Here is a 57,671-nt window from a genome sequence, read left to right as displayed (position 1 = left end):
CCAGTTCGGGTATCTCGGGAAACCAGGTGAACGCGGCGTAGTCGCTGTCGCGCACCGCGACGATCCCACCCGGCCTGCAGACCCGCCGCATCTCGCGCAGCGCCAGTACGGGGTCGCCGACGTGCTGAAGTACCTGGTGGGCGTGGACGACGTCGAAGGTGTCGTCGGGAAAGGGCAGCGCGTGCGCGTCCGCCACGGAGAACCCGATGTCGGAGCGCCCGCGCCGCCTCGCCTCCGCGCGGGCCACTCCGAGCGCCTCCTCGCCCGCCGACCCCCGGCCGCGTCGCCGTATGCCGCAGCCGGCCCTGCTGTACTCCCTCATCGCGGTCGCGTTCCTGCTCTTCACGGGCTTCGCGCTCTTCGCACACGTGCTGCCCCACCACTGAACCCGCCGCCACAGGGCACCGGTGACCGTCTGGACCCCCGCCACCGTGGCGGGGGTCCAGACGGTTCCCGGGCGTCAGAGGCGGAAGTCCAGGTCGGGGACGATTTCGGCGACGTCCATCTGGGCCTTCTGGAGCCTGCCCGAGTAGTCCCAGTTCATCGCCTGCCAGCGGGTGAACTGGTCGAGGACCCACATCCCCGACTGGCGGCTGCCGTTGCCGGACCTGCCGTTGCCGCCGAAAGGCAGGTGGGCCTCCGCACCGGAGGTGGAGTTGTTGACGCTGACCATGCCCGCGCCGATGCCGGCGCGGAAGTGGAACGCCGACCTCGGGTCGGTGGTGTAGATGGAGGAGGAGAGCCCGTAGCCGGGAAGGTTGGCCAGGTCGACGGCCTCCTCCAGGGTGGCGAAGGGGGTCACGCCGACGACGGGGCCGAAGGTCTCCTCCAGGAAGAGCCGGTCGTCGGGGCGGACGCCGTCCACGATGACCGGATGGTAGTAGAGGCCGCCCTCACCGGTGAAGTCGGCGCGCGGGTTGTCCGGGGTGATGCGGCCGGTGAGACCGGAGACGACGGTGTGGTGCGGCTGGATCCAGCCCAGGTACTCCTCGTAGCGCGAGGCGAACCTCTCATCGAGCAGCGGGCCGCAGAGCACATCCCCGGCGGGGTCGCCGATCGCCGCCTCTGCCACGGCGCGCGTGTACCGGCGGAGGAACTCCTCATGGACGCTCTCGTGCACGATCACCGTGCCGAGTGACGTGCAGCGCTGCCCGGCGGTGCCGAAGCCCGCGAACAGCGCGCCCTCCACGGCCAAGTCCAGGTCGGCGTCCGGCATGACCACCATCGGGTTCTTGCCGCCCAGTTCCAGGCAGGGAGACTGCAGGTGGCGCCCGCACAGCTCGCCGACGGCGCGGCCCACCTCGGTGGATCCGGTGAACCCGACCTTGTGCACCGTGCCCTCGGCCAGCGCCGCCTCCAGGCCCTCGAACGTCGCGGCGCCGTCGGCGAGGACCAGGTTCAGCACGCCGTCGGGCAGCCCGGCCGCCGCGAACAGCCGGTAGAGCGCGTGCGCGGAGGCAGCCGCGTACTCGGCGGGCTTCCACACCACCGCGTTGCCGCACAGCAGCGCCGGGACCAGGTACCACGACGGCACCGCGACCGGGAAGTTTCCCGCCGTGATCACCGCGGCCACCCCCACAGGGACCCGGAAGGTGAACAGGTTCTTGTCCGGCATCTCCGAGGGGACCGTCTGCCCGTACAGCCGCCTGCCCTCGCCGAGGAAGAAGTCACAGGTGTCGACGATCTCGCGTACCTCGCCCAGCGCCTCGGCGTACGGTTTGCCGATCTCGCGGGTGACCAGGCGGGCCAGTTCCTCGGCATTGGCCTCCACCAGCCGGCCGATCGAGGCGATCACCCGCCCCCGGACGGGCGCGGGAACCCGCGACCACTCCCGCTGGGCCGCGGTGGCCGTGCGGCACGCGGAGGAGAACGTGCTCGCGTCCGCCAGCCGGACCCGCGCGACCACCTCGTCCAGGCGAGCCGGGTTGACCGACTCGTAGGCCGTGCCGTTGGACGCTTCTTTTCCGCCGATGACGGAGACGATCTCGCTGGTCACCTTCGACCTCCCGGTGTGGACTTGTGACCGTATTCTTCCCGTGCGAAGCGAAGCCGTCACATCGGGCGGAAGGTCGTCACAGCATCGTCAGCCACACCGTCGTCACGCCGCTCGTCGCGTTGTCCGTCGCGTTGTCCGTCATGCCGCTCGTCGCGTTGTCCGTCAAAGCATGCGGAAGTCGGCGAAGTCGAAACCGGGGGACACGACGCAGCTCACCAGTACGCCCTCGTCGCCGGCGGGACGGGCGGCCTGCCAGGTGCCGCCGGGTATTACCGCCTGCGGGACCTGCCCCTCCTCCACCAGCGGACCCAGGGTCACGGAGTGGGAGGGCTGGCCCTCGTGGCCGCCGAGGATCAGTGTCAACGGGCCGCCCCGGTGCCAGAACCACACCTCGTCGGAGGCGACCACATGCGGGCGTGACTCCTGGCCGGGCTCCAGCAGGAAGTAGATGCCTGTCGCGGTGGCCCGCGCTCCGGCGTACCCGGGCGGGGTGAGGTCGACGGAGGTCCTCCAGGTCTCGCGGAACCAGCCGCCCTCGGGGTGCGGCAGCAGATCCAGGGTCTCGGCGAGCGGAGGACGGGAAGGGATGGTCATGGCGAAGATTCTAGGGACTCCGGTTCCGCCGGACGGGCCGTGCGACCGGTGTGCGGGGAGGATTACGCGGCGGCTTGGAGTCGCCTTCCGGGTACTCCGGTGCGATGCGGGGGAATCGGTGCGGGAGTCATCGGAGGGGATGGTGATGGGCTGCGCTAGATCGGTCCGGATTTGTCGGGGGGGTTGGCTAGGTTCGGTCCGTGATCGAACGGTGGAATCGGGATCAGGTGCTGGCGCTCGCGCCCGACGCCTCGTCCCAGAAAGCGGCGGGGACGATTTCCTCCCCCGGAAAGTGGTCGGGGGCCGGAGTCACCGCCGACGCGGTGTGGGGCGAGTGCGCGGGCAGCGGCTCCAAGCCCTACCGGGCCTGCGTCGACCTGTCCGAGCCCGCTTACCGGTGCAGCTGCCCCAGCAGGAAGTTCCCGTGCAAACACGCTCTCGGCCTGCTGCTCCTGTGGTCGGCCAACGGTGTCCCCGCCGCGGAGGAGGTCGCCGACTGGGTGGGTGAGTGGCTCGACGGGCGGCGCGACCGCGCGGCCAGGGCGGCGGAGGCGGGGGCGACCCGCGCCGCCAGGTCCGGCGAGGCGGGTCCCGCCGACAGCCGCAGGGCCGCGCTGCGCGAGCAACGCGTGGCCGCCGGTCTGTCGGATCTGGAGCGCTGGCTCGCCGACCAGATCAGGCAGGGCCTCGCCGGGTCACGGCGCCACGACCAGTGGGACGACCTGGTCAAGCGCCTGATCGACGCCCAGGCGCCCGCCGTCGCGGGGTCGCTGTCGCGTCTCAACACCGTGCTGGACGGCGATGACTGGCCCGCCCGCCTGCTCAGCGAGTACGCGCTGCTGCACCTGCTCTGCGTGGCCCACCGCAGTCTCTCGGCTCCGGCCGACGGTGGGGTCGACGGTGGGGTCGGCGACGGCTCAGGGAATGTGCCGGAAGTCGCGCCCGCGGGGCTTCTGGAAAGGGTGCGCGACCGGGTCGGTTTCTCGGTGACGAAGGAGGAGGTGCTCGCGGGGGAGCCCGTCCGCGACCTGTGGGACGTGCTGGGACGGCGCGACGAGGAGCACGACCGGCTGATCGCGCGCCGGGTCTGGCTGCGCGGGCGCCGGACGGGCAGGGCGGCGCTGGTGCTCTCGTTCGCGCCGGTCGGACAGGCCCTCGACGCCTCGCTCGTCACCGGCACGACCGTGGACGCCGACCTGGCGTTCTATCCAGGCTCGACTCCGCTGCGCGCGGTGGTCGCCGCCCGCTACGACACCGCCCATGATGCCGCCCCAAGCGGTCCGCCGCCCGGCCTGACCATCGAGCGGGCACTGGACGAGGTGGCCGAGGCTCTGGCGGGTGACCCCTGGCTCGACTCCTGGCCGCTCGTGCTGGAGGGGGTGACCCCCGCGGGGAGTGGTTCGCGGCTCCTAGCCGGCCCTTCCGGCGGGCTGCCGCTCCAGGAGTCCGTGGGAACCCCGTGGCGGCTGGTCGCCACCTCGGGCGGTCACCCGCTGACCGTCGCCGCCGAATGGACCCCGAGGGGCCTGCGTCCCCTCACGACCTGGGATGAGGAAGGCCGGGTGATCACCCTGTGAACGCCTCCGCCGACTGGGAGGAACTGGTGTCCACCGCGCTCGTCGGGACCGACCGGCGCCCGCTGCCGGGGGAGGGAGCGAGCGAGGTCGAGCTGCTCGGGCACGCGGCCGTGCACACCCTGCGGATGCGCGCGGGACGGCGGCCGATCGCCCCGGGCGAGCCGCCGGCCCTCGCGGCGCCCGAGGAGCGGCCCGAGGTCTCGCGCGCCGCGGGCGACAGGCTCGCCCGCGTTCTCGGTGGTGAGCAGCCGAGACTGCTCACCGAGTGGCTGGAGACCGCGGCCGGGCGTGGATACCGCCTCTCGCCCCACCTGCTGCCCGAGCTCCTCGACCACGCGGCCAGGGACAGGTCGATCCGCCCGTACCTCGGTGTCCTGGCGGGAAACCGGGGGCGCTGGCTGGCGGGGCTGAACCCGGCGTGGGGCTTCCTGCTGGAGGAGGTCACGGGAGTGGCCGCGACCGGCTCCGAGCCGACCTCGCAGGTCTGGGAATTCGGCACCTCGGGTGACCGTCGCGTCCACCTGGGCGAGCTGCGGACGGCCGATCCGACGAGGGCCAGGGAACTGCTCGCCGCCACCTGGGAGAAGGAGGGCCCCGACGACAGGGCGGCGTTCCTGGAGGCTCTCAGCGCCGGGCTGTCGCCGGAGGACGAGCCGTTCCTGGAGTCCGCGCTCGACGACCGCCGCCGAGAGGTCCGCCACCAGGCGGCCGACCTGCTCACCCGGCTCCCCGGATCGCGCCTGGCCCTGCGCATGGCAGAGCGCGTCGCCCGGTACGTCACCGTCGCCGGCGGTGAGATCCACGTCGACCCGCCGGTGGCCTGCGACAGCACCATGGAACGCGACGGCATCCGGGCGAAGGCACCCCGGGGGACCGGCGAGCGGGGCTGGTGGCTGCAGCAGGCCGTGGCCCGCACACCGCTCGAAGTCTGGCCCCGGCTGCTCGGCCGGCCGCCCCGGGAGCTGGTCCGCATGAAGATCGTTGACTGGAGCCGCGAGGTCATGGCCGGTTGGGTCAGGGCCGCCGTTCTCCAGGGTGACCCGGAGTGGGCGCTGGAGCTGTTCGCCTGGGATCCGATCGCCGACCTGCTGGCCGCGCTGCCCCGTGACAGACAGGAGAGCGTCGCGGCCGACTTCGTACGGCGGCACGGCCTGGACGGCCAACTGATCATGGTTCTCGGCGGGGCCGCGGCCCCCTGGGGGCCGGCCCTGGCCACGGCGGTCCTCCAGAAGATCATCGAGGTGTCCGGCACCCAGCCGTGGAACCTCGGCGAGCTGACCAAGCTCGCCGGTGAACGCATCGATCCGGCACTGCACGACATGGCCGGGCGGCTCTCGCTGGAGCCGTCCATCCAGGAGGTCGCCGCCCTCCTGCGTTTCCGCGACGACATGTTGAAGGAGCTCACACAGTGACAACGGTTCTGCGGGCCCACGCCGAAGACCAGTACGCCGAGGAACTGGCGGTCCTGGCCAAGGGCGACGACCGGATCCGTCCGCCGGGCTGGAAACTGTCGCCCTGGGCGGTGACCACCTACGTCCTCGGTGACGGCGACCAGATCACCCCCAAGTACATCGGGCCGCGGCGCATCGTCGAGGTGGCCGTGGCGACGCTCGCCACCGACCGCGCGCTGCTGCTGCTCGGCGTGCCGGGCACCGCCAAGACCTGGCTGTCGGAGCATCTGGCCGCCGCGATCAGCGGTGACTCCACACTCCTCGTGCAGGGAACGGCGGGCACCGCGGAGGAGGCCATCCGCTACGGCTGGAACTACGCCAGGCTGCTGGCCGAGGGCCCGTCCATGGAGGCGCTCACGCCGAGCCCGGTGATGCGGGCGATGGCCGAGGGGCGGCTGGCCCGCGTGGAGGAGCTGACCCGGATGCCCTCCGACGTCCAGGACGCGCTGATCACCGTGCTGTCGGAGAAGACGCTGCCGATTCCCGAGCTCAACCGGGAGGTGCAGGCCGAGCGAGGTTTCAATATCATCGCCACCGCCAACGACCGTGACCGCGGCGTCAACGACCTGTCGAGCGCACTGCGCCGCCGGTTCAACACGGTCGTGTTGCCGGTGCCGGCCACCGCAGAGGAGGAGGTGGACATCGTCTCCCGCAGGGTCGGCCAGCTCGGCCGCTCCCTGGAGCTGCCCGAGACCCTCACCGGGCTGGAGGAGATCCGCCGCGTCGTCACGGTCTTCCGGGAACTGCGCACCGGTGTCACCGAGGACGGCCGCACCAAGGTCAAATCCCCCAGCGGCACGCTCAGCACCGCCGAGGCCATCTCCGTCCTCACCAACGGCATCGCGCTGGCCGCGCACTTCGGCGACGGGGTGCTCCGCCCCTCCGACGTGGCCGCGGGCATCGCCGGTGCGGTGATCCAGGACCCGGTCTCCGACCGCGTCGTCTGGCGCGAGTATCTGGAGACCGTGGTGCGCGAGCGTCAGGACTGGCGCGACTTCTACCGGGCCTGCCGTGACGCGGGCTGAGGCGGTGACCTCGGAGAGGGGGCCGCTTCCGACGGCCGGTGAGGCGGCTTCCTCACCGGGCGGGGGGCAACGGTGAGCGTCTCCGTGCTGGGGGTTCGGCACCACGGTCCCGGGTCGGCGCGGTCCCTGTGCGACGAGCTCGACCGCCTCAAGCCGGACATCGTGCTCATCGAGGGCCCGCCCGAGGCGGACGAACTGGTCGAGCTGGCCCGTGACCCCGGCCTTCAGCCGCCGGTGGCGCTCCTCGCCCACGTGCCGGGCGAGCCGTCCACTGCCGCGTTCTGGCCGTTCGCGGTGTTCTCCCCCGAGTGGCAGGCACTCCGCCACGCCGTCGGGGCGGGCATCCCGGTCCGCTTCTGCGACCTGCCGGCCGCGCACAGCCTCGCCTCCCGCCCTGACACGACCGGTGACGCCGAACCACAGCGGGGGAAGGATCCGGACGAAGCCGGGGCGCGCGCACCGGATACGGAGGCTCCAGACCTCCGTGCTGAAACGGCGCATGACGGCGAAAAGGGTGATGTCACTCCGGAGGTCGTACGGATCGATCCGATCGGGGCCCTCGCCCGCGCCGCCGGATACGACGACCCGGAGCGGTGGTGGGAGGACGCCGTCGAGCACCGCGGCGACACCCCGTTCCACATGATCGCCGAGGCCGTGGAGGCGGTCCGCGAGGGACATGTCGCCGACGAGTACGAGGCGCGGCGCGAAGCCTTCATGCGGCGCACGATCCGCAGAGCGGTCAGGGACGGGTTCGAGCGGATCGCCGTGGTCTGCGGGGCCTGGCACGTCCCCGCGCTGGCGGGCACGGCGCGTGAGGGAGCGCCCTGGGGAGCCGGGCTGCCCACCGCGAAGGCCGACGACGCGCTGCTCAGAGGGCTGCCCAAGGTCAGGGCCGAGATCACCTGGGTGCCGTGGACGTACGGGCGGCTGGCCTCCTGGAGCGGGTACGGCGCGGGTGTGACCTCCCCCGGCTGGTACCACCACCTGTTCGCCTCCCCCGACCGTCCCGTCGAGCGGTGGCTGACCGGGGCGGCCGGGGTGCTCAGGGAGGAGGACCTGCCGGTCTCCTCCGCCCACGTCATCGAGGCGGTCCGGCTCGCCGAAAGCCTGGCCGTGCTCAGGGGGCGGCCCCTGGCCGGGCTGGCGGAGGTCACCGAGGCGGTCAGGGCGGTGCTGTGCGAGGGCGACGACCTGCCGGTGGAGCTGATCCAGCGACGCATGGTCGTGGGGGAGCGGCTCGGCCAGGTGCCGGACACCACCCCGATGGTCCCCCTCCAGCGCCACCTGCGCGAGGAGCAGCGGCGGGTGAGGCTCAAGCCCGAGGCGCTCGACCGTGAGTACGACCTCGACCTGCGCAAACCCCTCGACCTGGAGCGCAGCAGGCTGCTGCACAGGCTCCGCCTGCTCGGCGTCGGCTGGGGCGCCCCCCAGGAGAGCCGGGGCAAGGGCACCTTCCGCGAGTCGTGGTCGCTCACCTGGCGGCCCGAGTTCGACATCGACCTGATCGAGGCGAGCGCCTGGGGCACGACCGTCCCTGCGGCGGCCGCCGCCCGCGTCCGCGACCTCGCCGACGGGGGAAGGGCGCTCGGCACGGCCACCCGGATCACGACACCCGGCGCGACGCCCGGGTCGGGGATACCCGGACCGGGAGGCGGCGGGCCGGGCGGGTCCGGCGCGATGTCCGGTGGCGGGGCGTCCGGCGGGGTCACGCTGGCCGGGCTCACCGGCCTGGTGGAGCGCTGCCTGCTCGCCGACCTGCCGGAGGCGCTGCCGCACGTGCTGGATGCCCTATCGGCGCGGGCCGCGCTCGACGGCGACGTCACGCACCTGATGGCCGCGCTCCCGGCGATGGTCCGCGCCCAGCGCTACGGCGACGTGCGCGGCACCCCCGCCACCGGCCTGGCCACCATCGCCCTGGCCATGCTCACCAGGATCTGCGTCGGTCTCGGTGGCGCCGTCACCGGTCTCGACGACGACGCCGCCCGCGACCTGATCCGCCACATAGACGCCGTCCACGCCGCCGTCGCCCTGCTCGACGACGAGCCCGCCCGTCCGGTAGGAGGCTCTGCCGACTCAGGGGAGGAACCATCGCAGGGGCGGTGGCTGGTGGCGTTGCGCGGAGCCTCCGGCCGGAGCGACCTGCACGGGCTCATCGAGGGTCGGCTCACCAGGATCCTGCTGGACGCGGCCGACCTCGACACGGCCGAGGTGGGCCGGCGGATGTCACTGGCGATGTCGGCGGGGCACCCGCCGGCCAGGGCGGCGGCCTGGATCGAGGGGTTCCTTTCGGGGGGCGGGCTGCTGCTCGTACACGACTCCCGGCTGCTCGGGCTGGTCGACGAGTGGCTCATCGGACTCGCCCCGGAGACCTTCGTCGACGTGCTGCCCCTGCTCCGCAGGACGTTCGGCGCCTTCGCCGCCCCTGAGCGGCGCTCGATCGGCTCGCGCGTCCGCTCTCTCGGCGCAGGCACGGGCACCGGCGGCGGCGCAGGCCGGGCACCAGACGCGGAGGACTTCGACGAGGAACGCGCGGCGGCGGCCGTGCGGACCGTGCTGACGATTCTGGGAAGGACGGGGAGCATCGATGGATGAGCGGCTGCGCCGCTGGCGGATGGTCCTGGGCGGTGACGCCGACGGCACCGGGTGCTCGCTCGCCGGAACCGACGCCCAGATGGACGGGGCACTGGCAGCGCTGTACAACGGGGGCGAGGGCTCGGCCGAGCGGAGCGGTGGCCTGGGCGCCTCCGCACCCAGGGTGGCGCGCTGGCTGGGCGACATCCGATCCTATTTCCCCTCGACCGTCGTCCAGGTCATGCAGAAGGACGCCGTCGAGCGGTTGAACCTGACCCGGCTGCTGATGGAGCCGGAGATGCTGGAGGCCGTCGAGCCGGACGTCCACATGGTCGGCACCCTCCTGTCGCTCAACCGGGTGATGCCCGAGAAGGCGCGAGAGTCGGCCAGGGCGCTGGTCAGCAAGGTCGTCTCCGAGTTGGAGCGGCGGCTGGTGCAGAAGACGAAGGCCGCCGTGACCGGCGCTCTGGACCGCTCGGCCAGGACCCACCGGCCCAGGCGGGTCGCCGACATCGACTGGGACCGCACGATCCGCGCCAACCTGAGGAACTACCTGCCCGACCGCAACACCGTGGTCCCGTCCAGGCTGATCGGATACGGCAGGAGGCAGCGGGCGGTCCAGCGAGAGGTGGTGCTCTGCATCGACCAGAGCGGGTCGATGGCCGCCTCCGTCGTCTACTCGAGCGTCTTCGGCGCGGTGCTCGCCTCGATGCGCTCGCTGAAGACCTCGCTGGTCGTCTTCGACACGGCGGTCGTCGACCTCACCGACCAGCTCCACGATCCGGTCGAGCTGCTGTTCGGCACCCAGCTCGGCGGCGGCACCGACATCAACCGGGCCATCGCCTACGCCCAGGGCCTCATCACCCGCCCCAGCGACTCGATCTTCATCCTGATCAGCGACCTCTACGAGGGTGGCGTACGGCAGGAGATGCTCCGCAGGGTCGCCCAGATGACCGCGGCCGGCGTCCAGGTGATCGTGCTGCTCGCGCTCTCCGACGAGGGCGCGCCCTTCTACGACCACGAGAACGCCGCGGCGCTCGCGGCCATGGGGGTGCCCGCCTTCGCCTGCACCCCCGACGTCTTCCCCGACCTGATGGCCGCGGCGATCGAGCGCCGCGACATCGGCCAGTGGGCCGAGCGTCGGCTGGAGCACACCGCCACCTGATCCCGTCCTGGTGAGGGAGGCAAGGCCACGGGGGCCCACCCTCTCCAGGACGTCAGGGGCCGAATCCGGCCCCAGCGCGGCTCCTCGATCCGATGGCACCTGACACCCGCCGTTGTGCGGGCCGGTCAGGTGGCCGTCTCGGACGGCTCCCCGCCCGGTGGCCTCTCACGGGCGCGTCGAGCCGCGTCTCTTCTCCGTGGTCAGGACGGTTCTGCGGCCTCTCAGGAACGCTCCTGATCTCCGCGGTCTCTCAGGAACGCTCCTGATAGACGTCGGGGATGCCGTCGTGGTCGTGATCGACGGTTTCGGCCTCGTGGATGCGCCGGTAGGTGCGGTTGCGCAGGCGAAGGATCAGTGTCGCCGCCAGTGCCGCGATCAGGGAGCCGGTCAGGACCGCCACCTTGACGTGGGCGTCACGCTCGCTGCTAACACCGAAGGCCAGCTCCCCGATGAGCAGGGAGACGGTGAACCCGATACCGGCCAGGACGGCCAGCCCGGCCACATCCACCCAGGCCAGGCCCTCGTCCAGGTGGGCGTGTGTGAAGCGGGCCACCAGCCAGGTCGCGAGCATGATCCCGAGGGGCTTGCCGACCACGAGCCCGGCGACGACCCCCACCGCGACCGGGTCGCTCAGGGCGGTGGCCAGACCGCTCAGGCCGCCGAGGCCCACCCCGGCTGAGAGGAACGCGAACACCGGCACGGCCACCCCGGCGGAGAGCGGCCGCAGGCGGTGTTCGAAGTGCTCGGCCAGACCGGGACCGGCCTCCGGGCCACCGGCGCGCTCGCTGCGCAGGACCGGCACGGTGAAGGCCAGCAGCACGCCGGCGACGGTGGCGTGCACGCCCGAGGCGTGCATCAGCGCCCAGGTGGCGGCGGCCAGCGGCAGCAGCAGCCACCAGGCGCGTACCCGGCGCTGCACCAGCATGGCGAAGACCGCCAGCGGCACCAGCGCGCCCAGCAGCGGCAGCACCGACAGCTGCTCGGTGTAGAAGACGGCGATGATGACGATGGCCACCAGGTCGTCGACCACGGCCAGGGTGAGCAGGAAGGTACGCAGCGCCGTGGGGAGATACCGGCCGATGACCGCGAGCACGGCCAGGGCGAACGCGATGTCGGTGGCCGTCGGGATCGCCCAGCCCCTGGCAGCGCCGGCACCGCTGTCGAGGGTGAGCAGCAGGTACAGCACGGCCGGGACGATCACCCCGCCGAGTGCGGCCGCGACCGGCACCGCGGCCCGCCGCACCTGGCGCAGGTCGCCGGCGACGAACTCACGTTTCAGCTCCAGACCGGCCACGAAGAAGAAGATCGCCAGCAGCCCGTCGGCGGCCCAGGTTGCCAGGCTCAGATCCAGGTGCAGCGCCGCGGGGCCGACCTTGACCGCACGCAGCGCGTCATAGGCACCTGACCACGGGGAGTTCGCCCAGAGCATCGCCACCACCGCGCCGACCAGCAGCAGCGCCCCGCCGACGGTCTCCTTGCGGAGGATGTCGGCGACGCGGCGGGCCTCGGGCCACGAGCCCAGGCCGAGCAGGCGAGGCGTGCCAGGCGGGGTTCCGGTCATCAGTGCTCCATTTTCGGGGTCGGGTCAGCCACTGCCGACCAGACTTCCCGGCGCACCACCGGTTACTGTACCCGCGGAGCGGAAGGCCCTCCCCGCCGGGGGCAGATGAGGGCCGGCGTTGGCCGCCCGCAGGTTCTTCTCCCGATCCCTTCCACCCGGTCACTTCTCCACGCCCCAGTGGGAGCGGCTTCTCGCCCTCGTCGCCCAGATCGACAACCTGGTGGGCGCCAACGGTACGGAGCGGTTCGAGTTCGGGCTCGACCTGCTCCTGAGAGGTCTGGTCTCCCACATCCAGGACGCCGGTCCTACGACCAAGGACTGACGCGGAGGCCCGATGTCAGGGGCCGGGCATCGGGCGTACCGTCGGCCCATGATTACCACGACGGGCGAAAAGCGTTCTGCCGGGATATTCGCCCCGCGCCACCGTGCCCTGACCGTCGGGATGGTGGCGCTCATCTCCCTGGTCGCCTTCGAATATCTCGCGGTGGCCACCGCCATGCCGGTCGTGGCCAACGAGCTGGACGGTCACGCGCTGTACGGGCTGGCGTTCAGCGGGGCCATGGCGGCCGGGGTGATCGCGACGGTGCTGGGTGGGCGGTGGGGCGACGTCAGGGGGCCGGTCGCGCCACTCTGGGCCGGTGTGGCGCTCTTCGCCGCCGGGCTGGTCGTGGCCGGGGCGGCGACGACGATGGACATGTTCGTCGTGGGCCGGTTCGTGCAGGGCTTCGGCGGGGGCGTTTTCCAGGTCGCGATGTACGTGCTGGTCTCGCGGGTCTACCCGGCGGAGATCCACCCTCGGGTGTTCTCGATCTTCGCGACGGCCTGGGTGGTGCCCTCCATGGTGGGGCCGGTGATCACCGGTCTTGTGGTGGAGCAAGCGGGCTGGCGCTGGGTCTTCATCGGCGTGACGGTGCTCCTTCTCCCGGCGGCGCTGCTGCTCTGGCGCGGGCTGGCCGCCGCGCCGATGTCGGACCGGCCGCCGACCGGCCCGCGCTCCTCGATCGCGCGGCGGCTGGGCTGGGCGGTGCTCGTCGCGGTCGGCGCGGCACTGATGCAGTACGGCGGCGCGGCGCGCGGCGCCGGGTTCGTCCTGCTCGTCGTCGGTCTGGCCGCGCTGGTCGCGGCGTTGCCCCGGCTGCTCCCCAAGGGAACCCTGCGCGCGGCCAGGGGTCTGCCCTCGGTGATCTCACTGCGGGGCATCGTCGCGGGTGCGGTCATCGGCGGAGAGGCGTTCCTGCCGCTGATGCTCAACCAGGAGCGTGGCCTGTCGCTCACCATGGCCGGGCTCACCCTGACCGGTGGCGCGCTGAGCTGGTCGTTCGGCTCGTGGGTGGTGGGCCGCCGGCGCTTCGACCGTGTCCTGGTACTGCGTTGCGGCTCGGTGCTGATCGCCGCGGGACTCGTGCTGATGGGCCTGACCGTCTTCGCCGTCGTTCCGGTCGCCGCCGCCTTCCTCGGGGAGATCGTCCTGGGGCTCGGCATGGGCATCGTGTACCCGACACTGTCGGTGCTCGTCCTGGAGTTGTCATCCCCGGGTGAGGAGGGGGAGAACAGTGCGTCACTGGGGGTCGCGGAGTCGGTGTACACGGTCGTCTCCGTCGCGGTCGCCGGCGCGCTCCTGGCGGCACTGGGCGCCTCGGCCGCCGCCTACGTGCTCTGTTTCTGGCTGGCGGCGCTGATGGCGAGCACCGGAGCCCTGATCAGCGGCCGGGTCAGGACCTGACGCCTTTCCCGGGCCGAAAAGGATCGTGAACCTGGTGGCCTCGTTCTCCGACTGTGACGGGTGACGGGTGAACGAGATGACCAAATCCCACCCCCGCGAGCAGGAGGCGTTCGCAAGCCGCCGTGGCACCATGGGAAGAACGCCGTTCCTGCCGGTGTTGAGAGGAGTCCCGCCTTCGGGCGGGATTCGTTTTTTCCGAGCTTGAATTCTCCGAGTCCGGAGAGATCAAGGGGGGGTCATGCCGCGTGTCCGTGAGCTTGAGGTGTTCCGGCTGATCCTGTCCTACGGCAGGCGGCCGGAGAGCATCCTTGTCCGGCTCACCGACTACGGGGGCATGACCGGGTGGGGCGAGGTCGTCGACGCCGCTCCCAAGACCTGGGTCGCGCTGGAGGAGGGGCTCGCGCAGGCGCTGATCGGCGTCGACTGGGAGCACCCCGACGAGCTCGGCGCCGTTCCCGGCGGATCCGCCGCCGACATGGCCTGCTGGGACCTGTGGGCGAGGATGCGCGGTGTGCCGCTGGCCCACGCGCTGGGCGGCACCCGCACCTCCCTCATGGCCACCGTCAGGATCGGCGCCGACCGCAACCTGGAGAGCCTGGTCGCCCGGGTGAACCGGCACGTCTGCGCCGGGTACGCCCACGTCACCCTGGACGTCCACCCCGGCTGGGACATCGAGCCGTTGCGCGCCGTCCGTCAGGCGTACCCCGTGCTGGGCATCGGCGTGGACGCCCGCGGCGCCTATCACGACGTCGACGCCCTTGCGGCACTGGACGCCTACGGGCTCTCCGCGATCGAACGCCCCTTCGCGGGTCTCGCGGGCCTGGCCGACCACGCCGACCTGCAGCAGCGCGTCGCCGCCCCGGTCCTGCTCGAGGTTGCCTCCGCCGCGGAGCTGGACGAGGCGGTCGCCGCGGGCGCGGGCCGGGCGCTGCTGCTCCGCCCGTCGGCCCTGGGCTCCCTGCGCCAGGTGCGGCGGGTGCACGATCGCGCGGTGCGCGCCGGATGGGAGATCGCCTGCGCCGGGGGCCTGGGCGCCGGGCTGGCGCGCGCGGCCACCGTCGCCGCGGCCAGCCTGCCCGGCTGCGGCCTGCCCTGCGACGTGGCCGAGCCGCCGCGCAGCGCGCAGATCGTCGACCCGCCGGTGGGCGCCTCGGGTGGTGTGGTGGCCGTGCCGCTCACCCAGCCGGGCCTGGGCCACCGCATCGACGAGGACCGTGTCCGCCGCCTGTCCAGGGAGTCGTACTCGGCCTAGTACGGTTCTGACACTGCCGTCACGTCCGCCTCGGCTGTGAGCGTTACCGCGGCCACACCTGCGGCCGAGGGGAACCCGGGACCGCTCCGGGCCCGGCTCGCTTCCGTTTCATCCGTCTTCATCCGTCGCCGCGGGGCGGCGGCGGTCAGGCGCAGCCTTCGGTGATGCCCTTGGGAGCGGTCGGATCCGGCTTCGCCGTGGTGCTCGCCTCGGGGCGGGGCGCGCGGGTGGTCGTGGTCGTGGTCGTGGGCGCGGGGGTGGGGGTGGCCGTGGGGGCTGCGGCGGTGAGGGGGCGCCGGGTGACGGCCGAGGAGTGCAGGGCCTTCGCGGTGACCGTGCGAATCCTGCTCCAGTCGGGGTAGCCGGTGTTGATCAGCGGCGGGACGAACTGGACGCTGGTCACCCTGGCGTTCTTGACCTTCAGCGCCAGCGGGACCAGGTGCTCCAGCATCGGGCGCGGGATGTCGGTCCGCAGCAGTTCCTTGGTGGCCAGCGCGACCTGGTTGAACCGCGACAGCACGGTCGCCGGGTCCGACTGGGAGAGCAGGGCGCCCAGCACGCACCGCTGGCGTCCCATCCGGGTGTAGTCGTCGCTGTTGGTGCGCGATCGGGCGAACCACATCGCGTCGGCGCCGCGCAGCCTGCGGGTCCCCGCCCTGACCAGGCCCTCGTTGTACTTGCCGAAGACCACGTCCTGGGGCACGGTCACCGTCACGCCGCCGATCGCGTCGATCAACCGGGCGAAGCCCCACATGTTGGCCAGGGCGTACCAGTCGATCTTCAGCCCCAGCGTGTAGCCGACCGTGTCGATGAGCGTCTTCGCTCCCTGCTTCTGGCGGCCCCCGAAGATCTCCGGGTGCGCGTCGGCGTACTCCCAGACGGCGAAGAGCAGGTCCTCGCGCGAGCCGTCCGGGTTGGCCGGGAGCCGGAACCCGTCGGGGAAGCGCCTCGCCATGGGGGAGCCGGGGACGAAGCGGACGTTCTCCAGGTTGCGCGGCAGGCTCAGCAGCACGGTGTTGCCGGTTTTGACGTCCACGCTGGCCACATTGATGCTGTCGGTCCGCACGCCCGCCCTGTGGGTGTCGGCGTCGCCGCCGAGCAGCAGGATGTTCACCCGGTCGCGGCCCGTCCACGGGTCATCCTCGCCACCTCCGCCGGTGGCGGGACGCGGAGTGGACGGGGCGTTGAAGACGTCGTCCAGTGCCGACTGCGAGACGGCCGCGTACTGCCCGAGGAGGCCGAACGGCAGCAGTACGGCCACCGAGAGAGTTCCCGCCAGGACCCCGGTGACCACCTGCCCGGCGCCGGGCAGCGTGCCGGGGTTCATCACCACGAACGAGTGCACGACCAGTACGAACCAGGCGGTGCCGAGCGCCAGGGAGGCCACCGTGACGCCGGTCAGCCAGGAGGAGGAGACCAGTTGCCCGGCCAGATCACCGAGGTCGGAGGTGAGCGCGACCCAGAGCAGAACCAGCAGCAGTGTCACGTACGCGCACAGGAGTGCCAGCCCGGTCCTTCGCCATCCGGCGCGCAGGTGCGCGGCGCCCGGGACGATGGCGGCCAGTGCCGTCCAGCCGATGACCGTGCCGACGCCGGGCGGCTTTGATCTGTCCCGCAATTGCTCCCCGTTTCCTCGCGCCTGACTCGCGCTTGACCGCCGCAGGGAGATGGTAGGGGGGCGAAACCAGGTCGCGGGCGACAAGTGGGTGAACAACTCGGGAAGCCGATAAGGCTTTATCCTCTGATTTCCACTGGAATAAGATTCGGTCATGGCTTTCGCTGAGATCGAGTACGGCGTGGCGGACGGTGTCGCCACCATCACCCTCGACCGCCCGCACCGCCTCAACGCCGCTCCCGATGGACATCAGGTTCGCCTCCGACACAGCCGGGTTCGGCTCCGACACAGCCGGGTTCGGCTCCGACGCAGCCGGGTTCGGCTCCGCGCCCGACGCCGCCGAGGGCGTCACGACCAGGGGAAGGCGAACAGGCCGTAGTAGGCGGCGGCCACCAGAAGCAGGCCGGTGCCGCCGAGCACCCCGGCGATCGCGGAACTCTGCGGACGGGAGGGCTCCCAGCCCTCCCGCAGCCCCGCGACGACGGCCGCCACGCCCGTGACCTCCTGCAGCAGCATCAGCAGCGCCAGGATCCTGATGACCAGCCACCCGGTGAGCACCGCCGGCCACGCCCCGGCCTGGTTGACCGAGAACAGCACGAGCAGCGTGATGAACGCCGCCACCGAGACGAGCAGCCCGGCCCCGGTCCACGCCATCCGGCGGAACCGCCGTCGGATCGGCGGCCAGATCCGGGCGTTGGCCTCCGCGGCGGGTGACCGGCCGCGGAGCCGCACCACTATCTCGGCCACCGGGCCGACCACGTAGCCGACCGCGGCCAGGCAGATCGTCAGCCCGATGACGGTTCCCCCGGCGTACCAGGGAGCCGCGGGAACGTCGCTGGCCTCCAGGCGCTGGATCGGCGTGGCACCGGCGATGGGCACCGCCGCTCTGGCCGTGCCGGGCAGGCCCAGGACCCAGTTGGCCAGCGTCTGCAGATAGCCGGGCGCGAACGGGCCGCCGTGCACGCGCATGCCGTGGTCGGCGCGGTCGAGATAGCGGATGGTGTAGTCGCCGTTGCCGCCCTCGGTGAGCGCGCCGGTCAACGCCATGCTGCTCTCCACGAACGGAATCGAGGGATCGCGCGTGCCGTACAGGGCCAGGACCGGTTGCCGCATCCCGCGCAACGCGGGCAGGCCGTCGTAGCGCAGGAAGTTCATGTCGACGGCGCCCATGACGCGGGTGAGCAACTCGCGTACCCCGCTGGGCGCGTACAGCCGTTCGAGCTGCTCGCCCAGTGCCCAGGTCACCTGCCGCATGGGGGAGACGTTGGGGGCCGACACCAGCACGGTGAACCCGACGGCGCTGCTCCTGGTCGCGGCGATGGGCACCACCCAACTGCCCTCGCTCACCCCCCACAGCCCCGCCCTGGCCGGGTCGACGTCGTCGCGCGAGATCAGCTCCCCCAGCACGAGCAGGGCGTCGCGGGCGAGAAGGCCGAAGTCACGGTTGCGGAAGTCGTAGCCCACGGTCCGCTTGTCGTAGACGAGGGTGACGATCCCGGCCCTGGCCAGCCACTCGGCCTGGGTGGTGAACTCGCCCCTGACACCGGGTCCGGCCCCCTGCACGAAGACCAGCGCCGGGTGCCGCCCGGGGGCGATCGGCGCGCGGATCGTCGCCTCGATCGGCGTACCGTCCTCGGCCGTGACGGTGACATCCTGCGTGGTGATCTGCCTGGTCGCGGCGACCGGTCTGATCTCGTCCAGCGGCTGGGGAGGGAGGGTCTGGAAGACCGGGTCGGCGCGGAGCGGGGTCGGGTCGAACGGGGGCGGCAGGGTGTAGCCCACCGTCGCGAGAACCACGAGGATCAGGCCGGAGACGACGCTCAGAGCGCCACGGCCGGCCTGGTTACCGATCCGATCCCCGATCGTCACTCGCCTCCGTGATCGTCGTTTCCCGGTATCGTTCCCTCGATCTTCAAGCGTACTCATGGACGGAAAGCCTTGAGCGTAACGGGCGATCCGAGTGATGTGAGTGGCCACATTTGTCACTGAGTCCTGTTAGCTTCGTGCGACATGCGGGTGCTGCACACATCGGACTGGCACCTGGGCCGCTCGTTTCACCGGGAGAGTCTCCTGGCCGCCCAGGGCGCCTTCGTCGACCACCTGATCGAGACCGTCAGATCGGAGCGGGTCGACGTGGTCGCGGTCTCCGGTGACGTCTACGACCGGGCACTGCCCTCGGTCGACGCGGTCGAGTTGTGCAACCAGGCACTGCGGCGGCTGATGGACGCCCGCGTGCGCACCATGCTGATCAGCGGCAACCACGACTCGGCGCGCCGCCTCGGCTTCGGCGCCGACCTCATCGACGCGGCAGGTGTTCACCTGCGCACCGACCCCGGCCGGGTCGGCGAGCCGGTCGTCGTCGACGACGTCGCCTTCTACGGCATCCCCTACCTGGAGCCCGAGCTGGTGCGCGCCCCCTGGGAACTGCCCGAGCGCACCCACACCGCCGCGATCGGGCACGCCATGTCCCTGGTCCACGCCGACCTCGCTCGGCGTGGACCCCGGTCGGTGGTCCTCGCCCACGCGTTCGTGACCGGAGGACGAGGCAGTGACAGTGAACGCGACATCAGCGTGGGAGGTGTCGCGCATATGCCGGTGTCGGCCTTCGACGGTGTCGACTACGTGGCGCTCGGCCACCTGCACGGTCGCCAGCGGATGAGCGAGACCGTCCGCTACTCCGGCTCCCCGATCGCCTACTCCTTCTCCGAGGTCGGCCAGGTCAAGGGATCCTGGCTGGTCGACATCGGCCCCGGCGGGTACGAGCGGGCGGAGTTCGCCGAGGCGCCGGTGCCCAGGCCGGTCAGTCGGCTCACCGGCCGCATCGACGAGCTGCTGGCCTCGCCCGAGCACGCCCGCTACGAGGACCACTGGCTCCAGGTGACGCTCGTCGACCGGATCCGGCCCAAGGGCGCGATGGAGCGGCTCAGGTCCCGCTTCCCGCACACGCTCGCCCTGTCCTTCGAACCCGAGGGCGGGGGCGATGAGACCGTCACCCGGCCCAGGGTGGCCGGCCGGCCCGAGATCGAGGTCGCACTCGACTTCGTCCGCGAAGTGCGCGGCGAGGCCGCGGACCCCGCCGAGACCGAACTGCTGCAGAAGGCCATCGAGGCCTCCCGTGCGAAGGAGGCGATGGCGTAGATGCGCCCGCACCGTCTGTGGATCACCGCGTTCGGCTCCTTCCCCGGTGAGGAGCAGGTCGACTTCGACGCCCTCGCCGAGGCGGGGCTCTTTCTGATCCACGGCCCCACCGGTGCGGGCAAGACCACGGTGCTCGACGCGCTCTGCTACGCCCTGTACGGCAGGGTGCCGGGCAGGCGCGACAGTGCCAAGAGCCTGCGCTGCGACCACGCACCCCCGGGACGCGGCCCCGGCGTGGCACTGGAGGTCACGGTCCGGGGGCGGCGGCTGAAGATCACCCGGTCGCCCGCCTGGCAGCGTCCCAAACTCAAGGGCACCGGCACGACCAGGGAGAACGAGAAGGCACTGCTCCAGGAACTCGCCCCCTCCGGGGAGTGGGTGGGGCTGACCACCCGGGTCGACGAGACCGGGGAGTTCATCGGCACCCTGCTCGGCATGAACGCCGAGCAGTTCCTCCAGGTCGCGATGTTGCCCCAGGGGGATTTCGCCAAGTTCCTCCGTGCGGACGGGGAGGACCGGCGCAAGGTTCTGGAACGCCTCTTCTCGGTGAAGGTCTACGCCGCCGCCGAGTCCTGGCTCGCCGACAGGCGCACCGAGGCGTATCGCGAGCAGCAGACCCTCCGTAAGGAGGTCGACTTCGCCGTCAAACGTCTTGAGGAGGCCGCGGGTTCCGCGCTCTCGACCGCGCTGGCGGACGTCTTGACGGAGGTCTCGGCGGAGGTCTCGGTGGAGGTCTCGGTGGAGGACGATCCGCTGGGGTGGGCCCACGCGATCGAGGAGCTCGCGGCACGGGAGGTCGCGCGGCTGGGCGGCGAGGGCGCCGGGGGCGAGGCCGCCGTACGGCAGGCGCGCGAGAGCCTGGAACGCGGCACCGCGCTGGCCGACCGGCGACGCCGCCACGCCGAGGCGCTGACCAGGAGCCGTGCGCTGGAGGAGACCACCGAGGAACGGGCGGACCTGGAGACCCTCCTGGAGGAGGCGGCGGCCGCCGACCGGGTGCTGCCGCTGATCCAGGGTGCCGAGCAGCGCGCCGAGGTCGCGGCCAAGGCCCACCGACTGGCCGCCGACGCCGTCGCCCGCGCCCTCCCTCTCCTTGACCGTACGGGCGGCGCGGACTGCGGTGACGCCGTGCTCGGTCACCTGGTCGAGCTGGAGCGCGACCGCCAGAGCGAGATCACCCGGCTGGGCGAGCTGCGCGCGGAGGAACCGCGCCTGGCGGAGATCGTCCAGGAGCGGGAGAGGACCGCTCGTGAGATCGTCGAGCTGGCAGCCGCGCAGATGGTGGCCGACGCCCGCCTGAAGGTCCTCCCCGATCTCCGGCGGGAGGTGGAGACGCGGCTCACCGCCGCCCGCCTGGACGCCGCCCGCGTCCCCGCCGCCGAGTCGGCGGTCGAGGGCGCCGCCACCCGCCTCCGGGCGGCCGAGCACCGCGACCGCCTCGCCGTCGACCTGTCCGCGGCCCGCGCCGCCCTCGCCGCCGGGCTCGCCGCCCTCCCGCCAGGGGTTCGCGACGCCTTCCCGACCGGGGTTCACGGCGCTCCCGGAGCCGGACTCGGGGACGGAGCCCACGACACGCTCGGGGCGGAGGCTTTTCCGGCAGGGGGCGACAACACGTTCGGGACCCGTCGCGACGACACAGCCCTGCTCGTCGAGCCCGGTGAGATCCGCGAGGTCCTCGCAGCCCAGGAGAGGGAGTGCGGGCGGCAGCTGGCCGGGCTGGAGGGGCTGCGGGTAGAGGAGGCCCGGCTGGCCGAACTTGGCAAGCTGATCGCCGTACTCGACGGCGAACTCGCGCAGGCGGCCCGGCAGGAGGCCGAGGTCCGCGGGCTTAGGGAAGGGCTGCCCGCCGAGTCGGCGGAGGCGACCGTACGGCTGAACGAGGCCAGGGCCGCCGCGGCGGGGATCCTGGCGGCGCGGGCGAGTGCCGAGGCCGCCACCGCGGTGCTCACCGCGGTACGGCGCCGCGAGACGCTCCGCGCCGAGTCGGAGATCGCGCGTGCCGCCCAGGTCGAGGCCATCGACCTCGCCCAGACGCTCCGCGACCGCTACCAGGACATCCAGCGCTCCAGGACCGAGGGCATGGCCGCCGAGCTCGCGGCCAAGCTCACCCCTGGCGACCCCTGCGCGGTCTGCGGCTCGCCTGACCACCCCGCCCCCGCCGCCCCGGCCGACGAGGCGCACACCGTAGCGGACGAGCGCGCGGCCCAGGGCGCCTACGAGGCGGCCCAGGAGCGGCGCAGGGACGCGGAGACCACGGTCACCGTGCTGCTCTCCCGCCTCGATGAGGTCCTCGCCGTCGCGGGAGAGGAGACCGGGGAACGGGCGGGGGAGATCCTCGCTGAGGCCGAGCGGGAACTGGAGGCGCTGACCCTCGCGGCGAGCGCCGAGGAGGCCCTCACCACCGAGGTGGAGCGGATCGCCACCGAACTGGACGGCGCGAGAACCCGGGCCGAGGAGATCGCCAGGCGGCTCGCCGAAGGCCGGGCCCGCCACACGGGATGGCAGGCCGAGCGCGAGCGCCTGACCGCACGCCTGGACGGGGCCCGGGGCGACGACCTCACGGTCCAGGCCCGCCGCGACCGCCTGGCGGCGGAGGCCGAGCGTCTCTCCGCGGCCCTGGCCGCCGCTGTCCACGCCGTCGAGGTCACCGCGGCCCACCGGGAGGCGAGCGATCGGACCGACCTGGCCGTACCAGACGCCACGGGCGAGCTCGCCGGGGCGGAGGGAGTGCTGGCCGCGCTCCGGGAGTCGGCCGATGCCGAGCCGGCGCTGGCGGCGGAGGCGGCCGGGATCGCCGCCGAGTCCGAGCGGCTCAGGGAACGCTCGCGCGAACTCGCCGTCGACCTGGCAGCCCGCCGTACGGACGTCGAAAGGCTCGGCGCCGACGCCGAGCGGCTGGCCGGGCGCATCGACGAGGCACGCGGCCAGGACCCGACGCTGACCGCCAGGCTGGATCGGCTGGCCGACGAGGCGGAACTGCTCAGGGAGGCCGTCGAGGCGGTCAGGGACGAGCGGGTCGGCGCCGCCGAGCTCGTGACCGCCCGCGACCGGGCGCTGAGCGCCGTCGTCGAGGCGGGCTTCCTCGGGCTGGACGACGCCCGCGCGGCCGTCCGCTCTCCCGCCGACCGGGAGGAGAAGGTCGCCCGCCTCCACGAGCTCGTCACGGAGAGCGCCGCGGTCGCCGCCATGCTCGCCGACCCCGAGCTGGTCGCCGCCGCGGCCGAGCCGGAACCCGACCTCTTGAGCCTGCGCGAGGCGCGGGACGCGGCCGACGCCGCCCACGCCCGCCTGCTCTCCGAGCGGAGCCAGGCCGAGGGCCGGCTGGCCCGGCTGGCCGCGCTCCGCACCGAGCTGGCCGCCTGCCTGGAACGCTGGCGGCCCGCCGACGAGCAGCACCGCCTGGCCGACCGGCTTGCCGCCCTGACCGGTGGGAACTCCGCCGACAATCGGTGGAGGATGCGGCTCTCCTCATACGTGCTGGGCGAGCGCCTCAGCCAGGTGGTCGCCTCGGCCAACGAGCGGCTCGACCACATGTCGGGCGGGCGCTACCTGCTGGAGCACAACCGCGACCGCTCCGCCGGAGATCGGAGCAGGTCCGGCGGCGGGCTCGGCCTGCACATCCTGGACAGCTGGACCGGCGTCGGCCGCGACCCGGCGACCCTGTCGGGCGGCGAGAGCTTCATCACCTCCCTGGCCCTGGCCCTCGGCCTGGCCGACGTGGTCACCGCCGAGGCCGGGGGAGTCGACATCGGCACGCTCTTCGTCGACGAGGGCTTCGGCACCCTGGACGAGGACACCCTCGACGGGGTGCTCGACATCCTCGACGGCCTGCGCGACAACGGCCGCGCGGTCGGCATTGTCAGCCACGTCGCCGAGCTGCGCACCCGGGTCCCCGCCCAACTGCACATCCGCAAGGAGCGCCGAGGCTCGACGGTCCGTCAGTGATCCGCCCGACGACGGCATGACGACGTGACGGTCTCCTGAGCGTCGCGCGACTCCGAGCGCGCGTATGACGGCATGCTCGATGGCACGACCGGCGGCGTGGCCCGCCGGGCGCGGGAGTCGGTGACGTCGTCGCCCGCCGAACACCGCGAGCGGTGCTGAAGGGCTCGGCCTGCCGACGGCTCCATCGCGGCACGAATCGCCGCGCGCCGAACACCGCGCGTCAGGACGGCGCGGTTCGCAGGGCGGGTGACTCGATGGCGACGGTGTCCGAGGGGCCGTACCGGTGTGTCCTTTCCGTTCGGGGTGCCGCACCGGCGGTGGTGGATCAGATCTTTTGGGGACGGGTTAGAAGCATGTTACGGCTGCCCGGAATTTCAAATCAACCATTGACTCCCCCTTTGTCACTCCTTACTGTTCGTTCCACGCCGTTCGGTTCATCTGAACGCCGTACCGCTGACCGGAACGATGGGGACTTGATGGGTTCCCAGGGTCACACTCATGCCACCGAGAGAGGGAAAGGGCGACGATGCCGGATCCGGGGCCGCTGTTCTCGCCCGTCAGGCTGGGGCCGGTGTCACTGCGCAACCGGGTGTTCGTGCCTGGCCACACCACCAATTTCGGCCTGGACAACCGCCCGACCGCCCGGCACACCGCCTACCACCTGGAACGTGCCAGAGGCGGGGTGGGGCTGATCATCACCGAGGCGGTGCGGGTCCATCCCACCAGCGCCGGAAGGCACATCAGCCTCGGTAGCTTCGACGACTCCTCCATTCCGGCCTACGCCGAGGTCGCGGAGGCCGTGCACGCCGAGGGGGCGCGGATCTTCGCCCAGATCATGCACGCGGGGCGGCAGGCCTCCGGCGACGCGACCCGCACCGCGGCCTGGTCGGCGGCCGACGTGCCGTGGGCCGCCGGGGCGCACGTCCCGCACGCGATGGGACACGGCGACATCGCCACGGTCGTCGACGCGTTCGGCGCGGCCGCCCACCGCATGGCCCAGGCCGGGTACGACGGCGTGGAAGTCCACCTCGGCCACGGCCACCTGCTCCAGCAGTTCCTCTCGCCGGTCACCAACACCAGGACCGACGGCTACGGAGGTGACCTCGACGGGCGTCTCAGGCTCACCCGCGAGGTGCTCGCCTCGGTGACCCGGCAGGCGCCGGACCTGCCGGTGGGGCTGCGGATCAGCGCCGACGAGTTCCTGCCCGGCGGTCTGACGCCGCAGGACATGCTGGAGGTCGTCGGGCTCCTGCGCGGTGAGTTCCCGCTCGTCTACGTGCACGTCAGCCACTCGGCCTACCACGGCAGCTACTCGCTGGCGACGCAGATGGCCGACATGAGCTTCGGCCACGCGCCGTTCCGGCACCACGCGGCGCTGTTCAAGTGGAGCTTCCCCGACCTGGCCGTGCTCGCGGTGTGCCGGCTCGACAGCCTTCCCGAGGCCGTCGAGCTGGTCACCTCCGGTGAGGCCGACCTGGTGGGGCTGGCGCGGCCGCACATCGCCGATCCCCACCTGGTCCGCAAGGCGATGGAGGGCCGCTCGCACGAGTCCCGCTCGTGCCTGGCCTGCAACCAGGGCTGTATCGGGCGGCTGGAGAGCAGCCTGCCGATCTCCTGCGTGGTCAACCCCGAGGTCGGTGCCGAGCGGGAGTGGCGGCGGATGAGGGCGGAGCCGCCGCTCGCCGGTGCCCGTCCTCGCCGGGTCCTCGTCGTCGGCGGCGGTCCCGCGGGCATGGAGGCGGCACTGTCGGCCCGGCGCGCCGGCCACGAGGTGACGCTCGCCGAGGCCGGCCCCGAGTTGGGCGGCCAGGTGGCGATCGCCGCCCGGGTGCCGGGCAGGGAGCGCCTCGCGCTGCTCACCTCGGAACTCAGCCGGGACGTCGCCACCGAGCAGATCACGATCCTGCTGGGGCACCGCGTCGAGGCAGCGGACCTCCTCGCGGGAGGTCGCCACGAGGGCGTCGACGACGTCATCGTGGCGACGGGCTCGCGGCCCCGGCGGCGGGAGCTGCCGGGCGGGCCCCCGGTGTTCGACCTGTGGCAGGCGGTCGCCTCCCTGGACGACCCGGCCTCGCCGCTGCGCGGCACCGTCGTCGTCCGCGACGACGAGGGGGCCTGGCCCGCCGCGTCGATCGCCGAGCACCTGGCCGGGCTGGGGGCGAAGGTGCACCTGCTCTCCCCGACCGCCTCGCTTTCCGCCCGCATCACCACGTACTCCAGGCTCGCGCTCACCCACCGCTTCGGCGAGCTGGGTGTCAAGGTCCACCCGCTGCGCGTCCCGCAGGGCGTCGAGGGGGGCCTGCTCACCCTCCGCGACACCCTGTGCGGCGATGTGGAGACCCTGCCGGGCGTGACCGCGATCGTCGACGCGGGCACCCCCACCGCCGTGGACGAGCTCTACCGCGAACTCGACGCCCTGTCCGAGGCCCCCCGCGTGCACGTCGTCGGCGACGCCAACGCGCCGCGGACCGCGCTGGAGGCGGTCTACGAGGGAAGGCTCGCCGGCACCTTCCTGACCGATGCCGTCAGTGGCGCGACCGCGCTGGCCCGCGCCCACTGAACCACGCCTCGACCACATTGCCACCGTTCCCCGTCGGCCCCGATGCGGCACCGGAGAAGGGCACCGCTCGACCCCTGGAAGGAGAACCATGATCGATATCGAGGATCGCCTGACCTTCGATGAACGCTCCACCGTGGACTACATCCTGGCGATGCGCAAGAGGTGGGCTGACACGCTCTACCCCGCTCTCGCCGAGGAGTACCGCGCCGGCGGCGCTCCCGCGCGGACCGTGGAGGAGGCCGGCGAGCGTTTCCGTAACCTGAACCTCTACTCGTGGTTCAGCCACCTTGAGCGGGTGCAGCAGAAGATGCTGTGGAAGACCGCCGGCGACGCCGTCATCAGCCGCCGTGACGACCTGATCGACCAGCTGGGCGAGGTGGAGGCGCCGAAGGGCAAGCTCACCCTGAATGCCGAGGTCGAGCTGCCGGACTGGTACACCGACTTCGACATCCACATCCAGCCCGGCGGATTCTTCTCTGACGACCTGTCCGCGTACGTCTACGAGTTCGGCGCGCGGATCGTCATGCTGCGCGACAACGACGGCTACAAGTTCCACCAGCTGTTCACCCAGACCGCGTTGCCCGACCTGCCGGACGCGGCCCGCGTGGTCGACATCGGCTGCGGCTTCGGCAAGAGCACCCGCCCGCTCGCGAACCGCTACCCGCAGGCCGAGGTCATCGGCATCGACTTCGCCGCCCCCGGTCTGCGCCTGGCGCACGCCGAGGCCGAGGCCGAGGGCGTCGCGATCACCTACCTCCAGGGTGACGGCAGGGCGACCGGTCTGCCGGACGGCTCCTGCGACGTGGTCACCGGCACGATGGTGCTGCACGAGATGCCCGCCCAGGCCGTGAAGGAGACCATCCAGGAGGCCGCACGCCTGCTGCGGCCCGGTGGGGCGCTCCGCTTCCTGGAGTTCCAGCCGACCGGTGACCCGTTCAGGGACGCGACGATCTTCGAGCACGCCGAGCGCAACAACGAGCCCTTCTTCCATGACCTGTTCGCCTCCGACCTCCTGGAGTTCTGCCGCGAGGCCGGTCTGACCGACACGTCCTGGTCACCGTTCGACGAGCGCAACGACGGTGTGCGCCCCGAGGGCTGGGGCGACCGGCGCGAATGGCACTTCCCGTGGGCGGCTCTCGCCGCGAACAAGCCGGAGAACTGATGAGCGACGAATTCGACTACTTCCGCGACCGTCACCTTGGCAAGCTGCTCGACCTGGCCCTGCAGCTCAGCACCGACCTGCACGTCGCCAACCAGCGGCTGCACGGCCTGGAGGCGCTGCTGGTCCGCCACGGCGTCGTCGCCGAGGGAGAGCTCGACTCCCTGGTACCCGACGAGGCGGAGCGCCGGATCCTGGAGCGCCAGCGCGACGCGATGATGAACCGCCTGATCAGGATCATCGCGGAGAGCGGTCCCGCCGAGCACCCGCTGCGCGACCAGTGGGAGGCCGCCCTGGCGGCCAAGGCCGGCTGATGGCTACCGGCACGGCGGCCAAGCTCGTCGACCACTACCTGCGACTGTGCGAGGACCGCGACCTCGACGAGGCCGCCAGGCTCCTCGCGCCGGGGGTGCGGCTCGTCTTTCCCGGGGACCTGGTCTTCACCTCACTGCCGGAGATGGTCGCCGGCGCAGGTGGCCGCTACCTGTGGGTGCGCAAGAACCGCGAACGGTACTTCGAGGGTGAGGGTGACGACGACGCCACCGTCGTCACCTCCCTGGGCACCCTGTACGGCGAGGACCTGGCCGGAGCCCCCTTCTCCGGCATCCGATACGTGGACGTGTTCGTCATCCGCGACGGTCTCATCGCCGAGCAGCACGTCTACAACGACCTCACCGAGGCCGGGTTCCCCCTCCCCGGTCTGACACCCCCCACCCCATTGGTTTGATAGAGGTGCCGTACGTGAAGAAATCCCTGCGACTGGGCGTTGGCGCCCTCACCGTCGCGACACTGACCATGCTGGCCGGCTGCGGTGGAGGCGACACCGCCGCACCCGAGGGCGCCGATGGTGCCCAGGCCGCCCGAGGAAAGATCACCTTCGCCATCGCCTCGGCGGTCATCGGCCCCAAGGAGGAGGTCGCCGCCTACGCGGTGGCCAAGGACCAGGGCTTCTTCGACGAGCAGAACCTGGACGTCGAGACCATCAACACCGACGGGTCCGTGGCCGCCATCCAGGCCGTCGCGTCCGGCAGCGCCGACATCACCGCCGCCGACGCGGGCTCGATCCTCGCCGCGGCGGAGAAGGGCGTACCGGTCAAGGCGATCGGCGGCCTGGTGCAGAACTGGCCGTGGGTCATGGCGGTCAAGCCGGGCAGCGATATCAAGAGCGGCGCCGACCTCAAGGGCAAAAAGATCGGTGTCATCAGCCTGGCGTCGGGTTCCAGCCCGTACGCGCGGGGCTACGTCCGCGAGGCCGGGCTGGACCCGGAGAAGGACGTCGAGCTGCTGCCCGTCGGCGTGGGCGCGCAGGCCGCCGGCGCGATCAGCAGCGGCCAGGTGGACGCGCTCGCGCTCTACACCCAGGCGTACGCCACGATCGAGAACTCCGGCGTCACCTACGAGTATCTCCCCAACCCGGACATGTTCCAGGGGATCCGCTCCATCACCTTCGCCGTGCGCAAGGACACCTTCGACGAGAAGAAGGACGTGCTGACCCGCTTCCTGCGCGCCGGCTACCAGGGCATGCTCTTCTCCGCGGTCAACACCGAGGCCGCCACCCGCATCGGCTACCAGGTCTTCCCGCAGATCCTGGCGGGCAAGTCCGCCGAAGACCGGATCGCCGACGACACCAAGGTCATGGCGGCGTGGCTGAAGACCTCGACCCCCACCACCGGCGAGCCGGAGACCTTCGCGGACTGGGGTGCGATCAGCGACCAGGAGTGGACGAAGACCGCCGCCTACACCAAGGGCGCCGGGCAGATCACCAAGGACCCGGTGATCGCCGACGTCTGGGACGCGAGCCTGCTGCCCGCGGCCAACGAGTTCGACTCCGCCGCGGTGGTCTCCAAGGCCAAGGCCTACAGCCCGAAGTAACCCGAGGCGTACGCCCGAGGTGACCCGTGGCCGCACACCCCGGAGTATGCGGCCCCGGGTGACCCGGGGCCGCACCGCCAGAAGTGGATCAGGGCCGGAGCGACCGGCGACCACGACCGACACACCCGAGCATCGAAGAGGAGGGCCGATGGCCATCAGGACCCCCGGCCGCCGCCAGGCCACCGCCGCATCGGCACCGGTGGACGAAGACGCGTGGATCGAGGTGGCCGGCCTGCAGAAGCTGTACCGGCCCCGCAGGTCGGAGCCCACCCATGCGCTGTCCGACATCGGCTTCACCGTCAGGCGGGGGGAGTTCATCTCCGTCGTCGGGCCCTCCGGATGCGGTAAGACCACCCTGCTGAAGATCCTTGCCGGGCTGATCCCCAGGAGCGAGGGCGTCGTCCGCGTCGCGGGACGGGACGTGACCAAGCCGCTCCCCGAGGTGGGCATGGTCTTCCAGGCCGCGACCCTGCTGCCCTGGCGCACCATCCTGGAGAACGTGATGGTCCCCGTCGAGGTGCAGAGACTCGACGCGGCCGTCTACCGCGAGCAGGCCAGGAACCTGCTGAACATGGTCGGCCTGGACGGCTTCGGCGACAAGTACCCCCATGAGCTCAGCGGCGGCATGCAGCAGCGCGCCGGGATCTGCCGGGCCCTGGTGCACGACCCGTCCGTACTGCTCATGGATGAGCCCTTCGGTGCCCTGGACGCCATGACCAGGGAGTACATGAACGTCGAGTTGCTGCGTATCTGGAAGGAGAGCGGCAAGACCGTCGTCCTGGTCACCCACTCCATCCCCGAGGCGGTGTTCCTGTCCGACCGGGTCATCGTGCTCAGCTCCCGCCCCGGGCGGATCGCCGAGATCGTCCCGATCGAGCTGGGGCGCCCCCGCGATCTCAGCGTCATGTCCTCCGACCGCGCCGGGGTCTACGTGTCGCGAATCCGCCAGCACTTCAACGCCGCCGGCGTCATCGACTGACGAGGTACACACCATGACAATGACCAAGGCCACTGACGGCCGCCCCGCCCGTCCGCCGGGCCCGGCACGGAAGAAGAACCGCCTGAGCGGGTTCGACCTGCGCGAACGCCCCGAGCTCATCATGGTTCCCGGGGTCTTCCTGATCGTGGTGCTCGCCTGGGAGTTCCTGGTGCAGCCCCTCGGCATCGACGACTACGTGCTGCCCCGGCCCTCGCAGATCGTCGCCTCGCTGGGCACCCAGCTCACCGACGACCAGTTCTGGTCGCACCTGCTGGTCACGCTCCAGGAGTCCCTGGTCGGCTTCGTGATCGGCGTCGGCGCGGCGATGGTGCTGGGCACGCTGATCTCGCAGGTGCGGCTGGCCGAGCGCACGCTCATGCCCTACATCGTCGCCTTCCAGACGGTGCCGAAGGTCGCCCTGGCACCGCTGTTCGTCGTCTGGTTCGGCTTCGGCATGACCAGCAAGATCGTCATGGCGGCGGTCATCTCCTTCTTCCCGATGCTGGTCAACGTCATCGAGGGGCTGCGCTCGGCCGACGCCGACCGGATCCAGATGCTGACCGTGTTCGGCGCGGGCAAATTCCAGGTGTTCCGGATGGTCCGGCTGCCGAGCGCGCTGCCCTTCATCTTCGCCGGGCTCGACATCGGGATCGTCTTCGCCATCCTCGGCGCGGTCGTCGGCGAGTTCATCGGCGCCAAGGAGGGCCTGGGCTACCTGCTCCTGCAGACCAACTACAACTTCGACATCTCCGGGATGTTCGCGGTCCTGGTGGTGCTCTCCGTGCTCGGCCTCATCGCGCACTCCCTGATCCGTCTCGCCCAGCGGCGCTTCGCCTTCTGGGCCGAGGACAGCCGGGTGATCGGCGCATGAGCGATCCGAACCGCTTCGACGGCAGGGTGGCGCTGGTCACCGGCGCGGGCAAGGGCATCGGCGCGGCGATCGCCGCCACCCTCGCGGCCCGCGGCGCCCGCGTGGCCCAGGCCGACGTGACCTCCGGCGACGACTGGCAGGCGCCGCTGCCCGAGAGCGACGGGCACACCCGCCACCACGTCGACGTCCGCTCGGCGGAGTCCTGCCGCGCGTTGGTCGCCGAGGTGCTCGCCGCGCACGGCCGCCTCGACCACCTGGTCAACAACGCGGGCATCGTACGGCGTGGGCCGGCGGTCACGATGAGCGAGGACGACTTCACAGACGTCCTCGACGTCAACCTCACCGGCACCTTCCGCATGTCCCAGGCCGCCTACCCGGCACTGCGCGACGCGGGCAGGCCGGGCGGCGAGAGCACCGCGAGTGTGGTGAACATCGGCTCGACCAACGGTCACATCGCGGTCCTGGACACCCTCGGCTACTGCGTCAGCAAGGCCGGGGTGATGCACATGGCCAAGGTGCTCGCCCTGGAGTGGGCCCCCGACGGCATCCGTGTCAACGCCGTCGGACCCACGATCGTGCCCACGGACATGACCGTCGACGTCCGGGCCAGCTCGGCGTACATGCAGGACAAGCTGGCCACCATCCCCCTGGGGCGGATGGCCGGCCCCGGAGACGTCGCCAACGCGGTCGCCTTCCTGCTCAGCTCCGCCGCCGCCATGACGACAGGCCAGACGGTCTACGTCGACGGCGGAGTGACCATCCACTGACAACCGGCAGACCCTCGCGAGGAGCACCCCATGCCCAAACCAGACGTCACCGCCGCGCTGGCCGCCGTCGACGCACACCTCGACACCTTCGTCGAGGAGCTGCGGCAGCTCTGCCGGATCCGCAGCCGCCGCCAGGAACCCGACCAGATGGTGGCCACCGCCGAGTTCCTCGCCGCCTCGATCGGCCGCTGGGGCGGCACCGCCGAGGTCATCCCCTGGGAACACTCCCACCCGTACGTGCTGGGCGAGATCGGCGGCGGCGAGCCCGCCCTGCTGCACTTCAACCACTACGACGTCGAGGTGGAGCCGACCGGAGACGAGGAGCGGTGGATCAGCCCGCCGTACGCGGCGGAGATCCACGATGGGCGGCTGTACGCGCGAGGCGTCGCCGACGACAAGGGCGCCCTCATGTCGCGCGTCCACGCCGCGGCCGTGTGGTGGCTGTCCGGCCAGGAGGCGCCGGTCACCAGCCGTTACATCATGGAGGGCAAGCAGTGGCTGCACAGTCCCGGCCTCGGCTCGTTCGTCCGCGCGCACGCCGACCGGCTGGCGAGCGACGGCACCCTGTGGGAGAACTCCTGGACCGACGCCCAGGGCAGGCCGCTGCTCAAGCTCAGCGAGAAGGGTGTGCTCTACCTCAGGCTGACCGCCACCACACTGACGCGTGAGCTGACCAGCCAGAACACCGTGCTGCTCCCGTCGGCGACCACCCGCCTGGCCACGGCGCTGGCGAGCCTGCAGCGTCCCGACGGCACCGTCACCGTGGAGGGCTTCGCCGACGACGCGAGAGTCCCCACCGACGAGGAGCGGGAGCTGCTGGCCCAGCTGCACTTCGACGGCGACTTCCTGCGCGCCAGGGCCGGAGTCGACTCCTTCATCGGCGGCCTCGACGACGCCCAGGCGGCGGTCGAGATCCGCACCAGGCCCACCCTGACCGTCGCCGGCATCACCGGGGGCGACAACCGTGACGACATCACCCTCGGCATCCCGGCCACCGCCGTCGCCAAGGTGGAGATCCGCCTGGTCGCCGGGCAGGACCCCGAGCGGGTGCTGCGGGTCGTCGGCAAGCACCTGGCCGACGGCGGCTTCGGTGACATCGCGATCGAGGTCATGGCCACCAGCAGCCCGAGCATCACCGACCACCGCGATCCGTTCGTGTCGCTGGTCGCCGACGCGGCCCGCCGCGTCTACGGCGCCGAGCCCGTCATCGAGCCGTACACGCAGTGGATCGGCAACCAGGGTGTCATGGGTGGGCGCCCGATCGTCGGAGTCGGCGTCTCGCGCGCCGACTCCGGGGTCGACGGCCCCAACGAGAACATTCTTGTGGAGGACTACCGCAGGGGTATCAAGCACGTCGTCGAGGTCATGGCCGCGATGGCGGTGGACCGATGAGCGCCACCCACCTGCGCGGTGCCTCCGAGCGCGGCTACCTCGACCTGCCCTGGGGCCAGGTCCACTACCGGCGCGCGGGCGACCCCTCGGCGGTCCCGCTGCTCATCCTGCACCAGTCGCCGCTGTCGTCGGCGACCTACGAGCCCGCCCTCGCCGCCCTCGCCGCGCACGGCCTGCACGTCGTCGCGGTCGACACCCCCGGCTTCGGGATGTCGGACGCGCCCGGTGAGCAGTGGTCCATCCCCGACTACGCGGCGGCGACGTGGCGGATCGCCGACGCCCTCGGCCTGGGGAAGGTGCACCTGCTCGGGCAGCACACCGGCGCCGTGGTCGCCGCCGAGGCGGCGCTCACCGCCCGTGAGCGGGTGAACGGCCTGATCTTCCAGGGGCTGCCGCTGTACGACGACGCCGAGCGCGAGGAGAAGAAGGCCTCCTACGCGCCGGGCTACGAGCTCGCCCACGACGGCGGCCACCTGTCGACGATCTGGGAGCGGGTCCACTGGCTCTACCCGAGGATCTCAGCGGAGTCGGCCAGCCGCCAGGTCGCCGAGTATCTCAGCGTGGGCCCCGACTACGCGGTCGCCTACCGCGCGGTCTTCGACCACCGCCTGGACACCGCCGCGCTCGCCGGCATCCCCATGCTGCTGCTGCATGGCGGCGACGACGTCGTGGCCAGGATGAACGACGTCGTCCAGGCGGCGCTGCCGGGCGTGCCGCTGATCAGCATCCCCGGCGGCACCGACTTCGTCGCCGAGGAACAGCCGGAGATCTTCGCCAGGGCGGTGGCCGAGCACGTACTGGCACACCGGGCCGCGCAGCCGGACGCCGCGTTCAAGCCGCTCTACACCGCGACCGTCGAGGTCCAGGGCGGTCGCGCGGGCAGCGCGCGCTCGCTCACCGGCTCGCTGGACCTCGCTCTCACCCGGCCCGCGGCCCGCACGCCAGGCGACACCGGAACCGACCCCGAGGAGCTCTTCGCCGCTGGGTACGGCGCCTGCTTCGCCAGCGCACTGGCGATGGTGGCGCGGCGCGAGCGGATCGGCCTCGACCCGGTGAGCGTCACCACGTCGGTGACGCTCGGCTCCGTGCCCGGCGGGAAGTACGCGATCGCCGCCGCGCTCAGGATCGCCGCGCCGCACGTTCCGCAGGCGGACCTGGAGCGGCTCGTCGGCATCGCCGACGGCATGTGCCCCTACTCCAACGCGGTCCGGGGTAACGCTGACGTCACGATCGAGGTTCTCGGCGCTCCTTAGGACAGCGTTGCCCTATGACATTCACATGATCTTCCCCCCTTACGTGCCGCCCGCCGCGTGCGCCCCGACCAACCGAGGAAACCATGACCACCGATGACATCGGAGAGGACCGGGAGCCCGAACGCTCCCGCTCCGGTATCGCGCGGGTTCTCGCCGTGATCGATGTCATCGGCAGATCGCCCCAGCCCCAGGGTGTCTCCACCATCGCGCGGCAGACCGGCCTGCCCAAGGCCGTGGCGCACCGCATACTGCGGGAGCTGGTGACCGGCCAGTTCCTGAGCTTCGACGAGGACAGGAAGCTCTACCGTCTCGGCCCCGGGGCGCTGAGCGTCGGCCTGGCCGCCATGCGCGAACTCGACGTGCCGGCCGTCGCCCACCGCCACCTGGTGGCGCTGGCCGAGCGGACGGGCGAGACGGCGACGCTCTCGCTCCGCCAGGGCTGGTCGCGGGTCTACGTCGACCAGGTCCTCTCCTCACAGGAGATCCGCATGTCGGTGGCGCTGGGCACCAGCCACCCCTTGCACGCGGGCTCCTCCTCCAAGGCGATCCTCGCGGCGCTGCCCGACGCGGAGGTGGACGACTACGTGGCCCACCACCGCCTCGACAGCGTCACCGACGCCACGATCACCTCCACGACCGCGCTGGGCGAGGAGATCATCCGGATTCGCACCCTCGGCTACGCCGTCAGTTTCGGCGAGCGGCAGTCGGGGGCGACGAGTGTGGCGGCGGCCTTCCGCGGCGCGACCGGGCAGGTCGTCGGATCGGTGTCGGTGTGCGGGCCGCAGGACATGTTCACCCGCAGCCGGAGGGAGTCGCTGGGGGAGTGGGTGGCCGCAGCGGCCGCCGACATCTCGGCCGACCTCGGCTTCCGTACGGCGGACCGGGACCGGGACGGGGAGGGCGGTCGCGTGACACCCACTCCGTGAGACGGCGGAGGCGGCCTGCCGTACCGGAAGCAGACCGGAAGAATATCGATGAAACCATTTCTGACCTGGGGGTAAGCATGCGCGACGGGCCATTGGAAGGTCTGCGAGTCGTCGACGCCTCGACGATCCTGGCGGGGCCGCTGTGCGCTCAGATCCTCGGCGACTTCGGTGCCGGCGTGGTGAAGATCGAGCATCCGACGGCGGGCGACGGCATGCGCGGCCACGGCGAGTCCAAGGACGGCGTCTCGCTGTGGTGGAAGGAGATCTCCCGCAACAAGCAGACGATCGGGCTCAGCCTGTCCGCGCCCGAGGGGGCCTCGCTCTTCCTGCGGCTGATGGAACGCACCGACGTGCTCATCGAGAACTTCCGGCCAGGCACCCTGGAGCGCTGGGGGCTCGGTCCCGACAGGCTGCACGAGGTCAACCCCGGGCTGGTCATCGTCAGGATCACCGGCTTCGGGCAGACGGGGCCGTACGCGGGGCGGGCCGGGTTCGGCACGCTCGCCGAGGCGATGAGCGGCTTCGCCCACCTGACCGGCGAGGCCGAGGGACCACCCACGCTGCCCGCCTTCGGGCTGGCCGACAGCATCTGCGGCATCGCGGCCTCCTCGGCGACGATGATGGCGCTCTGGGAGCGCGAGCGCGACCAGGAAAAGCGCGGGCAGGTCGTCGACATGAGCCTGCTGGAGCCCATCATGACGGCCGTCGGCCCCTCGCCGACCGTCTACCAGCAGCTCGGGATCGTCGAACACCGGCACGGCAACCGTTCCACCAACAACGCGCCGCGCAACACCTACCTCACCTCCGATGGCCACTGGGTGGCGGTTTCGACCAGCGCCCAGACGATCGCCGAGCGGGTGATACGCCTGGTCGGGCACCCCGAGGTGATCGACGAGTCCTGGTTCGCCACCGGCGCGGGCCGCGTCCGGCATGTGGAGCTGCTGGACAGGCTGCTCGGCGACTGGATCGCCGCCCGCACCCGGGAGGAGGTCGTCGCGGAGTTCACCTCGGCGGGCGCCGCGGTCGCCCCCGTCTACGACGCCCGTGACCTCGTGGAGGATCCCCACGTCCGCGAGACCGGGATGCTCACCTCCGTCGACGACGCCGACCTTGGCTCCGTGCTGATGCACAACGTGATGTGGCGGATGTCGCGGACACCGGGCCGGATCCGGTTCACCGGCCGCGGCCTGGGAGCCGACACGGAGCATGTGCTCGTCGAGGGGCTGGGCTGCGACCCCGCGACCCTGAGCGACCTACGAGAACGAAAGATCATCGCCTGATCCGCGACGGCGCGGCGACGCGTCGATCGGGGGGACAGACGGACATCGGGAGAGACGAGACGACGTGAGCACATCCACCACCCTGGCCACCTCGCCGGGAGAGACGGTAAGCGACCCCCTACTGGAGGCGGTACGCGGCGGCGTGACCGTGTACGACCTGGGCCGCCCGTTCTACGCGGGCATGCCGCAGTCGCCCAACCACCCCGCGTACACCCACACGCTCCCGCGCCGCCACGGCGACAAGGTGCGCCCCGACGGTGGGTCCGCGGCCAACGACATGCTCGTCATGGGCACCCACGTGGGCACGCACATCGACGCGCTGGCCCACGTGTCTCACGACGGCAGGCTGTACGGCGGCGTGGACGCGGCGGCGGCCTGTGTCGGGGGCCGCTACCCCGACCACGGCATCCACACGGTCGCGCCGATGGTGTGCAGGGGCGTGCTGCTCGACATACCCGCCGCGTTCGGAGTGGCCTCCTGCGAGCCGGGCTACGAGATCACCCCGGCCGACCTCGACAGGGCCGTACGGGAGCAGGGCACCGAGGTCGAGGCCGGTGACGTCGTGCTGATCCGCAGCGGGTGGGGCAGCCGTTTCTCCGATCCCGACCGCACGGCCTACATCGGCTCCGAGTCCGGCGTCCCAGGGGTGGGGGAGGCGGGGGCGTACTGGCTGGCCGAGCGCGGGGTGCGCGCCGCCGGGGCCGACACCATCGCCTTCGAGTGCCTGGCCCCGGGCCAGGGGCACAGCGTGCTGCCCGCGCACCGGGTCCTGCTGGTGGAGTCCGGCGTCTACATCATCGAAACGATGAACCTGGAGGAGCCGGCCCTGCACGGTGTGCACGAGTTCACCTTCGTGCTGTCGCCGCTGGCGCTCTTCGGCGCCACCGGCTCGCCGGTGCGGCCCCTGGCGGTGGTCGGCCGCCCGCCGGCGCGGGGCGCCGAGGCCGAAGGGCAGGGCGGTCGCCGTGGCTGAGCCGACGCTCGGCCGCCAACTGGCCGACTTCGCCGTCGACACCTCCTACTCGACGCTGCCCGCCGACGTCGTCGACAGCGTCCGCAAGCGCGTGCTCGATGTGATCGGGCTGTGCGTGGCCGCGCACCGGCTGCCGACCAGCACCGCCATCGTGGAGTACGTCCGCGACCAGGGCGGGCGCCCCCAGGCCCACGTGGTGGGCGGCGGCTCCGCGGTGCCCGCACCGCTGGCCGCCCTCGCCAACGGGGTGCTCGCCCACTCCCTCGACTATGACGACACCCACCTGCCCTCGGTGCTGCACCCCAGCGCCTCGGTGGTCCCGGCCGCGCTGGCCGCCGCCGAGCTGGCCGGGGCGTCCGGCCGCGAGACGATCCACGCCATCGCGATCGGCCTGGAGGTGTGCGTACGGGTCGGCATGGCGGGCTACGACCGCGAGGCCGGCAACTCGACGTTCTTCGAGCACGGCCAGCACGCCACGTCCATCTGCGGCGCCTTGGGCGGCGCCGTCGCCGCGGCCGTGCTGCTCGGCCTGCCGCGCGAGGGTGTGCTCGACGCGCTCGGCGTCGCCGCCTCCACCGCCTCGGGCATCATCGAGGCCAACCGCACCGGCGGCACCGTCAAGCGGCTGCACTGCGGGTGGGCGGCGCAGTCGGCGGTGACCTCGGCCGAGCTGGTCAGGCGCGGTTTCACCGGGCCGCCGACCGTGCTTGAGGGCAGGTTCGGCTTCTTCCAGGCGTTCCTGCACGGGCGGTACGAGGCGTCGGAGATCACCTCCGGTCTCGGCATCGACTGGGCGGTCCCCGGGATCTTCTTCAAGCCCTACCCCGCCAACCACTTCGTGCACACCGCGGTGGACGCCGCGATCGGGCTGCGCGAGCAGGGGCTCGACCCCTCCCGGGTGGAGAGCCTGACGCTTGGCGTACCCGCGCCCGTCATCCGGACGATCGGCGAGCCCATCGAGGGCAAGCGCACTCCCGAGACCGGCTATCAGGCGCAGTTCAGCGGTCCGTACGCGGTCGCGGCCGGGCTGCTGGGCGGCGGCGGCCTCGGTGTGGGGCTGGCGGACTTCACCGACGAACTGGCCCGCGACCCGCTCCGCCGGGACCTCATGGCAAAGGTCGAGGTGGTGGCGGACGAGCGGGCCACCGCGATCTTCCCCCACCAGTTCCCCGCGGTGCTGCGCGCCCGCGACACCGACGGCCGCGAGTGGAGCCAGGAGGTGCTCACCAACAGGGGCGGCCCCCAGCGGCCGCTCTCGGCGGACGAGCTGGCGGCGAAGTTCCGCGACAACGCCGAGGGGCGGCTGTCGGCCGCCACCATGGACGCCGTGACCGACCGGGTGGTACGGCTCGACGAGCTGGACCACATCGGAGACCTGCTCCGCCTGGTGGCGGAGCCGCAGTACGCGACAGGAGACGGCCGTGACTGAGTACGACCTGCTGGTGAAGAACGTCCGCGTGGTCTCGCACGAGCGCGACGAGCCCATCGAGGCGGACATCGCCATCAAGGACGGGCGGATCGCCCGGGTGGAGCCCGGCCTGGACACCTCGGCGGCCCGCGAGGTCGTCGACGGCGGCGGCAAGCTCGCCTTCCCCGGCGTGGTGGACGCTCACCAGCACTGGGGCATCTACAACCCGCTGGGCGAGGACGCCGTCTCCGAGAGCAGGGCGAGCGCGCAGGGTGGCGTCACCACCGCGCTGACCTACATGCGGACCGGCCAGTACTACCTCAACAAGGGCGGCGACTACGCCGACTTCTTCCCCGAGGTGCTCGACGCCACCGCCGACCGCGCCTACGTCGACTACGGCTTCCACCTCGCGCCGATGTCGCGCGGCCACATCGGGGAGATCCCCGACCTGATCGAGCGCTTCGGCGTCACCTCGTTCAAGGTCTTCATGTTCTACGGCAGTCACGGCCTGCACGGCCGCTCCGCCGACCAGAACTCCTTCCTGATGATCCCGCCAGGGGAGCGCTACGACTACGCGCACTTCGAGTTCGTGATGCGCGGCGTGCAGGCGGCCAGGGAGCGCTTCCCCGACCTGGCCGACGAGATCTCGCTGTCGCTGCACTGCGAGACCGCCGAGATCATGAGCGCGTACACCAAGATGGTGGAGGACGCCGGCGACCTGAGCGGCCTGGCCGCCTACCACGCCTCCCGGCCGCCGCACTCCGAGGGCCTGGCCGTCTCCATCGCCTCCTACCTGGCCCACGAGACCGGCCTGCCCACCATCAACCTGCTGCACCTGTCGTCCAGGAAGGCGGTGGACGCCGCGGTCCGGATGGCCGGCGCGTTCCCGCACATCGACTTCCGGCGCGAGGTGACGGTCGGCCACCTGCTGGCCGACATCACCACCGCGCACGGCCTCGGCGGCAAGGTCAACCCGCCGCTGCGGCCCCGAGAGGACGTCGAGGCACTGTGGGAGTACGTGCTGGACGGCACCGTCGACTGGGTGGTCAGCGACCACGCCTGCTGCCGGGACGAGACGAAGTTCGGCGAGCCGCGCGATGACATCTTCGTCGCCAAGTCGGGCTTCGGCGGGGCCGAGTACCTGCTCCCGGGGATGATCACCGAGGGCCGTCGCCGTGGCCTGTCCTACGGCCGGATCACGGCGCTCACCTCGCAGAACCCGGCCAGGCGCTACGGCCTGCGTACCAAGGGCGCCATCGCGGTCGGCCTGGACGCCGACCTGTGCCTCGTCGACCCGGACGAGACCTGGACCGTCCGGGCCGCCGAGTCGGAGTCGACCCAGGAGTACACCCCGTTCGAGGGTTTCGAGCTGACCGCCAAGGTCACCGACACCTTCGTCCGGGGCCACCGGGTGCTCGACGCCGGCAAGATCGTCGGCGACCCGGTGGGCCGCTACGTCCACCGTCCCGCCGGCGGGCGCCGAGCGGTCCGGGCGAGCGGGGTGGGAACGGCTCCGTGACCCCCCGCTGTCCGGCCGCTTCGCCGACGCCGATACTGGAACGGTGCTGAGCAGCCAACGCCTGCGGGTGCTTCTGGAGATCTTCAGGACGGGGAGCATCGCGGGAGCCGCCCGCACCCTGCGGCTCTCGCCCTCCGCCGTGTCCCACCAGCTCTCCAAGCTGGAGGAGGAGGCCGGCGTGGGCCTGGTCGAGCGGGGCGCGCAGAGCCTGCGGCTGACCGCGGCCGGGCGGCGGCTCGCGACCCGGGCGCAAGAGGTGCTCGACATCATCGAGGCGGCGGAGAAGGATCTGCTGGCGCAGGCCAGGGCCGACGCCGGGCAACTGAGGATCGGTTTCTTCGCCTCCGCGGGATACCGGTTGCTGCCGCTGGCGCTGTCGACCTTCACCGCCCGCCATCCCGCCGTGGAGCTCGACCTGGTGCTCGGCCAGCCGCACGAGCTCCTGCCCGACCTGGAGCGCGGCGCGCTGGACGTCCTGGTCGTCTTCGAGCACGCGCTCGATCCCTGGAAGCCGCCGGAGGGGGTCGAGGTCATCCACCTGTTCGACGAGCCGCAGCTTCTGGTCGTGCCGCCGGGCCATCCGGCGGGGCAGCGGCAGCGGGTACGGCTCGCCGACCTGGCCGGCGAGCCGTGGATCACCACGTACGGCACCGACACCCCGGTCTCGGTGCTGGAGCGTGCCAGCGCGCTGGAGGGGTTCAGCCCGATGATCCGCTGCCGCAGCGACCACTACGAGGTCACGCTCGGACTGGTCAGGGCCGGGCTGGGGGTGGCGCTGGTGCCCAGCCTCGGCGCGCAGAGGGCCTCGGGCATCCAGGTGTGCAGGTTGGACGGCCCCCGCCTTTATCGCAGGATCGGCGCCGCCACCCGTCCGACCAATCCCAACCCGGCGCTGCGCTCCTTCATCGACTACCTGCGCGACGCCTCGGCCCAGATCCGCAACGCCCTGCGCTGACTCCTTTGGCGTGTCCCGGGTCAGCGGTCGAGAGGCAGGCCGGCGAGAGGCAGGCCGGCCAGGCGGCCGATGGCCAGGCCGGCCTGGCGGGCACGCTCCACCAGGGCGTGCTCGCCTCCGGCGGGACCGTTGGCCAGCACGGCGTAGCCGATCCGGCGCTCGGCGCCGATCATCACACCCACGTCGGCCCGCACGCCGACGTCGGTGCCGGTCTTGTTCGCCACCCACACCGTCCCGGCGGGAACGGAGCCGGGGATCTCCAGGTCCTCCGGCTCGCTCGGCAGCAGGGCGGGAACCAGGCTCCGGTCGGTGTTGCTGGCCATCCAGCCCAGCAGGAGCCGGGTCCACTCCCGCCGGCCGTCGAGCCCGGCCGCGAACCGGGCGAGCTCGCCCGCCGTACCGACGGCGAAGGTCGGCGGGTGCGAGGGCAGGCGCGGCTCGCGGATCCGGTCGAGGATCCGCGTCCGTGCGAAGCCGAGTGCGGCGGCGCCCTCGGCGACCAGGTCCAGGCCGAGCCGGCGCAGCAGCGCGTTGGTCGCGGTGTTGTCGCTCACCGACGCGGTGAGCACGGCGAGATCCCCGATCGCCCAGCGGCGGCCGGACAGGACGCCGAGGAGACCGGAACCTCCGCAGCGGTCGTCCTCGCGCAGCTCCACGATCTCGGTGGGATCGAGTTCCCCCTCGGTGATCCCCCGTGCCAGCACGGCGAGCAGCAGCAGCTTGCCGACGCTGGCGAGGGGCAGTTCGGCGTCCTCGTCGACGGAGATCAGCCCCGGCACCGACACGGCCACCCTGGCGATCACCGGGGCGGCGCCGCTCTCACCCGGGAGGCCGATCCCTGTCATCGCCCCATTCTCCCGGAACCCGGTGTCCTTCCCGAGGTCACCGTCATTGTCGGTCACGTGGCCAGCACCGTCCCCGGCCGGGCGCCGGTCTCGGCACCGTCGCGGATCACGCTCTCACCGGCGACGATCACCGAGTGGACTCCTGTCGGGGGGACCAGCGGCGCGGCGAAGGTGGCGCCGTCGGCGATCGAGGCGGGGTCGAAGACGACCAGGTCGGCGTGGGCGCCGTCGCTGATCACGCCGCGCCCCGTCAGCCCGAACCTGGCCGCGGCCATGCCGGTCATCTTGTGCACCGCCGTCTCCAGGTCGAGCAGTCCCAGCTCCCGGGTGTAGTGCCCGAGCACGCGTGGGAACGTCCCGGCCCAGCGCGGGTGGGGACGGCCGCCGGGCTTGGGCACGCCGTCGGAGCCGATCATCGAGTACGGCGCGGTCAGCACCCGCCGTACATCGTCCTCGATCATGGAGTGGCTGATGATCGTGACCTCGCCCTGCTCGGCGACGAGCAGGGCGGCGGCCACGTCGAGGGGGTCCTGGCCGCGGGCGGCGGCCAGCTCGGCGATCGTGTGCCCCTCCGTCTCGGGGTGGCGTGGCGCGCAGGCGATCGAGATGCGGTCCCAGCCGCCGTTGCCGACGGTGTTCTCCCAGCCGGGGAAGCCCTCGGCGATGGCCCGGCGCATCCGATCGCGCTGGCCGGGGTCGGCCAGCCGCGCCATCAGCGCGGACACCCCACCGTCCGAGGCCCAGGGCGGGAGCATCGCGCCCAGCGCCGTGCTTCCCGCGGTGTAGGGGTAGACGTCGCAGGTCACGTCCATGCCCTCGGCCCGCAGCCCGGCGATTCTGGGCAGGGTGCGCTCGGTGAGTCCCCAGGCGTACTTGCCCGCCGTCTTGTGGTGGGAGACGTGCAGCGGGGCGCCGCTCCTGCGCGCGATCTCGACGGCTTCCTCCAGAGCCTCCTCCACGCGCGACATCTCATCGCGCAGGTGGGTGACGTACGGCTTGCCGTGCCCGGCCGCGACGGCGGCCAGCGCGACGACCTCGTCGGTACTCGCGTAGGTGCCGGGGGTGTAGATGAGCCCGCTGGAGAGCCCGGCCGCGCCCGCCGAGAGCGCCCGGTCGAGCAGTGCGCACATGGTCTCCAGCTCGCCGGGGGCGGCGGCCCGATCGACGGGGCCGATCACTCCGGCGCGGAGCGTGCCGTGCCCGACGAGGGAGGCGAGGTGGTTGGCGCGGGGCACGGCCGCGTGCGCGGCGGCGAACTCGGCGAAGCCCTCGTACATCCCGACGTCGCCGCCGAAGTAGACCCGGCTCTCCGCGCGCATCGCGGCCAGCCGTTCCGGCAGGGCGGGAAAGAGGCTGGAGCCGCAGTTGCCGCAGATCTCCGTGGTGACACCCTGCAGGACGGCGGCCTGGACCATGTCGCCGCCCAGTTCCCCGTCGATCAGGGTGACGCCGTCGGAGTGGGTGTGCACGTCGATGAAGCCGGGGGCGACGACGAGGCCGGTCACGTCCTCGGTGTGGCGGGAGCCGGCCGGGCTTCCCGGGGGCAGCAACGTGAGGCGACCGGCGAGGACGCCGACGTCGGCGAGGTGGGCGGCATCGGGCGCCGCCGTGCCGTCGACCACCAGGCCGCCTCGGAGCAGCAGGTCGAAGCGGGTCACAGGACCTGCCCGAGGAAGGTACGGAAGCGTTCGTGGCGCGGGTTGGCGAGCACGTCGCGGGGGTCGCCCTGCTCGACGATCACCCCGCCGTCGATGAAGACCAGGCTGTCGCCGACCTCGCGGGCGAAGCTCATCTCGTGGGTCACGACCATCATCGTCATCCCGCTGGCGGCCAGATCCCGCATGACCGCGAGCACCTCCTGGACCAGCTCGGGGTCGAGCGCGCTGGTCGGCTCGTCGAAGAGCATGAGCTTGGGGTCCATCGCCAGGCTGCGGGCGATCGCCACGCGCTGCTGCTGGCCGCCGGAGAGCTGGGCGGGGTAGTGGTCCGCACGGTCTGCCAGGTCCACCCGTTCCAGCAGTTCCAGCGCCCTCCTCCTGGCGTCCCTCTTGGAGATGCCCTTGACGACCACCGGGCCCTCCATGACGTTCTCCAGCGCCGTGCGGTGCGGGAAGAGGTGGAAGCGCTGGAACACCATGCCGATGTCCTGCCGCTGGCGGCAGAGCCGGGCGGGGCTCAGGTGATGGAGCCGGTCGCCCTGTTCGGCGTAGCCGATCAGGTCGCCGTCCACCCGGATGCGGCCGGAGTCGATGGTCTCCAGCCGGTTGACGCAGCGCAGCAGTGTTGACTTGCCGGACCCGGACGGGCCGACGACACAGACCACGCCGCCTACGGGCACGTCCAGGCTGATGCCTTTGAGCACCTCGACGGAGCCGAAGCACTTGCGCACCGAGCGGATGCTCACCATGGGTTCGGTCATCAAACGTTCCCCCTGCTGAACGGCCGCAGGTTGCGGCGGACTCTGACCTGCAGCGCGTGGTGGCCGCGCTCGAACCGCTTCTCGATGAAGTGCTGGCCGACGCTGGCGATGGTGGTGAGCACGATGTACCAGATGGAGGCCACGATGAGCAGCGCGATCACCTCGAAGTTGCCGAGGTAGATGCGCTGGGAGACGGTCAGCAGCTCGGCCCCGGCGATGACCGAGACCATCGAGGTGGTCTTGAGCATCGAGATGAACTGGTTGCCGGTGGGAGGGATGATCACCCGCATCGCCTGGGGGAGCACCACCCGGCGAAGCACCTGCCGGTGCGACATGCCGAGCGCCTCGGCCGCCTCGCGCTGGCCGGGGTCCACCGAGCGGATGCCCGCCCGGACGATCTCGGCCATGTAGGCGCCCTCGTTGATCGCCAGACCGAGCAGGGCCGCGGTGAAGGGCGTGATCAGCTCGTTGGCCTGCCACTCGATCAGCTTGGGGCCGTCGAACGGCACGCCGATGCCGAAGGAGGGGAAGACCAGCCCGATGTTGAACCAGAAGATGAGCTGGACCAGCAGCGGGGTGCCGCGGAAGAACCAGGTGTAGAGCGCGGAGGCGCCCCGCAGCACGGGGCTGCCGGACAGCTGCATCACCGCGGCGAGGATGCCCAGCGCCAGGCCGATCACCATCGACAGCACGGTGAGCTGGATCGTGACCCACAGGCCGCCGAGGATCCTGCCGTCCATCAGGTACGCGGCGATGACGTCCCAGTGTAGGTTCTCGTTGACGATGATCGTGTAGGCCAGCCAGACCAGGATGAATCCGGCGACCGTCGCCATGATCCACCGGCCGGGCCGCGGCGGGCGGAGCGCGTCGATCGGCAGGTGCGGATTCTCGGTGTCCGCGGCGGTTCCGGTCACTTCCACGGCTTGGTGTTGACCGTCACCTCGGGCACGGCGTTGCTCGCGACGCCGTACTTCTCCAGGACCGCCTGGTAACCGCCGTCGGCGGTCAGTTCCTGCATGGCCTTGGCCACGGCGTCGCGCAGCGCGGTGTTGCGCCGGTCGATCGCGATGCCCCAGGGGCCGGCGTCGTACTGCTCGGGCAGCACGTCGTACTTGCCGGTCTCCTTGGCGTACATCGCCGCGACGGGCGAGTCGACGATGGTGGCGACCGCGCGGCCGGAGTCGATGCTCAGCAGGCCGGTCGGTGCGTCCTCACTCTGCATGATCTGCATCTTCTTGGCGCACTTCTCGTCCTGCCGCTGCCCGATCGCGAGGTTCGAGCTGCCCTTGGCCAGCACGACGGTACGACCGCACAGGTCCTCAAGGGTCTTGATGCCCTCGGGGTTGCCCTTCTTGACCATGATGGCCCCGCCGGCGTTGAAGTAGTCGACGAAGTCGACGGCCGCGCGGCGCTCCTCGGTGTCGCTCATCGAGGACATCACCACGTCCCAGCGGCCTGCCTGCAGGCCCGGGATCAGGCCGTCGAAGGCGGCGTTGGTCACCTTGGCCTTCAGACCGAGCTTGGTCGCGATCGCGGCGGCGAGGTCCGGGTCGACGCCGGTGAGATCCTGGGTGCCCGGCTTGTACATCTCCATCGGCGGGTAGCCCTCCGAGGTCGCCATCCGGAGCTCGCCCGTCTTGCGGACGGCCTCGGGCACCAGGTCCTTGGCGGTCTTGCCGGCCGCCGCGCCGGCGCCCGCGCCGGCGTCGGTTCCCGACGACGAGCGCCCGCAGCCTCCGGCGAATGCCGATACCGCCAGCGCGACAGCAATGACCGAATACAGGCGCTTTGTCACGAAACCTCCTAGTTTGCGAATAGTTGAGTTTATGGTGTCGACGGGAGGTAACAGCCCCAACACACGTGAATGCTTGCGAGCCTTAGCATCGAAAACTTCGCTGCTAAGACCGGACAAAAGCCATCAGTCCCTACCTTCGACCTCATGACCTTGGTGATGGAGAACGGCTGGCCGCGCACTGCGGCATGGACCGGCGGGGAACTCCGCATCGGCGGGATCGGCGTGCGGGAGCTCGCCGCCGAGTTCGGCACGCCCGCCTACGTCCTCGACGAGGAGGAGTTCCAGGGCCGCTGCGCGGAGTGGCGGGAGGCGCTCCCCGACGGGGAGGTGCACTACGGAGGCAAGGCCTTCCTCTGTCCCGAGGTGGTGCGCTGGCTGGACACGGCCGGACTCTGCCTCGACGTGTGCACCGGGGGCGAGCTGGCCGTGGCCCTGGCCGGGGGCATGGACCCCGCGCGGGTGGTCTTCCACGGCAACAACAAGTCGGTCGCCGAGCTGCGCCGCGCCGTCACCTGGGGCGTCGGCTGCGTGGTCGTGGACTCCTTCACCGAGATCGAGCGCCTGGCCGCCCTCGCGGACGAGGCGGGGGTACGGCAGCGCATGATGATCCGGGTCACCCCCGGAGTGGAGGCGCACACCCACGAGTTCATCGCCACCGGGGGTGACGACTCGAAGTTCGGGTTCTCGCTCAGCGCCGGACTGGCGGCCGAGGCGGTCCGCCGGGTCCTGGCCACCACCTCGCTGGAGCTGACCGGGCTGCACTCCCACATCGGCTCGCAGATCACCGACCTGGGCGGCTTCACCCTGGCCGCCCGCCGGATGGCCGACTTCCTGCTGGCCTGCGAGCTTGAGCACGGCGTGACGATCCCCAAGCTTGACCTCGGCGGCGGCCTGGGAATCGTCTACCGGCCCGGCGACCCGGTCCCGCCACGCCCGGCTGAGGTGGTCGCGGCGCTGCGTGCGGCCGTACCCGCCCGGGTGCGGCTCGCCGTCGAGCCGGGCCGCTCGATCGCCGGACCCACCGCCGTCGCCCTCTACGAGGTGGGCACGGTCAAGGAGATCCCCGGCGTCAACACCTACGTCAGCGTGGACGGCGGGATGAGCGACAACCCGCGCCCCGCCATGTACGGCGCCGCCTACACCGCGCTCCTGGCCTCCCGCTCCTCGGACGCCCCGCTGCGTAAGGTCACCGTGGTCGGCAAGCACTGCGAGAGCGGCGACGTGCTCGTCCGAGACCTGCCGCTGCCCGCCGACGTACGGCCCGGCGACCTGCTGGCGATCCCCGCCTCGGGGGCCTACCAGCGGTCGATGGCGAGCAACTACAACCATGTGACGCGGCCCCCGGTGATCGCCGTCCGCGACGGGGCCGCCAGGGTGATCGTGCGCCGGGAGACCGAGGAGGACCTGCTCCGCCTCTACCTGCGTTGAACGTGCCGGGCTGGGACCGTTCCCGGCCCGACGCGGCGCCGACGTCCACACCCAGGGAACCCACCCGACGGCTGGGAGCGAATCGCGGCTGGGCCGTGCGCTCACCCTAGCCGGCGCGACCAGAGGACGGGCGTCAGGATCGTGTGGTGGCCACGGCCACCACACGATCCTGGAGTGTCCCGGCCGGCGACCTCCCGGTCGGGGGGACGGACATCGACCATCGTGTGGGACGGCGGATTTCAGCGGCGTGCGGGTGGAGGGCCTGAGCCCGCCCGAGCTGGGACGCCGTCTGGGCGCCGGGCTCAGGTCTCTGTCTGGAGAGGGGTTTCGAAGCGGGTCAGCCAGGTGGTGAGGAGCGATTCGAGGTGTGCGGACTCTTCGGGGGTCAGCTCGTCGAGGAGGCGGCGTTCGTTGCGCATGTGCTCGGCGAACGCCCGGTCGATCAGCTCCTTGCCCGCGGCGGTGAGCGCGACCACCCGTCCGCGGCCGTCGCTCTCGCTCGGGCGACGGGTGACCAGCCCGTCACGTTCGAGCCGGTCGATGCGTTTGGTCATCGCACCGGTGGTGACCATGGTGAAGGCGGCGAGCTCTCCGGGGGCGCGCTCGAACGGCGCGCCGCCGCGTCGCAGGGTGGCGAGGACGTCGAACTCTCCCTCCCCGAGCCCGTACCGCCGGTAGACGACACAGAGTTGTTCGGTGAGGTGCCCGGCGAGGCGGTGCAGGCGCCCGATCACACCCTGCGGGCTCACATCCAGGTCCGGCCGCTCGCGAGCCCATTCCTGCTGGATGCGGGCTACATGATCCAGGTGTTCGCTCATGCCTGCAATATAGCTTCCAGAGAAGCTATATTGCCTTCTATGGAAGCTAATTTTCGCTGGGCGTTGGTCACGGCGATGGCGCCGATCACCTGGGGGACGACCTACTTCGTCACCCACCAGTTCCTCCCGCCCGGCTACCCCCTGTACGGGGCGGCCATCAGGGCGCTGCCCGCGGGACTCCTGCTCCTCCTCATCAGCAGAAGGCTTCCTTACGGGGCGTGGTGGTGGAAATCCCTGGTCCTCGGAACTCTCAACATGAGCGCGTTCTTCGCGTTGATCTACCTGGCGGCTCAGCTGCTTCCGACGAGCATCGCCTCGACGATCATGGCGACGTCGCCCGTCGTGATGATGCTCCTGGCCTGGTCGCTGCTCTCGGAGCGCCCGCGGATCCTGCACCTGGCCGGAGCCGGCGTCGGCATCGCGGGGGTGTGCCTCATGCTGTTCACCGGCGCGGCCGCCGTCGACGCCCTCGGCGTGCTCGCGTCCGTCGCGGCCATGGTGATGTCGTCGGTCGGCTACGTGCTGGCCAAGAGATGGAACGAGGATGTCGACGTGCTGTCGTCGACCTCGTGGCAGCTCATCGCCGGGGGAGTCGTCCTGCTGCCCTTCGCCGTCGCGGTGGAGGGCCCGCCGCCGAGCCTGGACGGACCTGCGATCCTCGGGTTCGGTTATGTCAGCGTCGTCGCGACGGCTCTCGCCTTCGCCGCCTGGTTCGCCGGACTACGGCACCTGTCGGCGGGAACGGTGGGACTCGTCGGGTTGCTGAGCCCGGTGACCGGGGTGCTGATCGGTACGACGATCGCCGGAGAGGCGCTCACCGCGCAACAGTTCTGCGGGCTGATGCTGGCACTCCTCGGCATCCTCCTCGGGCAGCCCGTCGCGGCCCGCCTCGTCGCGATCAGGCGGCAACGACGCCGGGCAAGGCCGGCAGGGCCTGCCCGGCGTCGAGAACGAATCAGCCGCTGACAGTGCCGTGTGGCCACGGACTTCGACTCCGACTCCGACGGCGCTCGGTCGGCGCCCTCCTGAGCGCGGATCCGACGGCACCCGGTCGGTCTCTCATCCCGGTCACGCTAGGCGATCAGGATCGGCCCCCGCACTCCGATATCGAGCCAGGCCGATGGCACCTGGAATATCGTCAGCCTGCGGCCAGGTCCATGCGGAGGAACTCGGTGATGCGGAGCAGCCTCGGTGGGCGTGGCACCTCATCGGAGAGAGCCTGGAACGCCTCGTCTTTCCCGACGAGGCGTGGGGCGGCGAGTTCCACCTCCCTCCCGTCGACCCGGAGCCGCGCCCCGTCGGCCGCCAAGATGTTCTGCACCCAGTCCGAGCGCGATCCATACACCAGAACGAACAGGTAGCCGCCGTCGACGGGGTGCGTATCGAGCGGCGTGCGGTACGTCGTGCCAGAGGTGCGACCGACGTGAGTCAGCACCGGCCATGTCCCGCTCGCGATCGCGCGAGGGTTGAACACCCGCTTGTTCACGTGCCCCCACCACTTCGGCATCGGCATCGGGGTCTTGGCGGGGCCGATCGCTCCCCTGTCACCTGGGGGAACCGAATGCGTCTAGGCTGGACCCGCAGTCGGTTCGCCCTGCCCTCCAGGCAGGCGCGTCGTAAGAGGGAACCCGGTGCGGCCGGCGCTCGCCTGTTTGGCTCGCGAGCTCGCCAATTCCGGGACTGCCCCGCAGCGGTGAGTGGGAACGACCGCCGTCAAACGCACTGGGTCCGAGTACCGGACCGGGGAAGCGACGGCCAGTAGATGCCCGGGCGAAATCCCGGGCGTGCCCGCGAGTCCGAAGACCTGCCACTGCCCGCGTGCGACCACGCACGCGGTGACTTCGGTGACCTCGAGGGCGGGTCGGCGCTGCGAGCGGGCACCAGATCAGGGTGCTCGCCGGTCAGCCGTTCCTTCGCGCCCATGAGAGCACCGGGGTTCTCCATGACTCGCGAAGGAGAGTTTCGTGGCTGAGACTTCCGCCACCCCCGCATCACTCGCCACCGTCCACGGCTATCCACGCCAGGGGCCGGACCGCGAGCTGAAGAAGGCGATCGAGGGCTACTGGGCGGGCCGCGTCACCGCCGATGAGCTGCATGACACCGCGGCCCGGCTGCGCCGCGACAACTGGCGGCACCTGGCCGGTGCCGGCGTGCGGGAGGTCCCCACCGGCGACTTCTCACTGTACGACCACGTGCTGGACACCACCGTCATGGTCGGCGCCATCCCTGAACGTCACCGGGCCGCCGTCGAAGCAGACGCCCTGGACGGCTACTTCGCCATGGCGCGCGGCACCCAGGCCGTCGCTCCGCTGGAGATGACCAAGTGGTTCGACACCAATTACCACTACCTGGTGCCGGAACTGGGGGCGGACACCGTCTTCACCGCCGATCCGGCCAAGCAGGTCGGCGAGCTGCGTGAGGCTCTCGCACAGGGGCACAGCCCGCGTCCGGTGCTGGTCGGCCCGGTGACGTACCTGCTGCTGGCCAAGCCCGCGCCCGGCATGGACCCCGGCTTCGACCCGACCACCCTGCTGGACCGGCTGCTGCCGGTCTACGTGCAGGTGCTCACCGCCCTGCGCGCGGCGGGCGCCGAGTGGGTGCAGCTGGACGAGCCCGCCCTGGTACAGGACCGCGACCAGGCCGTGCTGGACGCCGCGGCCCGCGCCTACCGGGAGCTCGGCTCCCTGACCTACCGGCCGAAGATCCTGGTCGCCAGTTACTTCGACCGGCTGGGAGAGGCGCTGCCGGTTCTGGCCGAGGCGCCGATCGAGGGACTGGGCCTGGACTTCACCGGCCCGGCCGCGGCGAACCTGAACGACCTGGCCAGGGTGGGCGGGGTTGTCGGCAAGCGTCTGATCGCGGGCGTCGTGGACGGCCGCAACGTGTGGATCAACGACCTGGAAAGGTCACTGTCCACCCTGGCCACCCTGCTCGGCCTGACCGACCGGGTGGACGTGGCGGCCTCCTGCTCGCTGCTGCACGTCCCGCTGGATGTCGCGCTCGAGCACGGGGTGGATCCGCAGGTCGGCCGCTGGCTTGCCTTCGCCCGGCAGAAGACGGCCGAGATCGTCACCCTGGCCAGGGCACTGAGCGAGGGCACCGGCGCCATCGCCGGGCAACTGGCCGCCAACCGGGCCGATCTCGCCTCGCGGGCGGCCTCGGCGCTCACCCACGACTCCGCCGTACGGGCCCGTAGCGCGGCGGTCACCCCGGCCGACGCACGCCGCTCCCAGCCCTATCCCGAGCGGGCCGTCGCGCAGCGTGCCCGCCTTGGCCTGCCGTTGCTGCCGACGACCACCATCGGCTCCTTCCCGCAGACCACCGAGTTGCGGGCGGCCCGCGCCGACCTACGCGCCGGACGCATCGACGCCGCCGCCTACGACGAGCGGATCGCCTCCGAGATCCGCTCGGTTCTGGTCTTTCAGGAGGCGGCGGGCATCGACGTCCTGGTACACGGCGAGCCCGAACGCAACGACATGGTCCAGTACTTCGCCGAGCAGCTCAACGGATATCTGGCCACGCAGCACGGCTGGGTGCAGTCCTACGGCACCCGCTACGTGCGGCCGCCGATCCTCGCCGGAGACGTCTCCCGCACCGAGCCCATGACGCTGCGCTGGACCCGCTACGCCCAATCCCAGACGGCGCGTCCCGTCAAGGGCATGCTCACCGGGCCGGTCACCATGCTGGCCTGGTCCTTCGTCCGTGACGACCAGCCCCTGGCCGAAACCGCCCGCCAGGTGGCGCTGGCCCTGCGTGATGAGGTCGCCGACCTGGAGGCCGCCGGCACCGCCGTCATCCAGGTCGACGAGCCCGCCCTGCGTGAGACCCTGCCACTGCGTGCCGCCGACAGGCCCGGCTACCTGGCCTGGGCAGGCGAGGCCTTCCGGCTCACCACCGGCGGGGTGCGGGCCGACACCCAGATCCACACCCACATGTGCTACGCCGAGTTCGGGGAGATCCTGGCCGCGATCGACGACCTGGACGCGGATGTGATCAGTCTGGAGGCCGCCCGTTCGCACATGCAGGTGGCGCGCGAACTCGCCGAGGCGGGCTACCCGCGCGAGGTAGGACCAGGGGTCTACGACATCCACTCCCCGCGCGTCCCCGGCGTCGGGGAGGTCGCGTCCCTGTTGCGTAAGGGGCTCGATGGTATCCCGGCCGGGCGGCTGTGGGTCAACCCCGACTGCGGCCTGAAGACCCGCGGCTGGTCGGAGGTGCGCGACTCCCTCGACAACCTGGTCGCCGCGGCCCGTGAGATCCGTAAAGAGGTGGCCGACCAGCCATCGGCCTGACCCGTCCGGTCCCGGCGCGGCATCGCGCCGGGGCCGGATCCCGTCGCCGTTCGGCCGGCTGGATCGCTGCGGGGCGAAGGCTCCGGCAGCGATGGCGGCGAAGAGCCGGTGGCGTCGCGCCTCGCCAGCGCGGCGGCGAACCGCTCCTCACAAGAGTGGGTCGCCTCTCCCAGGCTGATCTGGCGGGGCACCGGTGAGGTGACCGGTGGCGGGGCGCCGGTCACCGTTTTCTCGCCGCGGGCCAGACGACGGATCTCGTCCAGGTTCGTGCTCGTACCCGCGGGCAGGACGGCCTGGGAGCCGGGCCGCCGGATCGTCACGCGTCCCCGGCCGGCCACCAGCGCCTCCTCGGTGTTCAGGTCGACGACCAGCGCGGTGTGCTCGTCGATGCCCAGGACGGCGGCGCCCGGCGGCAGTTCAGGTTCCATCCGGGTCAGCCGCCGCTCGCCCAGGTAGCAGTAGCGGGTGTCGTGGGTGCCGCCCTCGGCGTTGTCGTAGTGCGGGACGACCGCTACCTTGAGGCCGAGGACGCCCAGCAGGTCCAGGCCCGGCCGCCAGTGGGGGGCGGCGCCCACCTTGTAGATCTCGTGCACCGGCACGGTCGCCACGCCCGCCGTGCAGGCGGCGGCCGAGGCCAGCACCGTCGCCCCCTCCCGCGCCCGGACACGGGCACGCAGGTCGCCGGCGACGTGCGTCGAGACCCATCGATCGAGGGCGAAGGTGGGGCTGCCGGGGCCGGAGAACACCCAGTCGGCGCCACCGACCTCGTCACCGACCTCGACCTCCAGGCCGACGCTGCGCGCGAAGTATCCCCGGGCGCGGGCGGAGATGTCGGCGGCGTTCTCCTGGAAGGCATACGGGGTGTCGAGCAGCACCGCCCGCGCCCCGCCACCCAGCTGGCGGATCACCGCGCGATGGACCTCGACCATCGTCGGGCTCGTCTCGCCCGAGCCCATGAGCACCAGCACCCCAGGCCGTCCCGCCATCGAGTCCCGCCTCTCTGTCGTCCTGCGCCAAGCCACGCACAGGAACGCTCCGACGGCAATAGCATCTCTGCGATAAACACGTTGTTGCATAATCAATGCAACAGTGCGGCCGGATGACGGGACATCATGTGAACGAGCAGCTCAGCCACCTCGTACCGGTATCGGTCGAGATCCTGTTGCTGCGGGCCGACCCGGCGGGCGCATGGCGCTACCGGCGCATCGTGACCTCACTGGACAGAGGAGAAAACCCGGACCAGGCGGTCCGCCGCGCCGGCGGCCTCACCGCCGAGGCGACGTCCACCGTGGTGCACTCCACGAGTTGGCGCTACCAGCCCGAAGGCCAGGTCGTCCTGACCTACGCCGTCTGCCCCGATCCCGCCGCCCACCTGCCGGCGATCGCGCTGACGGATTTCCAGCTCGTCAGAGGATCCGCGCCTTCGGCGCCGTCACCCGAGCACCTGCAGGTCGAGAACGTGGTCGCCCACGCCCTGCGGCACCTGGCCTTTCTTGTGCTGACCGACCCGGTCGTGGGCGAAGCCCTCACCCGCGACCCGGCCCTGGCCGCCGGCTTCGACGCCCTCAAGCGCAACGCCGTACCGCTTGGCGTCGCCGGAGGACTACGGCCCGTGGGGGAGCGGTGAGGACGCTCGCGGGCATGGGAGGGCAGGTCGGCGGAGATGCCGACTCGGTCTCGTCGGATAGCTTGCAGATTCCTTGCAATTGAGAGGATTTCGTATTAAGTCAACGTAAGTGGCGATCAGGGACCAGGCAATGGGTGCCTCGGCGCGACATGATCAGTTGCTCGTTGCCCGTCAGGGCGACCGCTCGCCACCCTCGGGCGCGGTAGAGGCCCAGGGCCGCGGCGGCGCAGGGGTGGGTGGTCAGCCAGTGCATTCCCGGCACGGCGCGGGCGAGCACGGCGTCATGGAGCGCGGCTCCGAGCCCCAGCCCGCGCCGCTGCGGCAAGACGCCCAACTCCTTGAGCGTGAAGTCCTGGCCCGGCTCATGACAGGTCAGCCTCGCCAGGTGCGAGCAGCGCACGCCGTAGGCGAAGCCGTACAGCTCCTCGCCGCCGAGGGCGAGGGCGAGCACGAACCCGGGCTGCTTACTGTCGGCGAGCAGCCGCGCGGCCACCCCCCGTGCGGCGGGGTACGGCTCGCGCCAGGGCGGCAGGGTGAAGACGTCGCCGCCGACGTCGGCGATGGCCACAAGGTGGGAGGCGGCGGCCTTCGGGCCGACCACCTGGATGTGGAAGGAGGCGACGCCCAGCCGTCCGGTTGGACCATTCACCAAGGAAGGACGGACGGTGGGCGCCGCGGTCATCGGGTCAGACGCCCTTGGCCTCGGTGAAGCGGGCGATGACGTCGTTCCAGTTGATCAGTGACCACAGCTTCTGCACGTAGTCGGGGCGCACATTGCGGTACTGCAGGTAGTAGGCGTGCTCCCAGGCGTCGAAGACCAGCAGCGGCGTGGTGTTGAGCCCGACGTTGCCGTGGTGGTCGTAGACCTGCTCGACCACCAGGCGCCGGCCCAGCGGCTCCCAGGCCAGGATGCCCCAGCCGGAGCCCTGCACGGTCGCGGTGGCGGTGGTGAGCTGCTTCTGGAACGCCTCGAAGGAACCGAAGTGCTCGGTGATGGCATCGCCCAGCTCGCCGTCGGGGCGGTCACCGCCATCGGGGGAGAGGTTCTGCCAGAAGATCGAGTGCAGCACGTGCCCGGACAGGTTGAAGGCGAAGGTCTTCTCCAGGCCGACCAGCCCGCCGAACTCGCTCTTGTCGCGGGCCTCGGCGAGCTTCTCCAGGGTGTCGTTGGCGCCCTTGACGTAGGCGGCGTGGTGCTTGGAGTGGTGCAGCTCCAAGATCTCCCCGGTGATCGCGGGCTCCAGGGCCGCGTAGTCGTAGGGCATATCCGGAAGGGTGTAGTCACCCATGGGTGTCTCCTCTGCGAGCTCTAATGCATTTATCTCGCAACAACAATAATCATGCAACTACCCGAGACGGTGCGCGGCATGCCGCTGCGGGTTCTCAGCAGGTCCGGCAACACCGGCAGCAGCCGCGCAACACCTGGCCCGGGGGGGTGACCTCGAATCCGGTTCGTGCCATCAGGCTCGCGGCCGTCTGCGCCAGGTCCTCAACGGCTACATCGGCCAGGACCCCGAACACGACCGTGAGTACGATCAGAGCGGCTCCGCCCACCCACAAGGGCACGCGCAGCCCGGCCACCGACGCCAGTGCTCCACCCGCCACCCCGCCAACCGCGCCGACGGCGAGCATGACGCCAAAAGCGCCCTCGGACAGGTGCATGCCACACCACACTGCAGGGCTTGTTGCAGTGCTGGACCGGCGCGTGCCCTACCTGCTACCGCGATCTCCCCGCCCCAACCGCAGTCCCTCGGCACCCACCAGGCTCAACCGAAGTACTACTAGTCGAAGTCGCCGTTCCTGATGCCGTTGATGAAGGCGGTCCATTCGGGGGTGGTGAAGATGAGGGCGGGGCCGGTGGTGTTCTTGCTGTCGCGGACGGCGTGGCGTCCGCTGGACAGCCTGGCGACCTCGACGCATTCACCGCCGTTGCTCGCCGAACGGGTGGACTTGATCCACTTCGCCGCTGCCAGTTCCCGGTTCAGGTCCATCGCTTGATCGTCTCCTTGATCAGCTTCAGCGATTCGCGCTGGGACAGTGCTTCGACGCGGATCGTCTCGTATCTCAATGCTAGGACGGCGACCTCGTCGGGTCGATCGGTCACTTGACCCGCACTGGCCGACTCGACATAGGCCGCGTTGAGCATTCCCCGATGCGCCTGCGCGACGACGAAACCTCCGCTGACGCCGGTCGTCGTGCGGGCCTGGGTCGGAAGGACTTGGAGCGCGATGTCAGGACGTTCGCCCGCCTCGGCGAGGTGCTTGAGCTGTGCCGCCATCACGTGGTCCTCGCCGACAGGACGGAACAGGACGCTCTCGTCGATGACCGCCCACAGCATGGGAGGGGTCGGCCGGCTGAGGATGCTCTGACGGTCCATCCGGGCCGACACGTACTCCTCCAACTGCTCGGAGGTGATGCGGGGCTCGCCGCGCAGCATGGCCTCGGCGTAGTCACGGGTCTGAAGCAGGCCGGGAACGACGAGAGGTTGCCAGGCCCTCAGGGTTTCGGCCTCCCGCTCGATCTCGATCCAGGGTCTGAACCAGTCGGGTAGGTGGCTGCCCACGTGGTTGAGCAGGTCCCACAGGTCGGTGAGGGCGGTGCCGAGCTCCAGGACCTCGTCGATCTTCTCGGCCATCTCTCTGGGCGCCTTCCGATGTCCGAGTTCCACCATGCTCACCAGGCTGACCGACCACCCGATGCGGTCGGCCAGTTCCTTCTGGCTGAGACCTGCTTCCTTGCGGCGCCTGCGTAGTTCTGCGGCGAAATATTCCTTTGGGGAGACTGTGGGGCTAATGCCCGGGGAGATGGACATTTCCCTTCCTCTCGTTAATGCACGACCCTCCACACATATCTGTGTAGTGACCGTGAGTCCGGGGTTGCTACCGAGCGTAGTCCTTTTTTGGGAATCTCGGAATAGACA

The 57,671-nt window shown here is 71.5% G+C and carries 49 protein-coding genes and 1 riboswitch (1 of these 50 cut by a window edge); of the genes, 31 read left to right on the top strand and 18 right to left on the bottom strand.

What is annotated here, in order from left to right; genetic code table 11:
- Positions 1–247: the 5' end (the start) of a methyltransferase domain-containing protein gene (locus OG884_RS02630; protein WP_326646842.1), read on the bottom strand. 335 nt of this gene lie to the left of the window's left edge; only the first 247 of its 582 coding nucleotides appear in the window; its start codon is at positions 245–247; its stop codon lies off the left edge, out of view.
- Here OG884_RS02630 and OG884_RS02625 point away from each other — a divergent pair.
- Positions 207–386 (top strand): hypothetical protein, encoded by a 180-nt coding sequence (locus OG884_RS02625; RefSeq protein ID WP_326647126.1) that lies wholly within the window; start codon positions 207–209, stop codon positions 384–386. The two genes, OG884_RS02630 and OG884_RS02625, sit on opposite strands and share 41 nt — an antisense overlap.
- Before the next feature lie 74 nt (positions 387–460).
- Here the strand turns inward: OG884_RS02625 and OG884_RS02620 are convergent, their stop codons facing one another.
- Together OG884_RS02620 and OG884_RS02615 are read right to left on the bottom strand one after the other, a co-directional pair.
- Complete coding sequence (locus OG884_RS02620) at positions 461–1,996, bottom strand: aldehyde dehydrogenase family protein (protein WP_326641738.1); 1,536 nt, start codon at positions 1,994–1,996, stop codon at positions 461–463.
- A 162-nt stretch (positions 1,997–2,158) separates the two neighbouring features.
- The gene (locus OG884_RS02615) at positions 2,159–2,590 is read right to left on the bottom strand and encodes a cupin domain-containing protein (RefSeq protein ID WP_326641736.1); all 432 of its coding nucleotides are present in this window, start codon (positions 2,588–2,590) and stop codon (positions 2,159–2,161) included.
- Positions 2,591–2,790: 200 nt separating this feature from the next.
- Here OG884_RS02615 and OG884_RS02610 point away from each other — a divergent pair, with 200 nt between their 5' ends.
- The 5 genes from OG884_RS02610 to OG884_RS02590 all read left to right on the top strand — a co-directional run bounded on the left by OG884_RS02610 (position 2,791) and on the right by OG884_RS02590 (position 10,379).
- Positions 2,791–4,167, top strand: coding sequence for an SWIM zinc finger family protein (locus tag OG884_RS02610; RefSeq protein ID WP_326641734.1), 1,377 nt, complete (start codon positions 2,791–2,793; stop codon positions 4,165–4,167).
- Positions 4,164–5,579 carry a DUF5691 domain-containing protein gene (locus OG884_RS02605; RefSeq protein ID WP_326641732.1) on the top strand — a complete coding sequence of 472 codons (1,416 nt, stop codon included), beginning with the start codon at positions 4,164–4,166 and terminating at the stop codon, positions 5,577–5,579. The genes OG884_RS02610 and OG884_RS02605 overlap by 4 nt, the downstream gene beginning before the upstream one ends.
- Positions 5,576–6,643: an ATP-binding protein gene (locus OG884_RS02600; RefSeq protein WP_326641730.1), complete on the top strand. Its 1,068-nt coding sequence runs from the start codon at positions 5,576–5,578 to the stop codon at positions 6,641–6,643. Before OG884_RS02605 ends, OG884_RS02600 begins: the two co-directional genes overlap by 4 nt.
- Positions 6,644–6,715: 72 nt before the next feature.
- On the top strand, positions 6,716–9,235 hold the full coding sequence (locus OG884_RS02595; protein WP_326641728.1) for a DUF5682 family protein: 2,520 nt from the start codon (positions 6,716–6,718) through the stop codon (positions 9,233–9,235).
- On the top strand, positions 9,228–10,379 hold the full coding sequence (locus OG884_RS02590; protein ID WP_326641726.1) for a VWA domain-containing protein: 1,152 nt from the start codon (positions 9,228–9,230) through the stop codon (positions 10,377–10,379). Before OG884_RS02595 ends, OG884_RS02590 begins: the two co-directional genes overlap by 8 nt.
- Before the next feature lie 250 nt (positions 10,380–10,629).
- On the opposite strand, the gene nhaA is transcribed toward OG884_RS02590, so the two are convergent.
- Entirely contained in the window at positions 10,630–11,940 is a 1,311-nt protein-coding gene (gene nhaA, locus OG884_RS02585) for a Na+/H+ antiporter NhaA (RefSeq protein ID WP_326641724.1), read from the bottom strand.
- Positions 11,941–12,058: 118 nt separating this feature from the next.
- On the opposite strand from nhaA, the gene OG884_RS02580 reads away from it, so the two are divergent.
- The 3 genes from OG884_RS02580 (at position 12,059) to OG884_RS02570 (ending at position 14,915) form a co-directional block, all read left to right on the top strand.
- The gene (locus OG884_RS02580) at positions 12,059–12,262 is read left to right on the top strand and encodes a hypothetical protein (protein ID WP_326641722.1); all 204 of its coding nucleotides are present in this window, start codon (positions 12,059–12,061) and stop codon (positions 12,260–12,262) included.
- A 48-nt stretch (positions 12,263–12,310) separates the two neighbouring features.
- Entirely contained in the window at positions 12,311–13,663 is a 1,353-nt protein-coding gene (locus tag OG884_RS02575; RefSeq protein WP_326641720.1) for an MFS transporter, read from the top strand.
- A gap of 238 nt (positions 13,664–13,901) precedes the next feature.
- Entirely contained in the window at positions 13,902–14,915 is a 1,014-nt protein-coding gene (locus OG884_RS02570) for an enolase C-terminal domain-like protein (protein WP_326641718.1), read from the top strand.
- 145 nt (positions 14,916–15,060) lie between these two features.
- Here OG884_RS02570 and OG884_RS02565 read toward each other — a convergent pair whose 3' ends face one another.
- A complete protein-coding gene (locus tag OG884_RS02565; RefSeq protein ID WP_326641717.1) occupies positions 15,061–16,533 on the bottom strand; it encodes an LCP family protein in 1,473 nt (490 codons plus the stop codon).
- Positions 16,534–16,878: 345 nt separating this feature from the next.
- Complete coding sequence (locus tag OG884_RS02560; RefSeq protein ID WP_326641714.1) at positions 16,879–18,399, bottom strand: alpha/beta hydrolase family protein; 1,521 nt, start codon at positions 18,397–18,399, stop codon at positions 16,879–16,881.
- Positions 18,400–18,540: 141 nt separating this feature from the next.
- On the opposite strand from OG884_RS02560, the gene OG884_RS02555 reads away from it, so the two are divergent.
- The 18 genes from OG884_RS02555 (at position 18,541) to OG884_RS02470 (ending at position 41,527) form a co-directional block, all read left to right on the top strand.
- Complete coding sequence (locus tag OG884_RS02555) at positions 18,541–19,668, top strand: exonuclease SbcCD subunit D (RefSeq protein WP_326641712.1); 1,128 nt, start codon at positions 18,541–18,543, stop codon at positions 19,666–19,668.
- Positions 19,669–23,613 (top strand): AAA family ATPase, encoded by a 3,945-nt coding sequence (locus OG884_RS02550; protein ID WP_326641710.1) that lies wholly within the window; start codon positions 19,669–19,671, stop codon positions 23,611–23,613.
- A 526-nt stretch (positions 23,614–24,139) separates the two neighbouring features.
- On the top strand, positions 24,140–26,173 hold the full coding sequence (locus tag OG884_RS02545; RefSeq protein ID WP_326641709.1) for an oxidoreductase: 2,034 nt from the start codon (positions 24,140–24,142) through the stop codon (positions 26,171–26,173).
- An 88-nt stretch (positions 26,174–26,261) separates the two neighbouring features.
- A complete protein-coding gene (locus OG884_RS02540) occupies positions 26,262–27,335 on the top strand; it encodes a class I SAM-dependent methyltransferase (RefSeq protein WP_326641707.1) in 1,074 nt (357 codons plus the stop codon).
- Complete coding sequence (locus tag OG884_RS02535) at positions 27,335–27,646, top strand: hypothetical protein (protein WP_326641705.1); 312 nt, start codon at positions 27,335–27,337, stop codon at positions 27,644–27,646. The genes OG884_RS02540 and OG884_RS02535 overlap by 1 nt, the downstream gene beginning before the upstream one ends.
- Entirely contained in the window at positions 27,646–28,059 is a 414-nt protein-coding gene (locus OG884_RS02530) for a nuclear transport factor 2 family protein (RefSeq protein ID WP_326641703.1), read from the top strand. Before OG884_RS02535 ends, OG884_RS02530 begins: the two co-directional genes overlap by 1 nt.
- A gap of 14 nt (positions 28,060–28,073) precedes the next feature.
- Positions 28,074–29,204: an ABC transporter substrate-binding protein gene (locus OG884_RS02525; RefSeq protein ID WP_326641701.1), complete on the top strand. Its 1,131-nt coding sequence runs from the start codon at positions 28,074–28,076 to the stop codon at positions 29,202–29,204.
- 148 nt (positions 29,205–29,352) lie between these two features.
- Positions 29,353–30,183, top strand: a complete 831-nt coding sequence (locus tag OG884_RS02520) for an ABC transporter ATP-binding protein (RefSeq protein ID WP_326641698.1) — start codon at positions 29,353–29,355, stop codon at positions 30,181–30,183.
- A 19-nt stretch (positions 30,184–30,202) separates the two neighbouring features.
- Complete coding sequence (locus OG884_RS02515) at positions 30,203–31,054, top strand: ABC transporter permease (RefSeq protein ID WP_326641696.1); 852 nt, start codon at positions 30,203–30,205, stop codon at positions 31,052–31,054.
- The gene (locus tag OG884_RS02510) at positions 31,051–31,821 is read left to right on the top strand and encodes an SDR family NAD(P)-dependent oxidoreductase (RefSeq protein ID WP_326641694.1); all 771 of its coding nucleotides are present in this window, start codon (positions 31,051–31,053) and stop codon (positions 31,819–31,821) included. The genes OG884_RS02515 and OG884_RS02510 overlap by 4 nt, the downstream gene beginning before the upstream one ends.
- A 30-nt stretch (positions 31,822–31,851) precedes the next feature.
- The gene (locus tag OG884_RS02505) at positions 31,852–33,213 is read left to right on the top strand and encodes a M20/M25/M40 family metallo-hydrolase (RefSeq protein WP_326641692.1); all 1,362 of its coding nucleotides are present in this window, start codon (positions 31,852–31,854) and stop codon (positions 33,211–33,213) included.
- Positions 33,210–34,466, top strand: a complete 1,257-nt coding sequence (locus tag OG884_RS02500; protein ID WP_326641690.1) for an Ohr family peroxiredoxin — start codon at positions 33,210–33,212, stop codon at positions 34,464–34,466. The genes OG884_RS02505 and OG884_RS02500 overlap by 4 nt, the downstream gene beginning before the upstream one ends.
- Before the next feature lie 83 nt (positions 34,467–34,549).
- Positions 34,550–35,392 (top strand): IclR family transcriptional regulator, encoded by an 843-nt coding sequence (locus OG884_RS02495; protein WP_326641688.1) that lies wholly within the window; start codon positions 34,550–34,552, stop codon positions 35,390–35,392.
- A 77-nt stretch (positions 35,393–35,469) separates the two neighbouring features.
- Positions 35,470–36,672, top strand: coding sequence for a CaiB/BaiF CoA transferase family protein (locus tag OG884_RS02490; protein WP_326641685.1), 1,203 nt, complete (start codon positions 35,470–35,472; stop codon positions 36,670–36,672).
- A gap of 64 nt (positions 36,673–36,736) precedes the next feature.
- A complete protein-coding gene (locus OG884_RS02485; protein WP_326641683.1) occupies positions 36,737–37,645 on the top strand; it encodes a cyclase family protein in 909 nt (302 codons plus the stop codon).
- The gene (locus OG884_RS02480) at positions 37,638–39,074 is read left to right on the top strand and encodes an MmgE/PrpD family protein (protein WP_326641681.1); all 1,437 of its coding nucleotides are present in this window, start codon (positions 37,638–37,640) and stop codon (positions 39,072–39,074) included. Before OG884_RS02485 ends, OG884_RS02480 begins: the two co-directional genes overlap by 8 nt.
- Positions 39,067–40,572 carry a dihydroorotase gene (locus OG884_RS02475; protein WP_326641679.1) on the top strand — a complete coding sequence of 502 codons (1,506 nt, stop codon included), beginning with the start codon at positions 39,067–39,069 and terminating at the stop codon, positions 40,570–40,572. Before OG884_RS02480 ends, OG884_RS02475 begins: the two co-directional genes overlap by 8 nt.
- A 43-nt stretch (positions 40,573–40,615) precedes the next feature.
- Entirely contained in the window at positions 40,616–41,527 is a 912-nt protein-coding gene (locus OG884_RS02470; RefSeq protein WP_326641677.1) for a LysR family transcriptional regulator, read from the top strand.
- 20 nt (positions 41,528–41,547) lie between these two features.
- Here the strand turns inward: OG884_RS02470 and OG884_RS02465 are convergent, their stop codons facing one another.
- Genes OG884_RS02465 through OG884_RS02445 form a run of 5 tightly spaced genes read right to left on the bottom strand, consistent with a single transcriptional unit; the run spans position 41,548 to position 46,586 of the window.
- Positions 41,548–42,429 carry a serine hydrolase gene (locus tag OG884_RS02465; RefSeq protein ID WP_326641675.1) on the bottom strand — a complete coding sequence of 294 codons (882 nt, stop codon included), beginning with the start codon at positions 42,427–42,429 and terminating at the stop codon, positions 41,548–41,550.
- The gene (locus OG884_RS02460; protein WP_326641673.1) at positions 42,426–44,030 is read right to left on the bottom strand and encodes an N-acyl-D-amino-acid deacylase family protein; all 1,605 of its coding nucleotides are present in this window, start codon (positions 44,028–44,030) and stop codon (positions 42,426–42,428) included. Before OG884_RS02460 ends, OG884_RS02465 begins: the two co-directional genes overlap by 4 nt.
- On the bottom strand, positions 44,027–44,791 hold the full coding sequence (locus tag OG884_RS02455; protein ID WP_326641671.1) for an amino acid ABC transporter ATP-binding protein: 765 nt from the start codon (positions 44,789–44,791) through the stop codon (positions 44,027–44,029). The genes OG884_RS02460 and OG884_RS02455 overlap by 4 nt, the downstream gene beginning before the upstream one ends.
- Complete coding sequence (locus tag OG884_RS02450; protein WP_326641669.1) at positions 44,791–45,711, bottom strand: amino acid ABC transporter permease; 921 nt, start codon at positions 45,709–45,711, stop codon at positions 44,791–44,793. Before OG884_RS02450 ends, OG884_RS02455 begins: the two co-directional genes overlap by 1 nt.
- Positions 45,702–46,586: an ABC transporter substrate-binding protein gene (locus tag OG884_RS02445; RefSeq protein ID WP_326641667.1), complete on the bottom strand. Its 885-nt coding sequence runs from the start codon at positions 46,584–46,586 to the stop codon at positions 45,702–45,704. Before OG884_RS02445 ends, OG884_RS02450 begins: the two co-directional genes overlap by 10 nt.
- 69 nt (positions 46,587–46,655) lie before the next feature.
- On the opposite strand from OG884_RS02445, the gene lysA reads away from it, so the two are divergent.
- Positions 46,656–48,014, top strand: coding sequence for a diaminopimelate decarboxylase (lysA, locus tag OG884_RS02440; protein ID WP_442811619.1), 1,359 nt, complete (start codon positions 46,656–46,658; stop codon positions 48,012–48,014).
- A 302-nt stretch (positions 48,015–48,316) separates the two neighbouring features.
- Here lysA and OG884_RS02435 read toward each other — a convergent pair whose 3' ends face one another.
- Positions 48,317–48,832 (bottom strand): MarR family winged helix-turn-helix transcriptional regulator, encoded by a 516-nt coding sequence (locus OG884_RS02435; protein WP_326641663.1) that lies wholly within the window; start codon positions 48,830–48,832, stop codon positions 48,317–48,319.
- Positions 48,833–48,871: 39 nt separating this feature from the next.
- Between OG884_RS02435 and OG884_RS02430 the strand changes: the two genes are divergently transcribed.
- Positions 48,872–49,798 (top strand): EamA family transporter, encoded by a 927-nt coding sequence (locus tag OG884_RS02430; protein ID WP_326641662.1) that lies wholly within the window; start codon positions 48,872–48,874, stop codon positions 49,796–49,798.
- A 172-nt stretch (positions 49,799–49,970) separates the two neighbouring features.
- On the opposite strand, the gene OG884_RS02425 is transcribed toward OG884_RS02430, so the two are convergent.
- Positions 49,971–50,318 (bottom strand): nitroreductase family deazaflavin-dependent oxidoreductase, encoded by a 348-nt coding sequence (locus tag OG884_RS02425; protein WP_326641661.1) that lies wholly within the window; start codon positions 50,316–50,318, stop codon positions 49,971–49,973.
- 81 nt (positions 50,319–50,399) lie between these two features.
- Positions 50,400–50,658, top strand: a riboswitch (cobalamin riboswitch).
- A gap of 138 nt (positions 50,659–50,796) precedes the next feature.
- Here OG884_RS02425 and metE point away from each other — a divergent pair.
- Positions 50,797–53,124, top strand: a complete 2,328-nt coding sequence (metE, locus tag OG884_RS02420) for a 5-methyltetrahydropteroyltriglutamate--homocysteine S-methyltransferase (RefSeq protein WP_326641659.1) — start codon at positions 50,797–50,799, stop codon at positions 53,122–53,124.
- A gap of 1,099 nt (positions 53,125–54,223) precedes the next feature.
- Complete coding sequence (locus OG884_RS02415; RefSeq protein WP_326641657.1) at positions 54,224–54,751, top strand: hypothetical protein; 528 nt, start codon at positions 54,224–54,226, stop codon at positions 54,749–54,751.
- Positions 54,752–54,851: 100 nt separating this feature from the next.
- Here OG884_RS02415 and OG884_RS02410 read toward each other — a convergent pair whose 3' ends face one another.
- The 5 genes from OG884_RS02410 to OG884_RS02390 all read right to left on the bottom strand — a co-directional run bounded on the left by OG884_RS02410 (position 54,852) and on the right by OG884_RS02390 (position 57,563).
- The gene (locus tag OG884_RS02410) at positions 54,852–55,400 is read right to left on the bottom strand and encodes a GNAT family N-acetyltransferase (protein ID WP_326641655.1); all 549 of its coding nucleotides are present in this window, start codon (positions 55,398–55,400) and stop codon (positions 54,852–54,854) included.
- Between the two features lie 37 nt (positions 55,401–55,437).
- On the bottom strand, positions 55,438–56,040 hold the full coding sequence (locus OG884_RS02405) for a superoxide dismutase (RefSeq protein WP_326641653.1): 603 nt from the start codon (positions 56,038–56,040) through the stop codon (positions 55,438–55,440).
- 94 nt (positions 56,041–56,134) lie between these two features.
- Positions 56,135–56,413 carry a hypothetical protein gene (locus tag OG884_RS02400; RefSeq protein WP_326641651.1) on the bottom strand — a complete coding sequence of 93 codons (279 nt, stop codon included), beginning with the start codon at positions 56,411–56,413 and terminating at the stop codon, positions 56,135–56,137.
- A gap of 119 nt (positions 56,414–56,532) precedes the next feature.
- Positions 56,533–56,742 (bottom strand): DUF397 domain-containing protein, encoded by a 210-nt coding sequence (locus OG884_RS02395; protein ID WP_326641649.1) that lies wholly within the window; start codon positions 56,740–56,742, stop codon positions 56,533–56,535.
- Complete coding sequence (locus OG884_RS02390) at positions 56,733–57,563, bottom strand: helix-turn-helix domain-containing protein (protein ID WP_326641647.1); 831 nt, start codon at positions 57,561–57,563, stop codon at positions 56,733–56,735. Before OG884_RS02390 ends, OG884_RS02395 begins: the two co-directional genes overlap by 10 nt.
- Between the last annotated feature and the right edge of the window lie 108 nt (positions 57,564–57,671).

The organism is Streptosporangium sp. NBC_01755 (genome assembly GCF_035917995.1).
Classification (GTDB): domain Bacteria; phylum Actinomycetota; class Actinomycetes; order Streptosporangiales; family Streptosporangiaceae; genus Streptosporangium.
The sequence above is the reverse complement of the archived record's forward strand: the minus strand, read 5'-3'. Positions and strand labels throughout refer to the sequence as shown.

What these genes read in the sequence shown, in the direction of transcription:
- OG884_RS02625 (WP_326647126.1), top strand. Translation starts at nt 207, where the DNA reads ATGTCGGAGCGCCCGCGCCGCCTCGCCTCCGCGCGGGCCACTCCGAGC.
- OG884_RS02615 (WP_326641736.1), bottom strand. Translation starts at nt 2,590, where the DNA reads ATGACCATCCCTTCCCGTCCTCCGCTCGCCGAGACCCTGGATCTGCTG.
- OG884_RS02590 (WP_326641726.1), top strand. Translation starts at nt 9,228, where the DNA reads ATGGATGAGCGGCTGCGCCGCTGGCGGATGGTCCTGGGCGGTGACGCC.
- nhaA (WP_326641724.1), bottom strand. Translation starts at nt 11,940, where the DNA reads ATGACCGGAACCCCGCCTGGCACGCCTCGCCTGCTCGGCCTGGGCTCG.
- OG884_RS02575 (WP_326641720.1), top strand. Translation starts at nt 12,311, where the DNA reads ATGATTACCACGACGGGCGAAAAGCGTTCTGCCGGGATATTCGCCCCG.
- OG884_RS02570 (WP_326641718.1), top strand. Translation starts at nt 13,902, where the DNA reads ATGCCGCGTGTCCGTGAGCTTGAGGTGTTCCGGCTGATCCTGTCCTAC.
- OG884_RS02555 (WP_326641712.1), top strand. Translation starts at nt 18,541, where the DNA reads ATGCGGGTGCTGCACACATCGGACTGGCACCTGGGCCGCTCGTTTCAC.
- OG884_RS02550 (WP_326641710.1), top strand. Translation starts at nt 19,669, where the DNA reads ATGCGCCCGCACCGTCTGTGGATCACCGCGTTCGGCTCCTTCCCCGGT.
- OG884_RS02545 (WP_326641709.1), top strand. Translation starts at nt 24,140, where the DNA reads ATGCCGGATCCGGGGCCGCTGTTCTCGCCCGTCAGGCTGGGGCCGGTG.
- OG884_RS02540 (WP_326641707.1), top strand. Translation starts at nt 26,262, where the DNA reads ATGATCGATATCGAGGATCGCCTGACCTTCGATGAACGCTCCACCGTG.
- OG884_RS02535 (WP_326641705.1), top strand. Translation starts at nt 27,335, where the DNA reads ATGAGCGACGAATTCGACTACTTCCGCGACCGTCACCTTGGCAAGCTG.
- OG884_RS02530 (WP_326641703.1), top strand. Translation starts at nt 27,646, where the DNA reads ATGGCTACCGGCACGGCGGCCAAGCTCGTCGACCACTACCTGCGACTG.
- OG884_RS02520 (WP_326641698.1), top strand. Translation starts at nt 29,353, where the DNA reads ATGGCCATCAGGACCCCCGGCCGCCGCCAGGCCACCGCCGCATCGGCA.
- OG884_RS02515 (WP_326641696.1), top strand. Translation starts at nt 30,203, where the DNA reads ATGACCAAGGCCACTGACGGCCGCCCCGCCCGTCCGCCGGGCCCGGCA.
- OG884_RS02510 (WP_326641694.1), top strand. Translation starts at nt 31,051, where the DNA reads ATGAGCGATCCGAACCGCTTCGACGGCAGGGTGGCGCTGGTCACCGGC.
- OG884_RS02505 (WP_326641692.1), top strand. Translation starts at nt 31,852, where the DNA reads ATGCCCAAACCAGACGTCACCGCCGCGCTGGCCGCCGTCGACGCACAC.
- OG884_RS02500 (WP_326641690.1), top strand. Translation starts at nt 33,210, where the DNA reads ATGAGCGCCACCCACCTGCGCGGTGCCTCCGAGCGCGGCTACCTCGAC.
- OG884_RS02495 (WP_326641688.1), top strand. Translation starts at nt 34,550, where the DNA reads ATGACCACCGATGACATCGGAGAGGACCGGGAGCCCGAACGCTCCCGC.
- OG884_RS02490 (WP_326641685.1), top strand. Translation starts at nt 35,470, where the DNA reads ATGCGCGACGGGCCATTGGAAGGTCTGCGAGTCGTCGACGCCTCGACG.
- OG884_RS02455 (WP_326641671.1), bottom strand. Translation starts at nt 44,791, where the DNA reads ATGACCGAACCCATGGTGAGCATCCGCTCGGTGCGCAAGTGCTTCGGC.
- lysA (WP_442811619.1), top strand. Translation starts at nt 46,656, where the DNA reads ATGCTTGCGAGCCTTAGCATCGAAAACTTCGCTGCTAAGACCGGACAA.
- OG884_RS02435 (WP_326641663.1), bottom strand. Translation starts at nt 48,832, where the DNA reads ATGAGCGAACACCTGGATCATGTAGCCCGCATCCAGCAGGAATGGGCT.
- OG884_RS02430 (WP_326641662.1), top strand. Translation starts at nt 48,872, where the DNA reads ATGGAAGCTAATTTTCGCTGGGCGTTGGTCACGGCGATGGCGCCGATC.
- OG884_RS02415 (WP_326641657.1), top strand. Translation starts at nt 54,224, where the DNA reads ATGACGGGACATCATGTGAACGAGCAGCTCAGCCACCTCGTACCGGTA.
- OG884_RS02405 (WP_326641653.1), bottom strand. Translation starts at nt 56,040, where the DNA reads ATGGGTGACTACACCCTTCCGGATATGCCCTACGACTACGCGGCCCTG.
- OG884_RS02400 (WP_326641651.1), bottom strand. Translation starts at nt 56,413, where the DNA reads ATGCACCTGTCCGAGGGCGCTTTTGGCGTCATGCTCGCCGTCGGCGCG.
- OG884_RS02395 (WP_326641649.1), bottom strand. Translation starts at nt 56,742, where the DNA reads ATGGACCTGAACCGGGAACTGGCAGCGGCGAAGTGGATCAAGTCCACC.
- OG884_RS02390 (WP_326641647.1), bottom strand. Translation starts at nt 57,563, where the DNA reads ATGTCCATCTCCCCGGGCATTAGCCCCACAGTCTCCCCAAAGGAATAT.